This window comes from Streptomyces sp. NPDC058335 (genome assembly GCF_042723915.1).
Classification (GTDB): Bacteria; Actinomycetota; Actinomycetes; order Streptomycetales; family Streptomycetaceae; genus Streptomyces.
Genome location: NZ_JBHXHX010000013.1, coordinates 1 through 57671, shown reverse-complemented (window position 1 = coordinate 57671; position 57671 = coordinate 1). Strand labels below are relative to the sequence as shown.

At 71.7% G+C, this 57671-nt stretch carries 47 protein-coding genes, 1 tRNA gene and 2 pseudogenes (1 of these 50 running past the window's edge); 19 read left to right on the top strand and 31 right to left on the bottom strand.

Translation table 11 applies throughout. The features are described 5' to 3' along the window. Window positions 1–290: the 5' end (the start) of a tRNA (adenosine(37)-N6)-dimethylallyltransferase MiaA gene (gene miaA / locus ACFWJX_RS25120; RefSeq protein ID WP_383247239.1), read on the bottom strand. The gene continues 649 nt to the left of window position 1, outside the view; 290 of the gene's 939 nt are visible here — the first part of the coding sequence; the start codon lies at window positions 288–290; its stop codon lies off the left edge, out of view. Between the two features lie 182 nt (window positions 291–472). Here miaA and ACFWJX_RS25115 point away from each other — a divergent pair, with 182 nt between their 5' ends. Together ACFWJX_RS25115 and ACFWJX_RS25110 are read left to right on the top strand one after the other, a co-directional pair. Next, the gene (locus tag ACFWJX_RS25115) at window positions 473–727 is read left to right on the top strand and encodes a hypothetical protein (protein WP_383247237.1); all 255 of its coding nucleotides are present in this window, start codon (window positions 473–475) and stop codon (window positions 725–727) included. 24 nt (window positions 728–751) lie between these two features. After that, entirely contained in the window at window positions 752–1021 is a 270-nt protein-coding gene (locus ACFWJX_RS25110) for an antitoxin (protein WP_383247234.1), read from the top strand. Between the two features lie 97 nt (window positions 1022–1118). On the opposite strand, the gene ACFWJX_RS25105 is transcribed toward ACFWJX_RS25110, so the two are convergent. The 4 genes from ACFWJX_RS25105 to ACFWJX_RS25090 form a co-directional block, all read right to left on the bottom strand. Beyond that, window positions 1119–1835, bottom strand: coding sequence for a class III extradiol dioxygenase subunit B-like domain-containing protein (locus ACFWJX_RS25105; RefSeq protein WP_383247232.1), 717 nt, complete (start codon window positions 1833–1835; stop codon window positions 1119–1121). A 75-nt stretch (window positions 1836–1910) separates the two neighbouring features. Continuing rightward, entirely contained in the window at window positions 1911–3440 is a 1530-nt protein-coding gene (gene miaB / locus ACFWJX_RS25100; protein WP_383247229.1) for a tRNA (N6-isopentenyl adenosine(37)-C2)-methylthiotransferase MiaB, read from the bottom strand. 90 nt (window positions 3441–3530) lie between these two features. Continuing rightward, window positions 3531–4343 carry a hypothetical protein gene (locus ACFWJX_RS25095; protein WP_383247227.1) on the bottom strand — a complete coding sequence of 271 codons (813 nt, stop codon included), beginning with the start codon at window positions 4341–4343 and terminating at the stop codon, window positions 3531–3533. A gap of 97 nt (window positions 4344–4440) precedes the next feature. Continuing rightward, complete coding sequence (locus ACFWJX_RS25090; protein WP_383247224.1) at window positions 4441–4773, bottom strand: hypothetical protein; 333 nt, start codon at window positions 4771–4773, stop codon at window positions 4441–4443. Between the two features lie 114 nt (window positions 4774–4887). Here ACFWJX_RS25090 and ACFWJX_RS25085 point away from each other — a divergent pair, with 114 nt between their 5' ends. Next, entirely contained in the window at window positions 4888–9396 is a 4509-nt protein-coding gene (locus ACFWJX_RS25085) for a CHAT domain-containing protein (RefSeq protein WP_383247221.1), read from the top strand. A gap of 38 nt (window positions 9397–9434) precedes the next feature. Here the strand turns inward: ACFWJX_RS25085 and ACFWJX_RS25080 are convergent, their stop codons facing one another. Together ACFWJX_RS25080 and ACFWJX_RS25075 are read right to left on the bottom strand one after the other, a co-directional pair. Continuing rightward, complete coding sequence (locus ACFWJX_RS25080; RefSeq protein WP_383247218.1) at window positions 9435–10103, bottom strand: response regulator; 669 nt, start codon at window positions 10101–10103, stop codon at window positions 9435–9437. A 76-nt stretch (window positions 10104–10179) separates the two neighbouring features. Then, entirely contained in the window at window positions 10180–11151 is a 972-nt protein-coding gene (locus ACFWJX_RS25075; protein ID WP_383247215.1) for a histidine kinase, read from the bottom strand. Window positions 11152–11475: 324 nt separating this feature from the next. Between ACFWJX_RS25075 and ACFWJX_RS25070 the strand changes: the two genes are divergently transcribed. Next, complete coding sequence (locus tag ACFWJX_RS25070) at window positions 11476–11961, top strand: cation:proton antiporter regulatory subunit (protein WP_383247213.1); 486 nt, start codon at window positions 11476–11478, stop codon at window positions 11959–11961. Between the two features lie 4 nt (window positions 11962–11965). Then, on the top strand, window positions 11966–13192 hold the full coding sequence (locus tag ACFWJX_RS25065; RefSeq protein ID WP_383247210.1) for a cation:proton antiporter: 1227 nt from the start codon (window positions 11966–11968) through the stop codon (window positions 13190–13192). Between the two features lie 73 nt (window positions 13193–13265). Here the strand turns inward: ACFWJX_RS25065 and ACFWJX_RS25060 are convergent, their stop codons facing one another. After that, window positions 13266–13673, bottom strand: coding sequence for a MazG nucleotide pyrophosphohydrolase domain-containing protein (locus tag ACFWJX_RS25060; protein WP_383247207.1), 408 nt, complete (start codon window positions 13671–13673; stop codon window positions 13266–13268). A gap of 99 nt (window positions 13674–13772) precedes the next feature. Between ACFWJX_RS25060 and ACFWJX_RS25055 the strand changes: the two genes are divergently transcribed. Continuing rightward, complete coding sequence (locus ACFWJX_RS25055) at window positions 13773–14771, top strand: TAXI family TRAP transporter solute-binding subunit (protein WP_383247204.1); 999 nt, start codon at window positions 13773–13775, stop codon at window positions 14769–14771. 48 nt (window positions 14772–14819) lie between these two features. Here the strand turns inward: ACFWJX_RS25055 and ACFWJX_RS25050 are convergent, their stop codons facing one another. Both ACFWJX_RS25050 and ACFWJX_RS25045 read right to left on the bottom strand, forming a co-directional pair. Beyond that, on the bottom strand, window positions 14820–16232 hold the full coding sequence (locus ACFWJX_RS25050) for an ATP-binding protein (RefSeq protein WP_383247201.1): 1413 nt from the start codon (window positions 16230–16232) through the stop codon (window positions 14820–14822). A 9-nt stretch (window positions 16233–16241) separates the two neighbouring features. Further along, the gene (locus ACFWJX_RS25045; protein WP_383247198.1) at window positions 16242–16925 is read right to left on the bottom strand and encodes a response regulator transcription factor; all 684 of its coding nucleotides are present in this window, start codon (window positions 16923–16925) and stop codon (window positions 16242–16244) included. Window positions 16926–17249: 324 nt separating this feature from the next. Between ACFWJX_RS25045 and ACFWJX_RS25040 the strand changes: the two genes are divergently transcribed. From ACFWJX_RS25040 to ACFWJX_RS25005, 8 genes are all read left to right on the top strand, one after another. Then, window positions 17250–18026, top strand: a complete 777-nt coding sequence (locus tag ACFWJX_RS25040) for an amino acid ABC transporter ATP-binding protein (RefSeq protein WP_383247195.1) — start codon at window positions 17250–17252, stop codon at window positions 18024–18026. 94 nt (window positions 18027–18120) lie between these two features. Next, window positions 18121–18966, top strand: coding sequence for a glutamate ABC transporter substrate-binding protein (locus tag ACFWJX_RS25035; protein WP_383247192.1), 846 nt, complete (start codon window positions 18121–18123; stop codon window positions 18964–18966). 132 nt (window positions 18967–19098) lie between these two features. Next, on the top strand, window positions 19099–19767 hold the full coding sequence (locus ACFWJX_RS25030; protein WP_383247189.1) for an amino acid ABC transporter permease: 669 nt from the start codon (window positions 19099–19101) through the stop codon (window positions 19765–19767). Then, window positions 19764–20663 carry an amino acid ABC transporter permease gene (locus ACFWJX_RS25025; protein WP_383247186.1) on the top strand — a complete coding sequence of 300 codons (900 nt, stop codon included), beginning with the start codon at window positions 19764–19766 and terminating at the stop codon, window positions 20661–20663. The genes ACFWJX_RS25030 and ACFWJX_RS25025 overlap by 4 nt, the downstream gene beginning before the upstream one ends. A gap of 175 nt (window positions 20664–20838) precedes the next feature. Continuing rightward, window positions 20839–22446: an FAD-dependent monooxygenase gene (locus ACFWJX_RS25020; RefSeq protein ID WP_383247183.1), complete on the top strand. Its 1608-nt coding sequence runs from the start codon at window positions 20839–20841 to the stop codon at window positions 22444–22446. 193 nt (window positions 22447–22639) lie between these two features. After that, a complete protein-coding gene (locus ACFWJX_RS25015; protein WP_313960178.1) occupies window positions 22640–22726 on the top strand; it encodes a putative leader peptide in 87 nt (28 codons plus the stop codon). An 87-nt stretch (window positions 22727–22813) separates the two neighbouring features. Beyond that, window positions 22814–23365 carry a cysteine dioxygenase gene (locus ACFWJX_RS25010; RefSeq protein WP_383247181.1) on the top strand — a complete coding sequence of 184 codons (552 nt, stop codon included), beginning with the start codon at window positions 22814–22816 and terminating at the stop codon, window positions 23363–23365. Window positions 23366–23409: 44 nt separating this feature from the next. After that, window positions 23410–23820: a rhodanese-like domain-containing protein gene (locus tag ACFWJX_RS25005; protein WP_383247178.1), complete on the top strand. Its 411-nt coding sequence runs from the start codon at window positions 23410–23412 to the stop codon at window positions 23818–23820. Window positions 23821–23875: 55 nt separating this feature from the next. Here the strand turns inward: ACFWJX_RS25005 and ACFWJX_RS25000 are convergent. From ACFWJX_RS25000 to ACFWJX_RS24975, 6 genes and pseudogenes are all read right to left on the bottom strand, one after another. Then, window positions 23876–24343, bottom strand: a pseudogene (locus ACFWJX_RS25000) (substrate-binding domain-containing protein); the annotation flags it as partial. A gap of 23 nt (window positions 24344–24366) precedes the next feature. Continuing rightward, window positions 24367–24789 (bottom strand): annotated as a pseudogene (locus ACFWJX_RS24995) (FtsX-like permease family protein); the annotation flags it as partial. Window positions 24790–25031: 242 nt separating this feature from the next. Then, window positions 25032–25820 carry a recombination regulator RecX gene (gene recX, locus ACFWJX_RS24990; RefSeq protein WP_383247175.1) on the bottom strand — a complete coding sequence of 263 codons (789 nt, stop codon included), beginning with the start codon at window positions 25818–25820 and terminating at the stop codon, window positions 25032–25034. 8 nt (window positions 25821–25828) lie between these two features. Continuing rightward, window positions 25829–26962, bottom strand: coding sequence for a recombinase RecA (recA, locus tag ACFWJX_RS24985; protein ID WP_383247172.1), 1134 nt, complete (start codon window positions 26960–26962; stop codon window positions 25829–25831). A 346-nt stretch (window positions 26963–27308) separates the two neighbouring features. Beyond that, the gene (locus ACFWJX_RS24980) at window positions 27309–28571 is read right to left on the bottom strand and encodes an AI-2E family transporter (RefSeq protein ID WP_383247169.1); all 1263 of its coding nucleotides are present in this window, start codon (window positions 28569–28571) and stop codon (window positions 27309–27311) included. A 60-nt stretch (window positions 28572–28631) separates the two neighbouring features. Continuing rightward, the gene (locus ACFWJX_RS24975) at window positions 28632–28826 is read right to left on the bottom strand and encodes a DUF3046 domain-containing protein (RefSeq protein WP_073491660.1); all 195 of its coding nucleotides are present in this window, start codon (window positions 28824–28826) and stop codon (window positions 28632–28634) included. Window positions 28827–28904: 78 nt separating this feature from the next. Between ACFWJX_RS24975 and ACFWJX_RS24970 the strand changes: the two genes are divergently transcribed. Further along, a complete protein-coding gene (locus ACFWJX_RS24970; RefSeq protein ID WP_383247165.1) occupies window positions 28905–29849 on the top strand; it encodes a hypothetical protein in 945 nt (314 codons plus the stop codon). A 31-nt stretch (window positions 29850–29880) separates the two neighbouring features. Here the strand turns inward: ACFWJX_RS24970 and ACFWJX_RS24965 are convergent, their stop codons facing one another. The 3 genes from ACFWJX_RS24965 to ACFWJX_RS24955 are packed head-to-tail and all read right to left on the bottom strand — an operon-like array spanning window position 29881 to window position 31795. Next, window positions 29881–30189: an AzlD domain-containing protein gene (locus ACFWJX_RS24965; RefSeq protein WP_383247162.1), complete on the bottom strand. Its 309-nt coding sequence runs from the start codon at window positions 30187–30189 to the stop codon at window positions 29881–29883. Then, window positions 30186–30905: an AzlC family ABC transporter permease gene (locus tag ACFWJX_RS24960; RefSeq protein ID WP_383247718.1), complete on the bottom strand. Its 720-nt coding sequence runs from the start codon at window positions 30903–30905 to the stop codon at window positions 30186–30188. The genes ACFWJX_RS24965 and ACFWJX_RS24960 overlap by 4 nt, the downstream gene beginning before the upstream one ends. Then, window positions 30806–31795: an AraC family transcriptional regulator gene (locus tag ACFWJX_RS24955; RefSeq protein ID WP_383247160.1), complete on the bottom strand. Its 990-nt coding sequence runs from the start codon at window positions 31793–31795 to the stop codon at window positions 30806–30808. The genes ACFWJX_RS24960 and ACFWJX_RS24955 overlap by 100 nt, the downstream gene beginning before the upstream one ends. 195 nt (window positions 31796–31990) lie before the next feature. Here ACFWJX_RS24955 and ACFWJX_RS24950 point away from each other — a divergent pair, with 195 nt between their 5' ends. The 3 genes from ACFWJX_RS24950 to ACFWJX_RS24940 all read left to right on the top strand — a co-directional run bounded on the left by ACFWJX_RS24950 (window position 31991) and on the right by ACFWJX_RS24940 (window position 38640). After that, window positions 31991–36883 carry an ATP-dependent helicase gene (locus ACFWJX_RS24950; protein WP_383247157.1) on the top strand — a complete coding sequence of 1631 codons (4893 nt, stop codon included), beginning with the start codon at window positions 31991–31993 and terminating at the stop codon, window positions 36881–36883. Window positions 36884–37000: 117 nt separating this feature from the next. Further along, window positions 37001–37843 carry an Fpg/Nei family DNA glycosylase gene (locus ACFWJX_RS24945; RefSeq protein ID WP_383247154.1) on the top strand — a complete coding sequence of 281 codons (843 nt, stop codon included), beginning with the start codon at window positions 37001–37003 and terminating at the stop codon, window positions 37841–37843. 32 nt (window positions 37844–37875) lie between these two features. Further along, complete coding sequence (locus tag ACFWJX_RS24940; protein ID WP_383247151.1) at window positions 37876–38640, top strand: SDR family NAD(P)-dependent oxidoreductase; 765 nt, start codon at window positions 37876–37878, stop codon at window positions 38638–38640. Window positions 38641–38707: 67 nt separating this feature from the next. Here ACFWJX_RS24940 and ACFWJX_RS24935 read toward each other — a convergent pair whose 3' ends face one another. From ACFWJX_RS24935 to ACFWJX_RS24890, 10 genes are all read right to left on the bottom strand, one after another. Further along, the gene (locus ACFWJX_RS24935) at window positions 38708–38965 is read right to left on the bottom strand and encodes a hypothetical protein (RefSeq protein ID WP_383247148.1); all 258 of its coding nucleotides are present in this window, start codon (window positions 38963–38965) and stop codon (window positions 38708–38710) included. A gap of 99 nt (window positions 38966–39064) precedes the next feature. Then, the gene (locus ACFWJX_RS24930) at window positions 39065–39535 is read right to left on the bottom strand and encodes a Dps family protein (RefSeq protein ID WP_383247145.1); all 471 of its coding nucleotides are present in this window, start codon (window positions 39533–39535) and stop codon (window positions 39065–39067) included. Window positions 39536–39772: 237 nt separating this feature from the next. Next, window positions 39773–40153, bottom strand: a complete 381-nt coding sequence (locus tag ACFWJX_RS24925; protein ID WP_383247143.1) for a helix-turn-helix domain-containing protein — start codon at window positions 40151–40153, stop codon at window positions 39773–39775. Window positions 40154–40262: 109 nt separating this feature from the next. Beyond that, the gene (locus tag ACFWJX_RS24920) at window positions 40263–40808 is read right to left on the bottom strand and encodes a CinA family protein (protein ID WP_383247141.1); all 546 of its coding nucleotides are present in this window, start codon (window positions 40806–40808) and stop codon (window positions 40263–40265) included. Beyond that, window positions 40805–41578: a CDP-diacylglycerol--glycerol-3-phosphate 3-phosphatidyltransferase gene (gene pgsA / locus ACFWJX_RS24915; protein ID WP_383247138.1), complete on the bottom strand. Its 774-nt coding sequence runs from the start codon at window positions 41576–41578 to the stop codon at window positions 40805–40807. Before pgsA ends, ACFWJX_RS24920 begins: the two co-directional genes overlap by 4 nt. Next, window positions 41575–43047: a 30S ribosomal protein S12 methylthiotransferase RimO gene (rimO, locus tag ACFWJX_RS24910; RefSeq protein WP_383247135.1), complete on the bottom strand. Its 1473-nt coding sequence runs from the start codon at window positions 43045–43047 to the stop codon at window positions 41575–41577. Before rimO ends, pgsA begins: the two co-directional genes overlap by 4 nt. Window positions 43048–43170: 123 nt before the next feature. Beyond that, a complete protein-coding gene (locus tag ACFWJX_RS24905; RefSeq protein WP_383247132.1) occupies window positions 43171–44004 on the bottom strand; it encodes a helix-turn-helix domain-containing protein in 834 nt (277 codons plus the stop codon). Between the two features lie 257 nt (window positions 44005–44261). Next, complete coding sequence (locus ACFWJX_RS24900) at window positions 44262–46982, bottom strand: DNA translocase FtsK (RefSeq protein ID WP_383247129.1); 2721 nt, start codon at window positions 46980–46982, stop codon at window positions 44262–44264. Window positions 46983–47137: 155 nt separating this feature from the next. Continuing rightward, entirely contained in the window at window positions 47138–47824 is a 687-nt protein-coding gene (locus tag ACFWJX_RS24895; protein ID WP_252547314.1) for a two-component system response regulator, read from the bottom strand. Window positions 47825–48068: 244 nt separating this feature from the next. Further along, window positions 48069–53534, bottom strand: coding sequence for a HAMP domain-containing protein (locus ACFWJX_RS24890; protein WP_383247126.1), 5466 nt, complete (start codon window positions 53532–53534; stop codon window positions 48069–48071). A 325-nt stretch (window positions 53535–53859) separates the two neighbouring features. On the opposite strand from ACFWJX_RS24890, the gene ACFWJX_RS24885 reads away from it, so the two are divergent. Further along, a complete protein-coding gene (locus ACFWJX_RS24885; RefSeq protein ID WP_383247123.1) occupies window positions 53860–56598 on the top strand; it encodes a SpoIIE family protein phosphatase in 2739 nt (912 codons plus the stop codon). Window positions 56599–56666: 68 nt separating this feature from the next. Here the strand turns inward: ACFWJX_RS24885 and ACFWJX_RS24880 are convergent. After that, window positions 56667–56742 (bottom strand) — tRNA-Thr (locus ACFWJX_RS24880). 75 nt (window positions 56743–56817) lie between these two features. After that, window positions 56818–57480 (bottom strand): DegT/DnrJ/EryC1/StrS family aminotransferase, encoded by a 663-nt coding sequence (locus tag ACFWJX_RS24875; protein ID WP_383247715.1) that lies wholly within the window; start codon window positions 57478–57480, stop codon window positions 56818–56820. Window positions 57481–57671: the final 191 nt, after the last annotated feature.

The window sequence follows — 57671 nt, the reverse complement described above, 5'->3', positions numbered from 1 at the left end:
CCCTCGGCGAGCAGGGCGTCGATGCGGGCGCGGGCCAGCCGCTGGTACTCGGCGACCGAGGCGGTGACGGTCACGTCCCAGATGTCGAGGAGGTGGTGCGGGACTCCCCCGCGTTCCTCGGGCGTCAGCTTGGCGGTGCCGATGTCCATCCCTCGGTAGAGCTGCATGGAGTCGGCGTTGACGACCTCGCCGCCGAGCCGTTGGGCCAGGAAAACGCCCAGATCGGACTTTCCGGCCGCGGTCGGTCCGACGACGGCGATGACGCGGGGGGCGGGGGGTGCGCTGCTCACCGGACCAGTCTCCCAAACGTCACACCGTGCCCTCGAACGAGTTAGGTGACAGGACTCGCGCCAGGTCGTTGCCCGTTGCGAGATTTCCGTCGCCGGTTCACGGGGCGGCTGCTCCCGGTGACGCAAACGGACGCACCGGGCTACGCGGGATTTCGCCCGCACGAGTACCGTATGGAGTGAATATGGGCGTTATGGCACGGCTTTTCCGCAGGTCGAAGGTCGCAGAGGAAGCGGCCACGGACGAGACGGTCACGGAGGAGACGGTCACGGAGGACGCGGCCGCACAGGAGACGACGACCGCCACCGGGACATCGACCGGTTCGCCCGAGGGCGGCACCGGGGCGGAGGAATCCGCCGAGGACGGTGTCGGTATCCCGCGGCAGCAGTCGTCCGGGAAGGCCGTCGAGAGTGAGACCGGCGAGAGCGCCCGCACCTGACGGACCCGCTAGGGAAGGTGACCCATGGGTCTTTTGAACAACCTGAAGGCCAAGCTCAACCCTGCCAAGGACAAGGTCTCCGGCCTGGCGCAACAGCACGGGGACAAGATCCAGCACGGGATCGACAAGGCCGCCCACGTCGTCGACGAGAGGACGAAGGGCAAGTACTCGGACAAGATCGAGTCGGGCACCGGCAAGGCCAAGGGCGCGGTGGACCGACTCGCGCACAAGGACGAGCCGGGGGCGGCCGGTGACACGTTCACGCCCCCGAGCACGCCCCCGCCGACGTCCTGAGCGACGGAAGGCACCGGCGAGATCGGCGGACGGCCGCGGGGCGCGAAACGCCCGCGGCCGTCCGCCGTTCCGTTCCGGACGCCCTTGCGGACGGGGGTCACGACCAGGCCGCGACCACGTATCCGACGCCGTACGGCGCGTCCTCGTACAGCAGGGTGCCGGACAGGCCGGCGCTCTCGGCGGCGCCCGCGAGCACCTGCCAGGGGGCCCGGCCGGACGCCATCAGCTCGCGGGCCAGTTCGGCGTCGAGCGCCTCGAGGGCCGCGATGTCGGCGGTGCCGAGCGCCCGCGCGGCCGCCGCGTCGAAGGGCACCGCGCGTTCGTCGAGGTAGCCCGGCGCCTTCAGCGTGCGGCACGCGCTCGCGTCGCCCATCACCAGCAGCGCCACCCGACCGGGCTGGGCGCCGATCTCCCGTCCGGCCTCGGCACACCGCCCCGGCGCCAGGGGCTCCCCCACGCCGAGTCCCTCGACCGGCGCGCCCGACCAGTCGGCCCGCCCCAGCAGCCAGGCGCCGACGGCGAGGGAGGGCGGCAGCTCTCGCTCGGACACCGCTTCCCTGCCCGGCCGGCCGAGCCGTACGGCGAGGTCCACGCCGAAGCCGCGGAACGAACCCGGCGTGCCCTCGGGGTGCGTGCCCCGCCCGGCCTCCTCGGCGGGGCCGATCACCACGAGCCGGTCCGGCCGGGAGGCGGCGAGCACCGCCAGCGCGTCCGAACAGGCGGTACGCGCGGCGTCCAGCTCGGGCGCGGCGCCCGCGGCCACCTCGGGCACGAGCAGGGGCGGACAGGGGCAGACTGCGGCGGCGACAAGCATGATCGGCAGGGTAACCCCGAGGTGCCGCACGCGCGCGCGGGGGCACCGGCGTGCGCCCCGGGCGGGGCACCTCGGTCAGTCGGAGCCGCAGCCGCTGCCGGCCGCCACCGGCAACGGGGCCGGGACGCCGATCTTGGGCAGGCCCAGCATGACGCCGGCCGGCTTGGCCGCCTTCTCCGCGGTGCGCTTCTCCCAGGCGTCACCCGCGCGCGTGCGGCGCACGTCGAGAACCTGGCCCTCTGCGAGGAGGTGGTGCGGGGCGGCGTAGGTGATCTCGACCGTGACGACGTCGCCGGGGCGCACTTCCTGGTCCGGCTTGGTGAAGTGGACCAGGCGGTTGTCCGCGGCGCGGCCGGAGAGGCGGTGCGTGGCGCCGTCCTTGCGGCCCTCGCCCTCGGCGACCATCAGCTCCAGGGTGCGGCCGACCTGCTTCTTGTTCTCCTCCCAGGAGATCTCCTCCTGGAGGGCGACGAGACGCTCGTAGCGCGCCTGGACGACCGCCTTCGGGATCTGGTTCTCCATGGTGGCGGCCGGGGTGCCGGGCCGCTTGGAGTACTGGAAGGTGAACGCCTGGGCGAACCGGGCCTCGCGCACCACGTGCAGGGTCTGCTCGAAGTCCTCCTCGGTCTCGCCGGGGAAGCCCACGATGATGTCGGTGGTGATCGCGGCGTGCGGGATGGCCGCGCGGACGTTCTCGATGATCCCCAGGTAGCGCTCCTGGCGGTACGAACGGCGCATCGCCTTGAGGACGGTGTCCGAGCCGGACTGGAGCGGCATGTGCAGCTGCGGCATCACGTTCGGCGTCTCGGCCATGGCGGCGATGACGTCGTCGGTGAAGTCGCGCGGGTGCGGCGAGGTGAACCGCACGCGCTCGAGGCCCTCGATCGTCCCGCACGCGCGCAGGAGCTTGCTGAACGCCTCACGGTCGCCGATGTCGGAGCCGTACGCGTTGACGTTCTGGCCGAGCAGCGTGATCTCGCTGACGCCCTCGCCCACCAGGGCCTCGATCTCGGCGAGGATGTCGCCGGTGCGGCGGTCCTTCTCCTTGCCGCGCAGGGCCGGGACGATGCAGAAGGTGCAGGTGTTGTTGCAGCCGACGGAGATCGACACCCAGGCGGCGTACGCGCTCTCGCGGCGCGTGGGCAGCGTCGAGGGGAAAGCCTCCAGGGACTCGGCGATCTCGACCTGCGCCTCTTCCTGCACGCGCGCGCGTTCCAGCAGGATCGGGAGCTTGCCGATGTTGTGCGTGCCGAAGACGACGTCGACCCAGGGGGCCTTCTTCACGATGGTGTCGCGGTCCTTCTGCGCCAGGCAGCCGCCGACCGCGATCTGCATGCCGGGCCGCGAGGCCTTCTTCGGCGCCAGGCGGCCGAGGTTGCCGTACAGCCGGTTGTCGGCGTTCTCCCGCACCGCGCACGTGTTGAAGACGACGACGTCCGCGTCGCCGTCCGACCCCTCGGGGGCGCGCACGTACCCGGCGTCTTCGAGCAGACCGGACAATCGCTCGGAGTCGTGGACGTTCATCTGGCACCCGTAGGTGCGAATCTCGTAGCTCTTGGGTGCGGGAACGTCCACTGCGAGGCTCCGGTCGCTGCTGCTGGTCATGCCTCAAGGGTAGGCGGTCCCCGGGAGACCCCTGCCCTGTGCTTCCGGGCCTCCCATGTGCTTCCGGACCTCCGGCCGTGAGGACGGCGTTCACACGGGTGGCGGCGGAGCCGTCCGTTGCAGCGCGACGACCGCCTCGGCCGTGTGGCACAGGCCGTCCGCCGCCCGGCGCAGGGACCGCCAGGAGACCAGCCAGAGGACGATCCCGCCGACGCCCGCGGGCCACCACCAGATGCCGACGGCGGTGAACGCGAGGCTCCAGACGAGGGCCTCGCAGGCCGCCTGGTAGGCGTCGCGGGCCTCGCCCAGCGCGGCGCGGGAGGCGTCCGGCACTTCGAGGAGCAGCCTGGTCCACTCGCCGGGGAGGTCGGTTCCCGTCTCCGCCCTGGCGCTCCGCTCGGCGGCGCGGAGCCGGTCTCCCGACCAGGTCGGGGAGGTGGGCCTGACCGGTGCGGCGCGGGCCCGGCGCGCGTCGAGCCGGGCGGCGCGCAGTTCGTGGCCGGTCGCGCGGGCCCGTACGGCCTCCCTGCCGATCTCCTGGGGCGAGGTCCAGCGGCGGGCCCGCCACCGGGTGAGCCGCCGGGCCAGGGACGCCAGCCACCAGGGCCAGGCGCCCGCGGCCAGCGTGCCGACCCCGTCCGCGGCGAAGGGCACCACCAGGGCGACGGCCACCGCCGCCAGCACGACGAGCACCAGCGTGGCGGCGCCGTCGGCGGTGAGCCCGCGGCTCAGCGGCAGGGCTCCGGCGATGCGGTCGCGGGCGAGCCCCACGTCGTTCCAGTCGCGGTGACCCAGCTGCCCGCCGCCCACGACGGCCACCACGACGAACAGCAGGGCGGGCAGCAGCCGCCGCAGGAACCATCCGTCGGGGATGCGCCTCTGGAGTTCGAGAAGCAGTGCCACCGTCTCAGCCCGTCCCCAGTGTCTTGGCGTGCATCAGTGTCTTGAGTGTCCTGCCGTGCATCAACGGTGCCGTGCCGCGCGCCCTCTGTCCCCGCCGTCAGACCACGCGTCGCATCGGGCCGTCCACCAGGGTGCAGAGACCCGTGTCGGGGCCGCTCTCCTCGTGCAGGTCGACGCGGGCGCAGCGGCCCGTGGGGCAGACCCAGCCGGTCGACCGCGGCGCGGGGGCGGACGGCCAGTCGCCCACGCCCATCGTGGCGCGCAGGCCGAGTCCGCCGGGGATCCCGGCCGACTCGGCCGCGTCGTGCAGCGCGCGTACGGCGTCCCGCCAGGACTGCGCGGACGGGTCGCCGTCGCGGACGACGGCGAACGGGGCGTCCCAGTGGGCGGGGCCGATCAGCTCGCGCAGTGTGCCGGCATTGCGGCACATGTACGCGACGGCATCCTCGTACAGCCTCTGTGCCTTCGCCCCGTGCCCCACTGCGCCCCCTCAATGACCCGGAAACTCTCTCTTCTGACGTGGAATCAAAGCACCATAGGGGGAATGACGGAACTTCATGAGCACGTCGTGGCCCGTCTGCTGGCGGCCCAGAACAGCCGTGACCCCGCGCCCCTGCGCGCGCCGGAGGCGGTCGCCGACGCCCTCTCGCTGCTGCGGGCGGCCGCGCCCTCACCGGAGGGGGCCGTCGACCTCGACGCGGTCGCCGCGGTCTTCTGGACGTTCTGGTTCCGGCACCTGGGACCCGACGATCCGGACATCCAGCAGAACATGACGATCGCCGTCAGTTCCTTCGGATTCCTCCGGCCGCGCGCCCCGGAAGGCGTGCAGTTCCCGCCGGTCCTGGAGGAGGCGTACGACGCGGCCGATCCGGCCCTGGACGCGCGGTTCGCCTATCTCGTCAGCTCGGCCCACGGCGAGCTGCTCCAGAACCCCGACGTGTCCGACTCCGACCGGCGGGCCGCCCTGGAGCGCGCGTTGGCCTGGTCGGAGACGGCCCGGAGCCTGTTGCCCGAGGAGCACGAGGGCTTCGTGGAGCTGACGCTGCACGCACTCGACGTCGAGCTGTTCCGGTTCCGGACGGACGCGGAGCCGGACGCGCTCGCCGCCGCGGCCCGGCACGGGCGGACGGTGTGCGAGCGGCTGCCCGGCCTCGGCCCCGACGTCCTCGGCCCGGCCACGGCCGACGCGGCCGCCCTCGCCCTGAGGACGGTCGTGGACGCGTCCCGGCTGCTCGGTGAGCCCTCGCTCGCCGAGGTCGAACGTCTGGTGGCGGCGGTCCCCGACGACACGCTCGACCCGGAGGGCGCGGAGGGCCTGCGCTTCCTGCGCGCGCTGCACGCCCAGCCCCCCGCCTGGCCGGGCCAGCTGGACCTCCAGATCGGGGCGGCGGTCGCCGAGGCCGGGGCGCAGGAGCACGACGCGGGCCGCATCGCCTGCGCAGTACGACGGCTGCGCGCGGCCCTCGGCCACACCCCGGCCGGTCATCCGGCCCACCTGGCCGCCACGGTGGCCCTGAGCGAGGCGCTCGCCTCCTTCGCCGAGGAGCGGGACGACGACGCGGCCGCGCGCGAGGCGGTGGACGTTCTCGACGCCGTCGACGCGGCCACCCTGAGCGACGCCGACCAGGAGCGCCTCGAACTGCTCCGGGCCCTGCGACGGCTGACGGCCGATCAAGACGGCTCGCGGGCGGGTGGCGAGGACGACATCGGGGCGTCACTGGGTCCGCTGCTCGACCGGCTCAGGGACGGTTCCGCGCGGCGGGGCGAGGCCCCGGACATCACCCTGGAGACCCTCGGCATCATGTCGTCGCTCGCCGACGGCAACTCGAACGGCACCTCGGCAGGCCTCTCGGACGGCATCTCCGACGGCGTCTCGGACGAGCAGATCGCCCGGTACCGAGCCGCGCTGGCCGGAGTTCCCGCCGACACGCCGCAGCGGTACGCGTGCGTGGCCGTACTGGCCGCCCTCACCGCGCTGCGGGCCGAGGAGCTGCGGAGGTCCGGCTCCGCCCAGGCGGCCGACCGGCTCGACGCGGACGCCCGCGCGCTGGCCGAGGAGGTGACGGCCACCGCTCCCCCGGACGGGCAGGTGCTGCCCGTCCTGCTCCGCAAGGGCGCCCACGAGGCCGCGCTCGCCGTCGCCGCGTCGACCGTCCTCACCGGCGAACCCGACGACCGGGCCGACCCCGAGCTGGCCCGCATGGTGTCCCAGCTGGCCCGCATGGCCGACGTCAGCCTCGACGACCCCGAGAACCTGGACTCCGACATCGCCGTCATTCGGGAACTCCTCGACGGGCTCGACGAGGACGACATCGAGCAGCGGGCCAACCTGTCCGCGGCGCTCGGCAGCGCGCTGTCCTCACAGGCCGCCCACCTGGGCGATCCCGTCCCTCTGGAAGAGGCCGTGCCGCTTCTGCGGTACGCCCGCGAGCACGCCTCGGACCTGCCCCCGAGCATCGACGCGGTGCTCGCCCAGGCGCTCACGGCCGTGTCGGCCACCCGGATGGACACGGAGGCCGCGCGCGAGGCGGCCGTGCTCCTCGCGACGATGCCGGGGTCGGCGACGGCGGCGACGGCGGGCGCATCGGGAGCGACGGGGGCGCACGCCACCTCCCCGGACGCAGTACCGCACGTGCCCGCGACCGACCCGACCCAGGCCCTAACGGCGGCCCACACCGAACTCCACAACGCCCTCCAGCTCTACCTCTTCGGTCAGGATCCGGGCCAGCTCGACCGGGCCCGCGAGATCGCCCGGCGAATGCGGACCCTCGACGGCGGCAAGGGCCGGACCGGGACGCCGGGGAACGGCACGCCGCAGACCGGCATCCCGGGGCTCGACATGATGAGCGACGTCTATCTCGACCTGCTGGAGACGGTCGGGCCGGGCGGCGGCCCGAAGAAGGACATCACCGACGACCTGGTCGACCAGTGCCGCCGGAGGCACGAAGCGGCCGCCGACCCCCGGACCCGGGTCTTCACCGCGATGACGCTGATGCGCGTGCTGAGCATGCGCGCCCTCGCCCTGCGGGACACGGAACCGGAGCGCGCGCGGAGCCTCCTCGCCGAGGCGGCCCATCTGGTGGACGCCGTCGAGCCGGAGGCGCCCGCGGGCTGGGCCGACTCGATGCGCCCCTTCGTCGCCATGACGGCCATCGGCGTCACCGGCGGCGGCCGGCTGCCCCCGGTCACCTCCGAACAGACGCCCACCGAGACGCCGGCCGCGACACCCCTGTCGGGCGCCTTCGAGGCGCTGATGGCGCCGCTGCGCAACCGCCTCGCCGGTGTCGACGACCCCGCCTCGATACGTGACCCGAGGATTCCGGTCCTGTTCCGGGCGCACGGCGAGATCGGGGCCGCGGCGGGCGCGCTGGGCAGGCCCGAGCCCCGGATCGACCTTGCCCTCTCCCATCTCGAAGCGGCCGTGGGAGTGCTGCCCGGCATCACCGACCGGGGCAGCGACCAGGAGTCCGCCGAGCACGGTCTGACCCAGTTCGAGGGGGACATCCGGAGCATCGTCGAGCTGATCCTGGCGGCGGTCCTGGTCCGTGACGGCTCCGCCCGGCTCCGGGAGCACATGGAGAGGCTGAAGGAGATCGTCGCCGCGGTGGAACGCGACGGCCGCCTGCCGGAGGCGCTGCCGGAGCCCTCCGCGGAACGGCGCGCCGTGGCCGGCCCCGACGTCGACCGTGCCACCGAGCTGCTGGAGCGCGGCAGGGGCCTGCTGCTGTCCCGGCGGATGGAGGCGCGGGCCGACCTCGGCGAACTGCGGGCGGCCCATCCGGAGCTGGCGGACGAGTTCGAGCGGCTGACCGATCTGCTCGCCGCCGAGCACGAGCCGGTGGCCCCCGGGGACGCCGAGCGGGACCGCCTCGACAAGCTGCGTACCTCACGGGCCCTCGACGAGCTGGTCGACCGCGTCCGCGACCGGCCCGGCTTCGACGACTTCCTGCGCCCGCTGGCCGCGGAGCAGTTGCGCGCCCTCGCGGCGGACGGCCCGGTGGTGGTGCTCAACCACGCGCGGCAGCTGTGCCACGCCGTGGTGGTGACGGAACGGTCGATCACCGCCCTGACCCTGGAACCGGAGGCGGAGGAGGTGGCCGGGGCGGCCCGGCGGCTGCGGGAGGCCGTCGATGTCATCAACGCGCGGGGCGCGTCGAGGAGTTCCCCGGCCGAGCTGGTCGGCGCCGGGGCGGAGGTCCGCCGGACGCTGTCCTGGGCCTGGCACCGGATCGTGCGGCCCGTCCTGGAGCATGTCGGTGCCGCCGAGCCCGTGCCCGAGGGCGGGCCGTGGCCGCGGATCTGGTGGGTCCCCACGGGCGCCTTCCACGCCCTGCCGCTGCACGCGGCCCAGTGCACCCGGCCCGACTGCGACCTGGAAGGCTGCGGCGCCGCCCTCGACGCCGTGGTGTCGTCGTACGTGCCCGGTTTCGAGACGCTCGCCTACGCGCGTGCCCGGGGGGAACGGCGCAACCTGGCCGGCGACGGCGGTGCGCTGCTGGTCGCCGCACCCGAGGAGGAACTGCCCGGTGTCGCGGCGGCGACCCGCTACGCGGCCGGGCTGCTGGGGGCGGGTGAGCCGCTGATCGGTGCCGCCGCGACCCGGGAGGCCGTCCTGGCGGGCCTGGGCGGCGCGGCCTGGGCGCACTTCGGCTGCCACGCGGCGACCGACCCCGCGGCGCCGTCCGGTGCCCTGCTGCACCTGCCGAGCGGCGAGTCGCTGCCGGTGCTGGACATCTGCCGCGCGCGGCCGGGTACGGCGCGCCTCGCCTTCCTCGCGGCGTGCGGTACGGCCCGTACCTCCGAGCGGCTGAGCGACGAGGCGATCCACATCACCAGTGCCTTCCTGCTCGCCGGTTTCCCGACCGCCGTCGGCACGCTGTGGGAGATCGACAGCACGCACGCGGACCACGTCACCCGCGACTTCTACCGCCGTGCCGCGGGCGGGTCGGGGCACGGCCCCGCCCTCGCCCTGCACCACAGCGTCCGGGCCCTGCGCGAGCGGATCCCGGAACGCCCGCACGTCTGGGCGGCGTACGTCCACGCGGGCGCGTGAGCGCGCGTGGACGCACCGGACGGGACCGGGAGGCGGGGTCAGGGGTCGATCAGGCCGGCCCGGATGGCGTAGCGCGTGAGTTCGAGGCGGTCGCGCATGCCGAGCTTCTGGAGCAGGTTGGCGCGGTGCCGTTCGACGGTCTTGGCGCTGATGAAGAGGAGCGTGCCGATCTCCTTGGAGGTGTGTCCCTCGGCGACGAGCTTGAGGATCTCCTCCTCGCGCTCGGTGATGGGCCGGTCGGGCAGCCCGTCCACGTCGGCACCGCGGTGCAGCCGTTCGAGGTAAGACCGCACGAGCGCCCGCTCCGCTCCCGGATAGATGAACGGCTCGTCGCGCACGGCCGCCCGGCACGCCTCGACGAGGTCGCGGTCGGCGACGGACTTCAGGACGTACCCGCCCGCACCGGCCTTGAGGGCCTCGAAGAAGTACTGCTCGTTGTCGTACATGGTGAGGATGAGGATCCGCAGGGCGGGCAGTCGGCGGGAGAGTTCGCGGGCCGCCTGGAGGCCGGTCATCCGGGGCATGGCCACGTCGAGGACCGCCAGGTCGATGTCCCCCGCGCGGGCCCGCTCGACCGCCTCGGCCCCGTCGCCCGCCTCCGCCACGACCGTCAGGTCGGGTTCACCGTCCAGGATGAGCCGTACTCCGCGGCGCACGAGGGTGTGGTCGTCGGCGAGGAGCACACGGGTCGGTGCGGACTCGGTCATCGGCGGCCTCCGGGGACGCTGGGGCGGGCGTGGTGCGTGATCGGCGGAGCCCCGCGCCGAGACGGGCGTACGACCGTCACCGCAGGTCGCCGCCGGGAGGCGGAAGGGCGGCGGGCGCCGCGGTCCGCAGGCGGACGGCCGTCCCGCCGCCGAGGCCGGGGCCGAACGTGAACGTCGCGCCGATCAGCAGGGCTCGTTCCCGCATGCCCAGGACGCCGGCGCCCTCCCCCGCCGTCGGGCCGGGGCCCCGGCCGTTGTCGCGTACGAGGAGTTCGACGCCGTCGGCGACCGGGCGGAGGCGGAGTTCGGCGCGGTCGGCGCCGGAGTGCCGGGCGGTGTTGGTGAGGGCTTCCTGAGCCACCCGGTAGAGCACCAGTTCGGTCTCCTCGGTCAGTGCGGGCAGCCCGGGTCGTACGTCGGGGCGGACCGTCAGCCCGTGGGTGGTGAACTCGGCGGCGAGCGAACGCAGCGCGCTGACCAGGCCGAGTTCGTCCAGGACGCCGGGGCGCAGACGGCGCGCGATACGGCGGATCTCGTCCAGGCCGGCGCGGGTGGCCTCCTGCGCCTGGCCCACCTCGCCGCGGAGGCCGTCGGGGGCCCGGTCGGCGACGCGCTTGAGCTGGAGGAGTACGGCGGTGAGGGTCTGGCCGACCTCGTCGTGCAGTTCGCGGGCGATGCGGTGGCGTTCGCGTTCCTGGGCGGACAGGGCGCGGGCGGCGCTGGTCGCACGCTCGGCCTCCAGCCGGTCGAGCATGGAGTTGTACGTCCGGATCAGCTCGGCCGTCTCCACCGGACCGGAGACGACGGCACGGGCTCCGGGGTGCAGCAGGTCGGCGTCGGTCATGGCTCGGGCGAGCCGCCCGAGCGGGGCCAGGCCGACGCGCAGCACGACGGCGTTGACACTCAGCAGCGACACCAGCCCCACCACGATGACGAACGCCTCGGCCGGCCGAACGGGGGTGGAGACGGTGACCGGACCCAGGAGCAGCGCGGCGGCCACGACCAGGCCGACGGCGTTGAGGGCGAAGATCCGCCAGAACAACGACACGCGCGCGACTCCTCCTCCCTCGCTTCCCACCGACCGGTTGCCTTGCGACGGCGAGGCCGTACCCGCCCCGTCCGTCCCGGACCACGGCACCGCCCGGACCAGCTTCTCCGCCCCGCGCGGGCCCTGTCCATCCGTGACGACACCCATGTCGCCACCGTACGGGGGGATGGCAGCATGGCGGGTCGGCACACTGGTGATCGACGGTCCCGAGGACCGGTTCGGCACCGAGGACCGCCGCCCGCATCCGGCACCGACGCCGGCCCAGGGGCCCGTACCGGTACCGGTACCGATGATCAACGCCCACGACCGCAAGGGGAAGAAACCGTGTCCGCTCCACGCCTTCGGACGACACCGCTGCCAGGCATCGGCGTCCAGTACGACCTCGTGACACGGGAGCAGCGCCACCTGTCCGTGGTGGCCCACCGCGACGGAACCCGGACGGTGAGCGTGTACCGGGCCGACGACCCGGACTCCTGCGCCCAGTCGCTGCGGCTGTCGGGCGCCGAGGCGGGCTCGCTGATCGACGCCCTGAAGCCGTCACACCACAGCGCGAGCCTGCTGTACACGACCGACCTCGGGCTGGTCGCCGAGCGCATCGAGGTGGCCGCGACCTCCCACTGGAACGGGCGGCTGCTGGGCGAGACCCGGATGCGCACGGAGACCGGCGCGTCGATCGTGGCGGTGCTGCGGCGGGCCGAGGCGATCCCCTCGCCGGCGCCGGACTTCCGGCTGGCGGGCGGGGACACCCTCATCGTGATCGGCACCCGCGAGGGCGTGGACGCGGCCGCGGCGATACTCGGTCGGGAGTGAGCCGGTGCACTCCTCCGCGGTCCTGCTGATCGAGTTCGGTTCCATCATCCTCGGGCTCGGCCTGCTCGGCCGGTTCGCCGCCCGCTTCCAGTTCTCGCCGATCCCCCTCTACCTGCTCGCCGGTCTGGCCTTCGGCGAGGGAGGGCTGCTCCCACTCGGCGCGAGCGAGGAGTTCGTGGCCATCGGCGCCGAGATCGGCGTCATCCTGCTGCTGCTGATGCTCGGCCTGGAGTACACGGCGAGCGATCTGGTCTCCAACCTCAAGGCCCACTATCCGTCCGGCCTCGTGGACTTCACGCTCAACGCGCTGCCGGGCGCGGCCGCCGCGCTGCTGCTGGGCTGGGGCCCGGTGGCGGCCGTGGTGCTGGCGGGCGTCACCTGGATCTCCTCGTCCGGAGTGATCGCCAAGGTGCTGGGCGACCTGGGCCGGGTCGGCAACCGGGAGACGCCGGTGATCCTGAGCGTCCTGGTGCTGGAGGACCTGGCGATGGCGGTCTACCTGCCGATCGTCACCGCCTTGGTGGCCGGCGTCGGGCTGGCGGCCGGCAGTGTGACCCTGGCGGTGGCGCTGGGCGCCGCGGGACTCGTCCTCTTCGTGGCGCTGCGCTACGGCCGGGTCCTTTCCCGGTTCGTGTCGAGCGACGACCCGGAGAAGCTGCTCCTCGTGGTCCTGGGGCTGACGATCCTGGTCGCCGGTGTGGCGCAGCAACTCCAGGTGTCGGCGGCGGTCGGCGCGTTCCTGGTCGGTATCGCGCTGTCCGGTGAGGTGGCCGAGGGCGCGCACACGCTGCTGAGTCCGCTGCGGGATCTGTTCGCGGCCGTCTTCTTCGTGTTCTTCGGGCTGCACACCGATCCGGCCAGCATTCCTCCGGTGCTGGTGCCCGCCCTCGCACTCGCCGTGGTGACCGCCGGCACCAAGATCGCGACCGGCTACTGGGCGGCGCGCCGCGCCGGGATCTCGGTCAAGGGCCGCTGGCGCGCGGGCGGTGCGCTGGTGGCCCGCGGGGAGTTCTCGATCGTCATCGCGGGGCTGGCGGTCACCGCCGGCATCGAGCCGTCCCTGGGCCCACTGGCGACGGCGTACGTCCTGATCCTGGTGGTCCTGGGACCGCTCACCGCCCGTTACACGGAACCCCTGGCCGGCCGCTGGACCCGCCTCCGCGAGGCACGCCGGCACCCGGTGGAGGAGCGGGCACCCGAGGCACGCACGGAGACGCCGGTGGGCGACTGAGGGACGGGACGCGAGTGACCGCTCGCGGGCAGCGACACCCGGTAACGCCGACTGCCACGGTCAGGCGCGACGGTCAGGCCGCGCCGCCGGGGACCCATCCCTGGCGGCGCAGCACCGCCGCCACGTCCGGTGCCTCGTAGTGCGCGCCCTTGAGGACCTTGCCGTCCGCACGGCGGGCGACCTGCCCATCGGGACCCAGCTTGGTCATGTTGGAACGGTGGATCTCGGCTATCACCGCGTCGAGGTCGATCCCGTGCACCAGAGCCGTGCCGTACGCGACATAGACCACGTCGGCCAGTTCGTGCGCGAGGCGGTCCAGGGGGCCGCTCACCGCCACCTCGGCCACTTCGGCCGCCTCCTCGGCGAGCAGTTCACCCCGGTGTGCGGCGAGTCCGGGCGACACCTCCGTCGGCGTACTGCGGGCGTCGAGACCGAAGGTGAGGTGGAACTGACGGACCAGGTCGGCGGGCGAAGAACTCATGCACCGACTGTAACGACGGCCACTGACAGCCCCGTCCGCCACCGCCCCCGTCCGGCCCGCCCTGGCCAGCTCGCCGCCCCACCTGGCAGGATCGCGCGCATGTCCAAGGTGTTCCCTCCCATCGGCAGGCGCCGGGCCCTCCAGGGCGCGGGGGCCGCTGTCGTCGTCCTCGGGCTGCTGCTGTGGTGGCTGCCGCCCCTGGGCGAGGATCCGCCGAGCGGCAGGATCACCTTCAGCACGGGCACCACGAGCGGCGTCTACTACGAGTACGGCAGCCGGCTGCGGACCGCGCTGGCGGAGGACATGCCCGACCTGGACGTGAACCTGACCGCCAGCAACGGCTCCCAGGAGAACGTCGCGCGCGTGGCGACCGGCCAGGCCGACTTCACCATCGCCGCGGCCGACGCGGTGGAGACGTACGAGAGGGAGCACCCCGGCACCGCCGCCCGGCTGCGCGGGGTCGCCCGGCTGTACGACGACTACGTGCAGCTGGTCGTGCCGCGCGACTCGGAGGTGCGCTCCGTGGCGGATCTCAAGGGGCGGACCGTCGCGACCGGGCTGCCCCGCTCGGGGGTGCGGCTGATCGCCGAGCGGGTCCTGAAGGCGGCGGGCGTGGATCCGGCGAAGGACGTCACGGCGGTCTCGGAGGGCATCGACACCGGCCCCGAGCGGCTGAAGCAAGGGAAGATCGACGCGTTCTTCTGGTCCGGCGGGGTGCCGACGGCCGGTCTGGAGAAGCTGGCCGACGGCTTCACCTTCCGGTTCGTGCCGATCGACGCCGCCCTGGTGGCCAAGATGCACCAGCAGGACGACGCCACGGGCTACTACCGGGCCACCAACATGCCCGAGTCCGCCTACCCGACCATCCAGAACGGCTCCACCGTGCCGACGATCGCGGTGTCCAACCTGCTGATGACGCGCACGGACGTGGACCCCCGGCTCACCGAGTGGCTGACCCGGACCGTGATCAAGAGCCGCGACAACATCGGGCGGCACGTCCACTCCGCCCAGCTGGTCGACCTGCGCACGGCCATCTACACCGACCCGCTCCCGCTGCACGAGGGCGCCCGGCGCTACTACCGCTCCGTCAAGCCGTAACGGGGACCGGCACCACCGCCGGTCGACCGGGCCGCGCGGGAACCGGTCTCAGGCCACGGGCCTCGACCTCGGCACGGACACCGTGACCTTCAGGCCGGTGGGCTCGTGATGGCCGTACGAGATCGCGCCGCCGCCGGCCGCGAGCAGGGCGCGGGAGATGGACAGGCCCAGGCCGGAGCCCTTGATGTTCTGGTGTCGGCCGCTGCGCCAGAAACGGTCGCCCACGCGCACGAGTTCCTCGTCGGTCAGGCCGGGGCCGTGGTCGGTGACGACGACGGTCGAGGTCTCGCCGTCGACGGCGACCGTCACCTCGACGCTCTCGCCCTCCGGCGTGAACTTGACCGCGTTGTCGATCACCGCGTCCAGGGCGCTGGAGAGCGTGACCGGGTCCGCCCAGGCCGTGGTGGGCGGGCAGTCTCCGATCAGGCGGACGCCTTTGGCCTCGGCGGTGGGCGCCCAGGCGGCGACGCGCTCCGCGGTCAGCGCACCGATGTCGGTGACCCGCAGGTCGGCCTCGGTGTGCTCGGCCAGGGCCAGGTCGAGCAGGTCGTCCAGGACCTGGGCGAGGCGCTTGCCCTCGTTCTGCACGGACGCGATCTCCTCATTGCCCTCCGGGAGTTCGTAGGCGAGCAGTTCGATGCGCAGCAGCAGCGCCGCGAGCGGGTTGCGCAGTTGGTGCGAGGCGTCGGCGACGAAGGCGCGCTGCTGTTCCAGCACGTCCTCGACGTTGTCCGCCATCTCGTTGAACGACCGGGCCAGCCGCCGGAGTTCCGGCGGACCGCTCGCGACCGCGACCCGGGACTTCAGGCGGCCGGTGGCGATGTCGTGGGTGGTCGCGTCCAGGACGCGTACGGGCCTGAGCACCCAGCCGGTCAGACGCAGGGCCGCTCCGATGGCGAGCAGCATCGCCGCGCTCTCGCCCGCGCCGATGACCAGCCAGCCGTACAGAATGCGTGAGCGCATGGCCCCGGTGGGCGAGTCGGTGACGACGACCGCGACGACGTCGCCGTCCCGGATCACCGGCGACGCCACCACGAGCCGGTTGCGCTGCCAGGGCCACACCTGCTGGGGGTCGTGGCTGCGACGGCTCAGCAGCGCCTCCTCGAATGCTTCCCGCACCTCGCCCTTTTCGGGGAGGTACCAGTCCCTCGGCGCATGAGCCATGGGGGTGTCGCTGCCGTAGAAGACACCGGCACGAATGCCGTAGACGTCGTAGTAGTTGACCAGTTCACGGATGAGTGTTTCGCGCCGCTCGTCGTTGGTCGTGGCCACCGGGCCGGAGTCGCCGGCCGGGACGGTGACGAACTGGGCGAGGGCGGCGAAGCGTGCCGTGTCGTCGATGCGGTCGACGACCACGTCCTGTTGCTCGGCGCCGGCCACGCTGACCGCCAGCGGCACACCCAGGGCCAGCAGCACGGCCGCCATCAGGACGATGAGCAGCGGCAGAAGACGTGTGCGCAACGATCCCCGCTAGGCCGGGGCGACGAGCCGGTAGCCGACCCCGCGCACGGTCTCGATCAGGGCCGGCATGCGCAGCTTGGCGCGCAGGGAGGCGACGTGCACCTCCAGGGTGCGCCCGGTCCCCTCCCAGCTGGTGCGCCACACCTCGCTGATGATCTGCTCCCGCCGGAAGACCACGCCCGGCCGCTGGGCGAGCAGCGCCAGGAGGTCGAACTCCTTGCGGGTCAGCTGGACGACGGTGCCGTCCACGGTGACGCGCCGGGTGGGCAGTTCGATGTGCACGGGCCCGAGCAGCAGCTCGTTCTCACCGGCCGCGGCGGCGTCCTCGGGCACGGTGCGCCGGCTGACGGCGTGGATACGGGCGAGCAGCTCACCGGTGTCGTACGGCTTCACGACGTAGTCGTCGGCGCCCAGGTTGAGGCCGTGGATGCGGGAGCGCACGTCGGCGCGGGCCGTCACCATGATGACGGGGGTGGCGGTGCGCTTGCGGATCTTGCCGCAGACCTCGTAGCCGTCCTGGTCGGGCAGGCCCAGGTCGAGCAGGACGACCCCGAAGCCGGGACCCTCCGGGACGAGCGCCTGGAGCGCCTCCTCGCCGCTGCGCGCGTGGGTGACGTCGAAACCGTGCCGCTTCAGGACCGCGGACAGCGCGGCGGCGACATGGTTGTCGTCCTCGACGAGCAGCAGTCTCAACCCGGCCTCCTCCGGTTCATCGGGCGTACCATCTGGTTCTGTACAAAGTCGTACGACCTAGGCGTACGGTTTCGGTGGACGAAAAGGGCGGTGCACGCGCGCGTGCACCATGGCAGTCACGCTGATGGACGAGGACGCCGTCAAGTGGGTTCCGGTTGCGCGGGGCTTCCGTTATCCGCCCGATACGGTCCCAGGTCGTAAGTGCTACGACAGGTGTCCGATTGCTATCGGATCGTGATCCTCAGATTCCCCTCAGATGTAATGACGCTGGTCGCAGTGGTTACTACTGTCCTCCGAAACCGAGGAGGACGGAGCCCGAGAGCGATGACCGAAGTATCGGTGGCCAAGGAAGACGCGGCCGCGCCCGGAGAACTGGTCGTCCTGAAGAGCGTCAACAAGCATTTCGGCGCGTTGCACGTTCTCCAGGACATCGATCTGACCATCGAGCGCGGTGAGGTCGTCGTGGTCATCGGACCCTCCGGGTCCGGTAAGTCCACGCTGTGCCGCACCATCAACCGCCTGGAGACGATCGACGCGGGCACGATCACGATCGACGGGAAGCCGCTGCCCCAGGAGGGCAAGGAGCTGGCGCGGCTGCGCGCCGACGTCGGCATGGTCTTCCAGTCCTTCAATCTGTTCGCGCACAAGACCGTGCTGCAGAACGTGATGCTGGGCCAGATCAAGGTCCGCAAGGCGGACAAGAAGAAGGCCGAGGACAACGCGCGCGAACTGCTGGACCGCGTCGGCGTGGCCAGCCAGGCCGACAAGTACCCCGCACAGCTCTCCGGCGGCCAGCAGCAGCGCGTAGCCATCGCGCGTGCCCTGGCCATGAACCCCAAGGTGATGCTCTTCGACGAGCCGACCTCCGCCCTGGACCCGGAGATGATCAACGAGGTGCTGGAGGTCATGCAGCAGCTCGCCCGGGACGGCATGACCATGATCGTCGTCACCCACGAGATGGGATTCGCACGATCGGCTGCAAACCGCGTGGTGTTCATGGCCGACGGCCGCATCGTCGAACAGGCTGCGCCAGATCAGTTCTTCAGCAATCCGCGCAGCGACCGGGCCAAGGACTTCCTGTCCAAGATCCTGCATCACTGACGGCGCCCCGCGCGCCCGCGACCAGCGTCACCCGCCTTACGACGGCTCGCACGTCTCCTTCGTCTTCGAAGGCATCACCCAAAGGAAGTTGATCATGAAGCTTCGCAAGGCCTCCGCCGCCTCGGCCGCCGTCCTCGCCCTCGCCCTCGCCGCCACCGCGTGCGGTTCCGACGACAAGGACGACACGAGCAGCGGCTCCAGCGGCGGCGGCGACAAGATCAAGATCGGCATCAAGTACGACCAGCCGGGTCTCGGCCTGAAGGAGCCCGACGGTTCCTTCTCCGGCTTCGACGTGGACGTGGCGACGTACGTGGCCAAGGAGCTCGGCTACGAGCCGAACCAGATCACGTTCGTCGAGACCAAGAGCGCCGACCGGGAGAACGCGCTCGCCCGCGGCGACGTCAAGTTCATCGCGGCCACTTACTCGATCAACGACGAGCGTGCCAAGAAGGTCGACTTCGCCGGCCCGTACCTGCTGGCCCACCAGGACCTGCTGGTGAAGAAGGACTCCGACATCTCCAAGGGTGCGGACCTCAACGGCGAGAACCTGTGTTCGGTGACCGGCTCGACCTCGGCGCAGAACGTCGTGGACAAGATCGCCCCGAAGGCCAACCTGAAGCAGCTGGGTGGTTACTCGGAGTGCATCGCCGCCCTTCAGAGCGGCGCCGTGGACGCGGTGACCACCGACGACTCGATCCTCGCGGGCTTCGCCGCGCAGGACAAGTACAAGGGCCAGTTCAAGCTCGTGGGCGAGAAGCTCTCGAACGAGAACTACGGCGTCGGTGTCAAGAAGGGTGACAAGGCCACCGTCGACAAGATCAACGCCGCGCTGGAGAAGATGGTCAGCGACGGCTCGTGGGACAAGGCGGTCCAGGAGAACTTCGGCCCGGCCGAGTACAAGAACGAGCAGGCCCCGAAGATCGGCGTCATCGTCAAGTAACCCGGCACCCGCTGCCTCAGGAATCCCGCGCCGGGCGTGGGGTTCCGCGGGCGCGCCGCCCGTCGTCGCGATCACGGCGGGCGGCGCGCCACGCCCTCCACGTACGCCACACACCCGGAAGCGCGGGAGATCGTGTTCGACTTTCTTGAAGGCTACGACGTCCTCGCGGCGTTCTGGATGACGATCAAACTGACCGTCTTCTCCGCCGTCGGCTCCCTGGTCTGGGGCACCATGCTGGCCGCGATGCGCGTCAGCCCGGTCCCGCTGATGCGCGGGTTCGGCACCGCCTACGTCAACATCGTCCGGAACATCCCTCTGACGGTCATCATCGTCTTCACCTCGCTCGGCCTCGCCGACATCTTCGGTATGACGATGGGCGCGTCCGACGACTTCAACCTCCAGGGCTTCCGCCTGGCGGTACTCGGTCTGATCGCCTACACGGCGGCCTTCGTCTGCGAGTCCATCCGGTCCGGCATCAACACCGTGCCCCTCGGCCAGGCCGAGGCGGCACGCGCGATCGGACTGAGCTTCAGCCAGACGCTGGGGCTCGTCATCCTGCCGCAGGCGTTCCGCTCGGTCATCGGCCCGCTGACCAACGTCCTGATCGCCCTGACCAAGAACACCACTGTGGCGGCCGCCATCGGCGTGGCCGAGGCCGCCTTCCTGATGAAGGAAATGATCGAGAACGAGGCCCAGACGCTGGCCATCGGCGCGGTCTTCGCCTTCGGGTTCGTGGTCCTGACCCTTCCCACCGGCCTGCTGCTCGGCTGGCTCGGCAAGCGACTGGCGGTGAAGCGATGAGCTCGGTCCTCTACGACGCCCCCGGGCCCCGCGCCAAACGGCGCAACGTCCTTCTGTCCATCCTCTTCTTCGTCCTGCTCGCCCTGCTCCTGTGGTGGCTGTGGGAGAAGATGGACGACAAGAACCAGCTCGAATGGGCACTGTGGGAACCCTTCACCACGTCCCAGGCCTGGACGACCTATCTGCTGCCGGGCCTCGCCGACACCATGAAGGCCGCGGCGCTCTCCATGATCATCGCCCTTCCCCTGGGCGCGTTCCTCGGCATCTCGCGGATGTCCGACCATCGCTGGGTGCGCGTCCCGGCCGGCGCGGTGGTCGAGTTCTTCCGGGCGATCCCGGTCCTGCTGCTGATGCTGTTCGCCAACGAGCTGTACGTCCGCTCCTCGGACATCTCCAGCGAGGACCGTCCCATGTACGCGGTCGTCACCGGCCTCGTGCTCTACAACGCCTCGGTCCTCGCGGAGGTCGTCCGGGCCGGCATCCTCGCCCTGCCCAAGGGGCAGACGGAGGCCGCGTTCGCCATCGGCCTGCGCAAGGGCCAGACGATGACCAGCATCCTGCTGCCGCAGGCCGTCACGGCGATGCTGCCGGCGATCGTCAGCCAGCTCGTGGTCATCGTGAAGGACACCGCGCTCGGCGGCGTGATGCTCGGGTTCACCGAGCTGCTCAACGCGCGCAGCACCCTGGCGGCGAACTACGCCAACGTCGTCCCCAGCTTCATCGTCGTGGCGCTCATCTTCATCGTCGTCAACTTCATCCTGACGTCCTTCGCGTCCTGGCTGGAGGCCCGGCTGCGCCGCAGCAAGCGCGGCACGGGCGCGGTGCTCGCCCCGGACGACGTCGAGGACAACCCCGCCGCGATCCCCGGCAGCTACGGAACGGGCCAGGCGGTCTGACGCTCACTCATATGACGTGACCTGTACGGAGGCAGTGGCGTGCGCGCCGCTGCCTCCGTCGCTTGACGCAAGCAGCGGCAGTGGGTTGCATACGTTCTGTGATCGTGCACCCTGCTCCAACCTCTTGTTCACATACGTCCCTCAGGACGCCGTCGCGGGCAGGGGGCGCCACGCCGTGGACCCGGTGATCATCGTCGGAGCGGGGCCCGTGGGGCTCACGCTCGCCCTGGCGCTGGCGCGTCAGGAGGTGCCCTCCGTCGTCCTGGACGAAGGGCCGGGCAAGGACGAACCACGACTCGCGCGCACCGTCGTGCTCCGCGAGGACACCGCCGCCCTCATGGAGCGGCTCACCGGCACCTCGCTCGCCGAGGCAGGCGTCCACTGGGCCGGTTGGCGGTCGATGCGGCGCAAGCAGGTGACGCACGAGATCGGGTTCGACGACGCCGACCCGGCTCCCCTGCACCTCGCCCAGCATCTGCTGACCCACGCCCTGCGCACGGCCCTGGCCGGCGAGCGGCTCGTCCGGATCGCCGTGGACAGCCGCCTGGACGGCGTCGAGCAGGAACCTTCCGGTGTCACGGCCCACACCCGCGGCCCGAAGGGCACCTGGTGGCGCGGCAGCTACCTGGTGGGCTGCGACGGCCCCCGCTCCACGGTCCGCAAACTCCTCGACATCCGCTTCCCCGGCCGTACGGCGGTCGAGCGGCACGCCGTCGCCGCCCTGCGCACGGAACTTCCGTGGGCCGACGAGGCGTTGCTCCATCGGACGCCGCCGTGGCGGACGTCCGGTCCCTCCGCCGGGGAGATCACCGGACGTCCGCTGCCGGACGACGTCTGGCGCCTGGACTGGCTGCTGCCGCCCGGCAAGGACCTCGTCACGCCCGAGCTGCTGGTGGCCCGCATCCGCGAGACCCTCGCGGGCTGGACCGGCGGCACGGCCCCGGCGTACGAGTTGCTCGACACCGGTGTCCACACCGTCCACCACCGGCTGGCCCGCCGCTGGCGCGCCGGGCGGGTCTTCCTCGCCGGGGACGCCGCCCACCTCCTCGGCGCGTTCGGCACCCAGGGGCTCGACGAGGGCCTGCGGGACGCCGACAACCTCGCCTGGAAGCTCGCGCTGGCCTGGCACCACGGGCCGCACGAGGCGCTGCTCGACAGCTATCAGGTGGAGCGGCGCGCGGTCGTCGCCACCCGGCTGCGCGCCGCCGACCAGATCCTGCCGACACTGCGCGGCGGCCCCGGCATAAGGGCGTACGTCCCCGGCGCCGCCCGGGGCCACGACGCGCTGCTCACCGACGGTCACCTGGGGCGCGGCCTGCTGGGCGCGCCGGGCACGTACGCCACCTCGCCGCTCGCGCCCCGGCACCTGGAGGCGGAGGTGCCGGTGGACACGCCCCCCGGCGCGCAGGTCACGGACGTCCGCGTCACCGCCGAGGACGGCTCCTTCGTACGGCTGCGGGACCGGCTCGGCCGCGGTGCCCTGCTCGTCCTGCTGATCGCCCCGGGCACCGGCGTCTGGGAGCGCCGGCACTGGGTGGGCGCCGGAATCATGCCCCGGCTCGCCGCCGCGGTGACGGCGCTGCCCAGCCCCGCCGAATTGCTGGTCGCCGAGAGCTATCCGGGCGCCGCCGCCCACACGGTCCTGCTGATCCGCCCCGACGGCCACCTGGTCACCGCGCTCAGCGGGGTCCGCCCCGCCGATCTGTACGCGGCGGCGGAGGCGGCGGTGGGAGGAGCTGTGGAGGCGAAGGCGGAAGCGGAAGCGGCGGCCGGGGCCAAGTGAGGGGGCCGGGCCTCGGTGACCGGATCGGGAGGGGGGCGGGTGCGGTCGCCGAGAGTGTGCGGCAGGCGCTCGGCGCGCTCGACGGGCGTTCACATCCGGTGTGACGATCGGCTGATCCTCCTCACCGTCACTCTGCGGTCCACATGGTGACAGTCGGTTGACCGGCGTACCCCGGCATGGTCTACTCCGGATCGTGACCGACACCTGTGTGCGCCTGTGGCGGAGGGTCCATATGGACCTCGTCCGCTATGCAGGCTGCGTGTGTCGTCCGTCCTGCTGAATTCGCATCCCCTCTTCCACCGGCGCGCGCCGCCGACGCGCTCTCGCGCATCCGCGCGCTCCCGCGAACGCCCTCAGGACGGTACCCGTGTCTGTCTCCCCTTCCGTATCCCCCTCCGCGTCTCCTTCCGCGTCCGCTCCCGTGGCCACGCCCACCCAGGCGGATCTCCTCGATTTCGTACGGCGTACGGCCGCCGACACCGCGCTGATCGCTTCCCTCCCCCTCGACCCGGAAGGCCGCACCTGGGTACGCCTGGAGGGCCCCGGCGGCAGCGAGGCCTGGCTGATCGGCTGGCCGCCGGGCACCGGCACCGGCTGGCACGACCACGCCGACTCGGTCGGCGCCTTCCTCATCGCCCGGGGCGAGCTGAAGGAGAACTCCCTCGCCGCGCGGCTGCCCACGGACGGCTGGAAGACCCTGGAGCTGTCGGAGGACGTCGACCGGCAACGCCGCCTGTCGGCCGGCAAGGGCCGCGCCTTCGGACGGCACCACGTCCACGAGGTGCTCAACGAGTCGCGCGAGGAGCACGCGATCTCCGTGCACGCCTACTACCCGCCCCTGCCCCGCATCCGCCGGTACAGCCGCACCGGCCAGGTGCTGCGCCTGGAGCAGGTCGAGCGCCCGGAGGACTGGCAGTGAGCGAAGGACCGGCAGTGAGTGGTGACGCGTCGAGGGGCGACGGGGTGAGTGGTGACGTGCCGAAGGGCGAGGGCCTCGTGGGCATAGACGAGTTGCTGGAGCGGGTGCGGGCCGGATACGCGCGCGTGGAGGCACGGGAGGCCTACGAGGCCGCGCGCGCGGGCGAGGCGCTCCTCGTGGACATCCGGTACGCGGCCCTGCGCGAGCGGGACGGGCTGGTCCCCGGAGCCCTGGTCGTCGAGCGCAACGAACTGGAGTGGCGTCTCGACCCCCAGGGCAGCCACCGGGCCCCCCAGGCCACCGGCCACGATCTGAGGATCGTCGTGATCTGCAACGAGGGCTACGCGTCGAGCCTGGCGGCAGCGTCCCTTCACCGGCTGGGACTGAACCGGGCCACCGACCTGGTCGGCGGGTTCCAGGCGTGGCGGTCGGCGGGGCTACCGGTGACGTACTAGAGGGAGCAGCCGGGCAGGAAGCCGCCGGGGGGAGAGCCGACACGCGCGCGTGGCATCAGCCCTCGGGCGGGCAGTACAGCGGGGCGGTGTCCGCGTTGTCCTCGGTCACCAGCCGGACCCGGGTCTTGTCGATCTTGTCGGCCTTCTCCCCTCGGAGCAGGGAGACGACGTTCTCCACGGCCAGTTCACCGGTGTCCGCCGCCGAGTTGGAGACGGTGGCGGCGAAACGGCCGTCCTTGAGGGCGGCCAGTGCCTCGTCGGTGCCGTTGACCGTCACGATTTTGACGTCCTTGGCGCCGTCCGCGTCGAAGGCCTTGCGGGCCGCGAACGCCATCTGTTCGTTGGCCACGAACGCGTAGTCGAGCCCGGGTTGGGCCCGGATCATCGCCGCGGCGACGGTGCGGGCCTTGACGGGGTCGTACATGCCCGGCCGACTGGCGACCACGGAGGCGTTGCCGGGGAGATTCGCGGTGAACGCATCGACGAGCACGTCGGATGCGGCTCCGGGGGCTCCCGCGATCACGGTGGGAGGCTTCACTCGAGGCTTCACTCCTGGGCCGTCGCCACCGTCACCGCGCGGACCCGCAGCGCCTCCCGGCCCGGCAGCGCGGTCCGACGAGCGCGAGGAGTGCGGCTCCCGCGACCACCGTGACGTAGGTCAGCGGAGTGACCGCCGGTGCCGCGTGTCCCGTCATGCCGATGCCGAAGGCGGTGAGGAGGCCAGGGCGACGGCGCTGCCGAGGAGGAGGACCGACAGGGTCTCGGTGCGCAGCATCTCCAGTACCTGACGGCGGGTCGCCCCGCCAGGCGCAGCAGCGCGAACTCCCTCACCCGTTCGGAGACGGACATGGCGAGGGTGTTGACGACGGCGATGGCGGTGAAGGCCACGAGTGCCATGGCAAGGATGTTGACCTCCGCGTTGGCCTGCTGCCGCTCGGCCCGGAGGGAGTCGGCGGCGGCCGGCGACAGGGCCTCGGCCGGGCGGATCCGGGCGACCCGGCGGGAGGCGATGCGTGCGGCGGCCCAGGCACCGAACAGGGTCGCGGCGACGGCGGCCAGCGGCGGGACGAAGCCGACGGTGTGCTCGTACGACGCCCGGCTCCGCACGCGATCGGCGCCCCCGCGCGTCCACCGTGTCCCGAGCCGGACCGAACCGAGCTGCCGAGCCGGTGGGGTCACATGTCCCACGGCCCGTCACAGCCTCTCGGGGGTCAGAACTCCCCGTCCTCCAAGAACTCCGTGTCCTCGCCCTCCTCCTCGAGCGCCTGCCGGACCACTCGCAGGGCCATGCCCTGGGGATAGCCCTTGCGTGCAAGCATCCCGGCGAGACGGCGCAACCGCTTGTCCCGGTCGAGTCCGCGGGTCGAGCGCAGCTTGCGGGCGACCAGCTCACGGGCGGTCGCTTCCTCCCGCTCGGAGTCGAGCTGGGCGACGGCCTCGTCGATCAGCGTCGAGTCGACGCCCTTGGTGCGCAGTTCCTGCGCGAGGGCCCGCCGGGCCAGTCCGCGGCCGTGATGCCGGGACTCCACCCAGGCGTCCGCGAAGGCGCTGTCGTTGATCAGCCCGACCTCCTCGAACCGCGAGAGCACCTCCTCGGCCACGTCGTCCGGGATCTCCCGCTTGCTCAGGGCATCGGCGAGCTGCTTTCGGGTGCGTGGGGTCCCGGTGAGCAGGCGCAGGCAGATCGCCCGTGCCCGCTCAGCCGGGTCCCCTGAAGACTCCCCCTTCTCGGCCCTCGACGAGGCAGAGGTGTCTTCGTCATCAGCGGACGGTTCTCCGAAGCCGCGCCGACGGCGCCCGCCTCGTGAACCGCCCTCGCCGCCGCGTCCCGCCCGGCGGCCACGGGGTCGGCCTGCGCCCGCCGACCCCTCGTCGCCGTGCGAGCCGCTGTCCGGCCGGTCGCCACCGGTCCGGGCCAGGCCGTCGCCGTCGACGCTCCCCGGCTCGCCGTAGACGCCGGGGTGGGCGTCGTACTCGGCCCAGTCCGTTCGTCGTGTCACAGGTCGGCTCAGCTCTTGGCGGCCGCGGCCTTGGTCTTGGTGGCCTTGGCTGCGGGGACGGAAGCGGGAACCGTCTTTGCGACGTCGTCCGCAGGTGCGCCCGGGGCGACCGCGGCATCCGCGTCCGCCGCCGCGGCGGGCTCGGGACGCACGCCCACGCCCAGCTTCTCCTTGATCTTCCTCTCGATCTCGTTGGCGAGGTCGGGGTTGTCCTTGAGGAAGTTGCGGGCGTTCTCCTTGCCCTGGCCGAGCTGGTCGCCCTCGTACGTGTACCAGGCGCCGGCCTTGCGGACGAAGCCGTTCTCCACACCCATGTCGATCAGGCCGCCTTCACGGCTGATGCCATGCCCGTAGAGGATGTCGAACTCGGCCTGCTTGAAGGGCGGCGCGACCTTGTTCTTGACCACCTTGACGCGGGTGCGGTTGCCGACCGCGTCGGTGCCGTCCTTCAGCGTCTCGATGCGCCGGATGTCGAGCCGCACCGAGGCGTAGAACTTCAGCGCCCGGCCACCGGTCGTGGTCTCCGGGGAGCCGAACATCACACCGATCTTCTCGCGGAGCTGGTTGATGAAGATGGCGGTGGTCTTGGACTGGTTGAGCGCGCTGGTGATCTTCCGCAGGGCCTGGCTCATCAGACGGGCCTGGAGACCGACGTGGCTGTCGCCCATCTCGCCCTCGATCTCCGCGCGCGGGACGAGCGCGGCGACGGAGTCGATGACGATCAGGTCGAGGGCTCCGGAGCGGACGAGCATGTCCACGATCTCCAGGGCCTGCTCACCGTTGTCCGGCTGGGACAGCAGCAGGTTGTCGATGTCGACGCCGAGCTTCTGCGCGTACTCGGGGTCGAGGGCGTGTTCGGCGTCCACGAAAGCGACCGTGCCGCCGGCCTTCTGGGCGTTCGCCACCGCGTGCAGGGTCAGGGTCGTCTTGCCGGAGGACTCCGGTCCGTAGACCTCGATGACACGGCCGCGCGGCAGGCCGCCGACGCCGAGGGCCACGTCGAGCGCGGTCGACCCGGTGGGGATGACCTCGATGGGTTCCCGGGACCGGTCGCCCATGCGCATGACCGCGCCCTTGCCGAATTGCCGTTCGATCTGTGCGAGTGCGGCATCCAGGGCCTTCTCGCGGTCGTTACCTGCCATGGGTTCCACCCGATTTGCTTGAGTCGATCGCTTCACGTCAAAGACGCTAACGCCTACCACTGACAACGCGCCTCGACGCTGCTCCAGCCTGTGGATAACTCGGACACTTACCCGTGCAAAACGGGACCAAGTACCCGTCGAGAGCCTCGCTGGAGCCTCTATCAGAATGGATGTTCGATTTTCGTGTCAAGCGCACCACACGACACTTCCGAGCCTACGTTCGCGTACCCGCGCCCCCCCCGGATCCGCCGCACGGACTCGGCCCGACCGGGCTGCGGCACCACCGGGCCGCACCATGACCAGCTGCGTCAAGACCCTGCCTCGGCGGCCCGGCTCAGGGCCTGCCTCAGCGGGACCCGTCCCCCGGCCCGGCCATCCGCCCCCGCTCCCGCGTCCTCGTCCACAGCCGCCGCGCACGCGTGAGCGGGTTCGGTCCCTCACCCCGTCTCCGGTGCCCGTGCACACGGGGATCGTCCGTGACGTCGTAGCGCTTCACGTACGCGCCGAGGAACGCCTGGAGCGTGGCCACCGCGGGGATGGAGATCAGCGCGCCGACCGCGCCGAGGAGGGCGGTGCCGGCGATGACCGAGCCGAAGGCCACGGCGGGGTGGATGTCGACGGTCTTCGAGGTGAGCTTCGGCTGCAGCACGTAGTTCTCGAACTGCTGGTAGATCACGACGAAGATCAGCACCCACAGCGCGTACCAGGGATCGACCGTGAAGGCGATCAGCATGGGCAGGGCGCCCGCGAGATAGGTGCCGATGGTCGGGATGAACTGCGAGACCACGCCGACCCAGACGGCGAGCACGGGCGCGTACGGGATACCGAGGAACAGCAGCAGTACGTAGTGCGCCGCACCGGAGATCAGGGCCATCAGACCGCGTGAGTACAGGTAGCCGCCGGTCTTGTCGACGGCGATCTCCCACGCGCGCAGCACCTCGGCCTGCCGGGCGGGCGGCAGGACCGAGCACAGCGCACGGCGCAGCCGGGGTCCGTCGGCGGCGAAGTAGAACGAGAACAGCGCGACCGTCAGCAGTTGGAAGAGACCGCCGAGCACCTGCGTGGAGACGTCCAGGACGCCGGCCGCGCTGTTCTGCGCGTACTTCCTCAGCCAGTCGGAGTGAAGCAGTCCCTCCTGGATGTCGACCCGCCTGAGGTCGGTGTTGAACGACGTGTTGATCCAGTTGATCACCGAGTCGAGGTACTGCGGAAAGTCCTCGATCATCTTGATGATCTGCCCCGCGAGGATCGAGCCGAGCAGCGTGAAGAAGCCCGCGAACGCGATCAGCAGGCCGAAGAAGACCACAAAGGTGGCGAGCCCCCTGCGCATGCCGCGCGCGGCCATCCGGCTCACCGCGGGTTCGACGGCGAGGGCCAGGAAGAACGCGATCAGGATGTTGATCAGCAGGCCGATGACCTGGTGGAAGGCCCAGGTACCCAGCTGGAACGCGCCGACCAGGGCGAGCGCGAGGACCATCGCGCGCGGAAGCCAGCCCGGCATGCGGCCGCTCGGCCCGGCATCGATGCCGGACGGCGGCCGGGTGGGCGGCGTCGGGCCCGACGGGGGTGCCTGCGGGCCGGCATGCCTGGTCTCGTCAGTGGGTGCCACGAGCCAAGTCTCGCCCACGCCACCGACACACGGTGACCCGCATGCGATCGTCTCTGCGGATCAGTGCCTCTCCCGCGGAACGTTCATCACCGCGCACACCACACGCCACACGTCCTTGGCGTCCCAGCCGGCCGCCAGCGCCTCGTCGACGGTGCGCCCGCCGAGTTCCGTCATCACGTGATCGCGCGCGAAGGTCTCGGCGTACCCCGTACCGAAGTGCTCCGCCATCCGCTGCCAGAAGACCGTCAACCGCATGACACCAGTATCCCGCGCCCGGGGGTGGCCCCGGCCGGTACCGCCTGCGGAGACCGCTTTCCGGCCTACGGTCTGACCATGGTCGAATCAGGAGCATCCCCACTCCCCCCGACGCCCCCGGCGCGCTCCCCGCTCTTCCGCGCCGAGCACTTCGTCTGGCTCACCGCGCGCGTGCTGGAACAGCGTCTCTTCGCTCACCACTTCCTGCACGGCGCCGCCGACCCCGTCGAGACGGCACTCGACGCCTACCGCAACGAGGACGGCGGATACGGCCACGCGCTGGAGCCCGATCTCCGCGGCCCCGTCAGCCAGCCCCTGCACACCGCGCGCGCCCTGCACGTCCTGGACTCGCTCGGCCGCTGCGGCGGGCAGCGCGTGGAACGGGTGTGCCGCTACCTCACCTCCGTCTCCACCCCGGACGGGGCGCTCCCGGCGGTCCATCCCAGCCAGCGCGGCTACCCCGCCGCCCCGTTCATCCCGATCGTGGACGACCCGCCCAGCGAACTCCTGGCGACCGGGCCGGTCGTGGGCCTGCTGCACCGCAACGAGGTCTGGCACGCCTGGCTGTTCAGGGCCACGGACTTCTGCTGGCACGCGGTCGACGCCCTGGAGACGTCCCACCCGTACGAGATCCAGGCCGCCGTGGCCTTCCTGGACTCCGCCTCGGACCGCCCGCGCGCGGAGGCGGCCGCCGACCGCCTGGGCCGCCTGGTGCGCGAGCAGCGGCTCGCCGTACTCGATCCGGACCGCCGGGACACGTACCCCGTCGCCCCCGGCTACGCGCCCGGCGAGCACCACTTCCCGTACGACTACGCGAAGACCCCGGGCTCGCTCGCGCGCGCGTGGTTCACCGACGCCGAGATGGCAGGTGCCCTGGACTTCCTCACCGCCGAGCAGCAGCAGGACGGCGGCTGGCCGATCCGATGGCGCCGCTGGGCACCCGGCACAGAACTGGAGTCCCGTCCCGCGGTGACGATCGAAGCCCTGAGCACCCTCAGGTCGTACGGCCGCGTCATCGGCTGACCCGGCACGTCACCCGCAAGAACGGCCGTCCTCACCCGCCCACGGCCCGCACCCCCGCCGTGACCGCCACGGCCACCGCGACGACGAGCAGGAACGGCGCTCGCAGGATGAGTGCCACGGCGGCCGCGGCGAGTCCGGCGGCCTTGGCGTCCAGTACGAGCGCCTGCCCGTCGGCGAAGGTCTGCTGGGCCGTGAGGGCGGCCAGAAGGGCGACGGGGAGCAGGGCTGCGAGCCGCCTGACGAGGGGCCGCTCGAGCACACCCGCCGGCACCAGCAGGCCGGTGAGTTTGACGACGTAGCAGCCGAGGGCGGTCGCGCCGATCGCGATCCAGACGTTCACCGCCGCTCCTCGTCCGCGTCGCCCCGCGCGCGGCCCTCGCGCCGGCCCTCGGCCCACAGGGCGAGCGGCGCGGCGAGGGCGGCCACGAGGACGGGGACCCCGCCGGGCAGGACGGGCAGCAGGCCGAGTCCCAGCAGGACTGCGAGCGCCGCGGCCACCCGCTCGGTGGTGGTCTTCAGCATGGGCGCGAGCAGCGCGAGGAAGACGGCCGGACCTGCCGCGTCGAGCCCCCACGCGTCGGTGTCCCCGATGGCCTCCGCGCCGAGGGCGCCCAGCAGCGTGGTGAGGTTCCACAGCAGGTACAGGCTGAGTCCGGTGACGGCGAAGCCGATCCGCGCGCCTCGCTGGTCGCGCTGCGCCAGCGAGACGGCCGTGGTCTCGTCGATCACCCACTGTGCGGCGAACGGGCGCACCGCGCGCGGGAGGGCCAGCAACTGCGACAGGCGCAGACCGTAGAAGGCGTTGCGTACGCCCAGGAAGAAGGCGCCGGCGGCCGCCGTGAGCGGGTTGCCGCCCGCCGCGAGCGCCCCGACGAGCGCGAACTGGGACGCGCCGGTGAACACCAGCAGACTCAGTGCGCAGGTCTGCCACACCGTGAGTCCGCTGCCGGCCGAGGTCACTCCGAAGGCGAACCCGGAGAGTCCGACGGCGACCCCGACGCCGAGGGCGTCCCGGACGACGGCGGAGTCCGGCCTCCCTCCCCGGTCGTCCCGTATGTCTGCGAGAGCTGTCTGTTCTGCCACCCGTCGGACGGTACGAGCAGCCGCCGCCGCGCGTCTTGTACGTTCTTGCGCTCCCGCTGGTACGCCCCCGGCGGCACGCCCACGATCCGGGCGAAGTGACGGTTCAGGTGCGGCTGATCGGTGAAGCCCACCGCGACCGCCGCCTCCGCCGGGGCGGTCCCGGCGTCCAGCAGTCGCCGCGCGAGACGAACCCGCGCGTCGGTGAGCCAGGTGTGCGGCGGCATCCCGTAGGCCTCCCGGAACGCCCGCAGCAGTGCGAAGGGGCTGGTCCCGAGGTCGCCCGCGAGCCGCTCCAGGGTCGGCGGATCGACGAGCCGCTCCTCCAGCACGGCACGCGCGCGTGCGGCCATCCGGTCGCCGGCCGTGCGCACCTGCCGAGTCGGCAGGGCCCCGCCGTTCAGCCGCAGCAGCCGTGTCACGGCGACCCGCAGCAGCGTGTCGGCGGCGAGCGCGTTGCCCTCGTCGGCGGCCCGGAGGACCTGATGCACGAGCGCGACGGCGTACGGATCGTCCAGCACGGGACTGACGAACCCCGGAGCACCCCGCAGAGTCGTCGTCTCGGCGGCGATCCCGGCCACCAGTTCGGGCGACGGGTACACCGCCCCGTACCGCCAGCCCTCGGGCACGCCGGCCCGCCCGGTGTGCGGGGTGTCGGGATTGACCAGAGCGAGCGTTCCCGCACCCGCGTACTGGTCACCGCCCCGGTGCTGGAAGACCTCCACCCCCTCCGCGATCCCGGCGATCACGAAGTGCTCGTGCGTGTGCCGCACGAAGTTCTTCCGTACGTACCGAGCCCGCAGCAGGTCCACACCGGGCAGCTCCGCGTACTGCCAGTGCCGCGCCACCTCACGAGTTCCCGCCACACCCCCCATTCTCCGCGACGCCGAACCCACCTCATCCGCCACCGCGTCCGCCCCACGTCCGCCCGCGATGGACTCGCACACCACCACCGCCGCACCACCGTCGCCGCTCCGGCGAGCCCCACACAGAAATCCGCGACCCGTCGCACGAAGCCGCAGGTCAGGCGCATTGTCAGTGCTCGGGTGCAGGATGGACGCATGGTCGGCAATGCACACCGAGCCCTGGACGGCTTCTCCCCCGCGACCCGCGCCTGGTTCACGGGGGCCTTCTCCGCGCCCACCGCGGCCCAGGCGGGCGCGTGGCAGGCCATCGGCGAGGGCTCGGACGTGCTGGTGGTGGCCCCGACCGGCTCCGGCAAGACCCTGGCCGCGTTCCTGGCCGCTCTGGACCAGCTGGCCTCGACGCCCCCGCCGGCCGACCCGAAGAAGCGCTGCCGCGTGCTGTACGTCTCACCGCTCAAGGCCCTGGCGGTCGACGTCGAGCGCAACCTCCGCAGCCCTCTGACCGGCATCCGCCAGGAATGCGTGCGCCTGGGCCTCCCCGAGCCCGAGGTCAAGGTCGGCATCCGCTCCGGCGACACGCCGCCCGCCGAGCGCCGCGCCCTGTCCACACGGCCTCCGGACATCCTGATCACCACCCCGGAGTCCCTGTTCCTGATGCTGACGTCGGCCACACGCGACGCGCTGACCAACGTCGAGACGGTGATCCTCGACGAGGTCCACGCCGTGGCAAGCACCAAGCGCGGCGCCCACCTCGCCCTCTCCCTGGAGCGCCTGGACGAACTCCTGCCGAGGCCGGCCCGCCGTATCGGCCTCTCGGCCACGGTCCGCCCGGTCGACGAGGTCGCCCGCTATCTCTCCCCGCACCGCAAGGTCGAGATCGTGCAGCCCGATTCGGGCAAGGAGTTCGACCTCTCGGTGGTCGTCCCGGTCGAGGACCTGGGCGAGCTGGGCGGCTCCCCGGTCGCCGACGGCTCCGAGGGCGCGGAACGCCCGTCGATCTGGCCGCACGTCGAGGAGCGCATCGCCGACCTGGTCCAGGCCCACCGCTCCACGATCGTGTTCGCGAACTCCCGCCGCCTGGCGGAGCGCCTGTGCAACCGTCTCAACGAGATCGCCTACGAGCGGGCCACCGGAGAGCCCCTCGACGAGCACCACGCGCCGGCCGAACTGATGGGCGGCTCGGGGGCGGCCCAGGGCGCCCCGCCGGTCATCGCGCGCGCCCACCACGGCTCGGTCTCCAAGGAGCAGCGCGCCCTGGTCGAGGAGGACCTCAAGGCGGGCCGTCTGCCCGCGGTGGTCGCCACCTCCAGCCTGGAGCTGGGCATCGACATGGGCGCGGTCGATCTGGTCATCCAGGTCGAGTCACCGCCCTCCGTGGCCTCCGGCCTCCAGCGCGTGGGCCGTGCCGGCCACCAGGTCGGAGCGGTCTCGACCGGTGTGGTCTTCCCGAAGTACCGGGGCGACCTGGTCCAGGCGGCAGTGGTCACCGAGCGCATGCGCACGGGCGCCATCGAGTCCCTCAGGGTCCCGGCGAACCCCCTGGACGTGCTGGCCCAGCAACTCGTCGCGATGACCGCGATGGACACCTGGCAGCTCGACGACCTGCTCGCCCTCGTCCGCCGCGCCGCACCCTTCGCGTCCCTCCCCGAGTCCGCGTTCACGGCCGTCCTGGACATGCTCGCCGGCCGCTACCCGTCCGACGCCTTCGCCGAGCTGCGCCCGCGCGTGGTGTGGGACCGCGTCGCCGGCACGATCACCGGCCGCCCCGGCGCCCAGCGGCTCGCCGTGACCTCAGGCGGCACGATCCCGGACCGCGGCCTGTTCGGCGTCTTCCTCGCCGGCGCAGACCCCAAGAAGGGCGGCGGCCGGGTCGGCGAGCTGGACGAGGAGATGGTCTACGAGTCCCGCGTCGGTGACGTCTTCACCCTGGGCACCAGTTCCTGGCGCATCGAGGACATCACCCGTGACCGTGTCCTGGTCTCGCCGGCTCCGGGCGTGCCGGGCCGCCTGCCGTTCTGGAAGGGCGACCAGCTGGGCCGCCCGCTGGAGCTGGGCCGTGCGGTGGGCGCGTTCCTGCGTGAGGTCGGCTCGCTGCCCAAGGACGACGCCCGGCTGCGCCTGCTCACCGCGGGCCTGGACGCCTGGGCCGCCGACAACGTCATTTCCTACCTGGACGAACAGCGCCAGGCCTGCGGCCATGTCCCCGACGACCGCACGATCGTCGTGGAACGCTTCCGTGACGAGCTGGGCGACTGGCGGGTCGTCGTGCACTCCCCCTTCGGCGCCCAGGTGCACGCCCCCTGGGCCCTCGCACTCGGCGCCAAGCTCTCCGAGCGGTACGGCATGGACGCCCAGGTCATGCACGCCGACGACGGCATCGTCCTGCGGCTGCCCGACGCCGACCTCATGGGCCTGGACCTGCTCGACCCGCCCCTGAAGGCCGGCACGGAGTACGACGCCGAGCAGGCCCCCATCGGCGCGGCGGACGTCGTCTTCGACAAGGGGGAGGTCGATCAGGTCGTCACCGACCAGGTGGGCGGTTCGGCCCTGTTCGCGGCCCGCTTCCGCGAGTGTGCCGCCCGCGCGCTGCTGCTGCCGCGCCGCAGCCCGGGGAAGCGCACCCCGCTGTGGCAGCAGCGCCAGCGCGCTTCCCAACTTCTCCAGGTGGCCAGCGAGTTCGGTTCGTTCCCGATCGTCCTGGAAGCGGTCCGCGAATGTCTTCAGGACGTCTTCGACGTCCCCGGACTCGTGGAGCTGATGGGTGACCTCGAGTCCCGCAAGGTGCGCCTGGTCGAGGTCACCACCCAGGAGCCGTCCCCGTTCGCCCGCTCGCTCCTGTTCGGTTACGTCGCCCAGTTCCTCTACGAGGGCGACTCCCCCCTCGCCGAGCGCCGCGCCGCCGCCCTCTCGCTGGACTCGCGGCTGCTGGCGGAGCTGCTCGGCCAGGCGGAGCTGCGCGAGCTGCTCGACGCCGAGGTGCTCACCGAACTGGAGCGGGAACTCCAGTGGCTGACCGAGGACCGGCGAGTGAAGGACGTGGAGGGCGTCGCGGACCTCCTGCGCGTGCTCGGCCCGCTCACCGACGTCGAACTGGCCGAGCGGGGCGCCGAGCCGCACTGGGCACAGGAGCTGGCCGCGGCCCGGCGCGCCATCAAGGTCCGTATCGGCGGGGCCGACCACTGGGCGGCGATCGAGGACGCGGGCCGCCTGCGCGACGCCCTGGGCACCGCGCTCCCCGTCGGTGTCCCGGAGGCCTTCACCGAACCGGTGAAGGACCCGCTCGGCGACCTCCTCGCGCGCCACGCCCGCACCCACGGCCCGTTCACCTCGGCCACCGCCGCCGCCCGCTTCGGCCTGGGCGTCGCGGTCACCGAGGGCGCCCTCCAGCGGCTGTCGGCGGGCGGCCGCGTCGTCCAGGGCGAGTTCCACCCGGCCGGCATCGGCCAGGAGTGGTGTGACGCGACCGTCCTGCGCAGGCTGCGCCGCCGTTCCCTGGCCGCCCTGCGGCACGAACTCGAACCGGTCCCGCCCCCCGCGCTCGCCCAGTTCCTCCCCCAGTGGCAGCACATCGGCAAGGGCCACTCCCTGCGCGGCATCGACGGTCTGGTGCGCGCGATCGAACAGCTCCAGGGCGCGTCCGTGCCCGCCTCCGCCCTGGAGAAGCTCGTCATCCCGTCCCGCGTCACGGGCTACGCACCGGCGATGCTCGACGAGCTGACCGCCGCCGGAGAGGTCCTCTGGGCAGGCGCAGGCGCCCTCCCCGGCAAGGACGGCTGGGTCTCCCTGTACCTGGCGGACGCGGCCCCCCTTCTCCTGGCCGCGCCGCACCCCTTGGAGCTGACGGCACTGCACCAGTCGGTCCTGGACATCCTCTCGGGCGGCTACGGCCTGTTCTTCCGCCAGATCGCCGACCAGGTCCGCGCCACCACCCACCCCGAGGCCACGGACCCTCAACTGGCCGACGCCGTCTGGGACCTGGCCTGGTCCGGCCGCCTCACCAACGACACGCTGGCGCCGATGCGCGCCCTGCTGGGCTCGGGCCGTACCGCCGGCTCCACCGCCCACCGCGCCAAGCGCGCCGTCCCGCGCGGGCGGTACGGCTCCCTGACGGCCGCCGCCCGGCCGGCGTCCCGCAGCGGCCCCCCGACCGTCGCCGGCCGCTGGTCCCTCCTCCCGGCCCACGAGCCCGACCCGACCGTCCGCGCGCACGCACTCGCCCGCACCCTCCTCGACCGGCACGGCGTGGTGACCCGGGGAGCGGTCGCGGCCGAGGGCGTGGAGGGCGGCTTCTCGGCGACGTACCGCATCCTGTCCGTCTTCGAGGACAGCGGCCAGGCCCGGCGCGGCTATGTCGTGGAGGGGCTCGGCGCCGCGCAGTTCGCCATGGACGGCGCCGTGGACCGCCTCCGCGCGGTGGCCAACACCCGTGACCGGGGTGAACCCCTGCCGGTCCCGAACGGCACACAGGGCGCCGACGACCCCTTCGCCGCCGCCCCCGACGGCTTCCCCCCGGCCGACATCGACTGGGACATCCCCGGCCTCGACCACGTCCTCGACTCCCCGCCCGCCCCGGGCGACTGGATCTCCCCGCGCGACATCGCGAGCCCCGGTGCCGGTGGCCCACGGGGCGGCAGCGGCTCGCCGTACGGGTCCGGCTTCACCGACCGGCGCCCCCGCACCCCGGCGCCCGCCTCCCGCGCCGTCGTCCTCGCCGCGGCGGACCCGGCGAACGCGTACGGCGCCGCCCTGCCCTGGCCCGAGCCGCCGACCGGCGCCGGTCACAAACCGGGCCGCAAGGCGGGCTCCCTCGTGGTGCTCGTCGACGGCGAGCTGACGCTCTACATGGAGCGCGGCGGCAAGACGCTGCTGGCCTGGCCCGCCGCACCGGACCACGCCGACACCCCCGCCGACGACCCGCGTCTGCCCGCGGCGGCGGAGGCCCTCGCCGCGGCCGCGCGCGCCGGCTCCCTCGGCACGGTGACGGTGGAGCGCGTCAACGCCGCCTCGGCCCTGACCTCCCCCTTCGGCGCCCTCCTGGAAGGGGCGGGCTTCATCGCGACCCCCCGCGGCCTGAGGCTGCGAGCATGACAAACCACCGAACGGCCCGAACCACCCGGAAGCCCCGGACAACGTCCCGGACAACCCGAACGACCAGGACGCCCAGGCCGTCCGCACGCCCCAGTCCCGCCGTGCCACCCTTGACCCATGCCCGAAGGTGACACGGTCTGGCAGGCCGCGAGCCGGCTGCACGACGCCCTCGCGGGCAAGGTGCTGACCCGCTCGGACCTCCGCGTGCCCAGGTACGCCACCGCCGACCTCACCGGCCGCACCGTCCTGGACGTCACCCCGCGCGGCAAGCACCTCCTCACCCGTATCGAGGGCGGTCTCACCCTCCACTCGCACCTGCGGATGGACGGCGCATGGAGAGTCTTCGCGAACGACCAGCGCTGGAGCGGCGGCCCCGCCCACCAGATCCGCGCCATCCTCGGCACCCACGACCGCACGGCCGTCGGCTACCGCCTCCCCGTGCTCGACCTGCTGCGCACCCCCGACGAACAGCGCGTGGTCGGCCACCTCGGCCCCGACCTGCTCGGCCCCGACTGGGACCCCGGCCAGGCTCTCGCCAACCTCCTCGCCGACCCGGCCCGCCCCCTCGGCGAAGCCCTCCTCGACCAGCGCAATCTCGCCGGCATCGGCAACATCTACAAGAGCGAACTCTGCTTCCTCCTCGGCGTCACGCCCTGGCTCCCGGTCGGCGTGCTCCCCGCCGACCGCGCCGCCAAGCTGCCGGCCCTCGCCAAGAAGCTCCTCGAAGCCAACCGCGACCGCCCGGTCCGCACCACCACGGGCCGCCGCGGCCAGGACCTCTTCACCTACGGCCGCGCTCCCCGCCCCTGCCTGCGCTGCGGAACCTCGATCCGCGTGGCCGACCAGGGTGACGGCTCCCGCGAGCGCCCCACGTACTGGTGCCCCACCTGCCAGTCGGGCCCGGCCCCGGCACCGGGCTCGCCGCCCACGCGCCGTATCCGCCCCCGCACCACTGATTGACGGACCGTCAGAAACCCTCGTACCGTCCCCTCATGGGCGTGAAGGCGTACGACCTCACCGGGCGGACCGCGTTCGTCACCGGCGCCGCCGGCGGCATCGGCCGCGCCTGTGCCGTGCTGCTCGCCGAGGCCGGCGCCACCGTGCACGGCGCCGACCGCGACGCCCGGGGCCTGCACGAGACGGCGACCCTCATCAAGGGCCGGGGCGGCACGGCCCGCACGCACCACCTGGACGTCACCGACCGCGCCGAGCTGCGCCGGGCCGTGGGCTCCTGCGAACGCCTGCACATCATGGCCGCCGTCGCCGGCATCATGCACAGCAGCCCGGTCCTGGAGACCCGCGACGAGGACCTGGACCGCGTCCTGGCCGTCAACTTCAAGGGCGTCCTGTACGCCTGCCAGGAGGCGGCCCGCCTGATGCTCGCGCACCACACCCGCGGCAGCATCATCACCATGGCCTCGGGCGCGGTCGACACCGGCGGCCCCGGCCTCCTCTGCTACGGCGTCGCCAAGGCCGCCGTGGTCCAGCTGACGAAGACCCTGGCGACCGAGGTCGGCCCCCACGGCATCCGTGTCAACGCCGTCGCCCCGGGCTGGATCCGCACCCCCATGACCGACCGCCACGACACCGACGCACAGGCACACACCGAGGCCCGCATGTCCCGCATGTCCCCGCTGGGCCGCGTCGGCGAACCGGAGGACGTCGCCCACACCGTGCTCCACCTGGCCTCGGACGCGTCAGCCTTCACCACGGGCCAGATCCTCCGCCCGAACGGCGGCGTGGCCATGCCCTGGTAGTGCCGGCGCCCGACGCGACATCCACAAGCCGGCCGGACACACCACGGGACGACGACGCCGACCCGCCTCACAGAGAGCCGCCCCCGCCCTCACCCCGCCCCCGCTCCCCCCGCCAAGCAGCCCCCCAGCGCCCCGCCGCGACCGCCCCCACGGCTCGCGACTTGGCCACACAGTGCACCGGAAGCAGACTCAGCCCCCACCCACCGGCCGCGACGGCCCCCTCCAGCACCCCGGCATCAGGCGCCACGGCAAGCCGCACCGCGGCCCACCACCACACGACCCCGAGCACCAGCGCGGCCCCCCGGCGCGCTGTCGGTCCCGCCATGGCCGTCACCTCCAGCGCACCGCCGACACCCCCGTCAGCCCGCCCACGCCGACGCCGGACGGCCGCCACCGTCCCGGCCGCCCCCGAACGCCCCCTCCCTCACGCACTCTCCGCCTGAAACATCCAGTGCTGCTTCTCCAGATCTCCCGTGATCCCGATGAAGATGTCCTGGCTCACAGGATCGGCCTCCCCCGTTGCCGCCACGCGTTCCCGCATCCGGGTGATCACCGCCCCCAGTGCCGTCACCAGCACCCCTACCGCGTCGGTGTCCTTGACCCACCCCTCAGGCGCCACGGAGATCCCGCTCGCGCCGGCGACCGTCACCGCCCGCCCGTCCGGTGAGACGCCCAGCGACGAGGCCCGCTCCGCCACGGTGTCGGAGTGCGTGCGCGCGATGTCCACGACCTCGTCGAGCTGGAGGTGGACCGACCGGAACCGTGGCCCGACGACGTTCCAGTGCACCTGCTTGGCGACCAGCGACAGGTCGATCAGATCGACCAGCGCGCCTTGCAGGGCCTCGGACACGGTGGCCAGGTCCGCGTCGGACAGAGGGCTCTTCACGACGTACATCCGTACCTCCGGGGCGATCGACTCCCGACATGCCCCTCCACGATGACGGCAGCCCCGAACCCCAGCAAACGGACCCGGAGGCCCTGGACGGGTCGGCCCTGCGCAAAAACCCCGACCGCACCTCTCCGGATCTCCCGGAGAAGCCCCGGCCGGGGCCTCACAGTTGCCGTACGCCTACACGTACTCGCACCCGTCCTTACACGTACTCGTCGGTCGACACACCCAGCCAGGGGCACATCACGCGGCGACCACGTCCACCGCCTCGGCGGGCGCCTTGATGGTCACCCGCTCCGGTGGCACGCCGGTCACCGACACGGAACCCAGCATCGGACGAACCGACGCCGGTACAGGCCCACTGTGGGTGGCCGCAGCCGACTGAGCCAGCTCGGCGAGGGCGAGCTCGTCGCTCACTTCCCGCATGAGCTCGGACATCCGTACGTCCAGCGCGTCGCAGATGGCGGCGAGCAGCTCGGAGGAAGCCTCCTTCTGCCCCCGCTCCACCTCGGAGAGATAGCCGAGCGAGACTCGGGCGGACGAGGAGACTTCGCGCAGAGTACGGCCCTGGCGCTGGCGCTGCCGACGCAGCACGTCACCCAACAGGCGACGGAGCAGAATCATCGGTGGCTCCCTCCTCGGACCGCGTAGCCGCATCCTTCACGCCCCACCGTACCGCCTTGCGCTGCGGCCGTGCGGGGAGCGATGTCGTGTTCACTCAGGGCTGCAAACATCAAAACCCCCCGTTCTGTTCCGTATCCTGTGCCCGCTCATTCCCGGTCTGTTCGCCCGCGAGCTCTCTCAGGAGCACTGCGAGTACGCTCCGTACACTCTCTCTACGAATTTCCGCCCGGCTGCCGTTCAACCGCAGGGCCTCCACTTTTCCGCCAGAGGCGGAACCGGCATCCGCACCCGACGGACCCTCCACGGCGACGAAGACCGTCCCGACGGGCTGCCCGTCCTGGGCGTCGGGGCCGGCGACTCCGGTGGTCGCGATGCCCCAGTCGGCGCCCAGCGCCCTGCGCACACCGGCCGCCATCTGGGCCGCCACCTGCGCGTCCACGGCTCCGCGCGCGGCCAGCAGGCCCGCGTCCACGCCGAGCAGTTCGTGCTTGAGCGCGGTGGCGTACGCCGTGACCGATCCCCGGAACGCCTGGGACGCCCCGGGCACCGAAGTGATCTCCGCCGCCACCAGACCACCCGTCAGCGACTCGGCCACGGCGAGCGTCTCGCCCCTCACCGTCAGTAGTCGCACCACGTCGGTGGCCGGGGAACTCATGCTTCCGTCGCTCCCGAAGCCGCCCGGCGCTCGGCGATCCCCTGCCTGCGCAGCACAATGGCCTGTCTCACATAGTCGAGCCCGGTCACCACGGTCAGCACGACCGCCGCGGCCATCACCCACCAGCGCAGGGTGGCCAGCCAGCCGGTGAGCGCCAGGATGTACATCCCGACGGCCACGCCCTGGATGAGCGTCTTCAGCTTGCCGCCCCGGCTCGCCGGGATGACGCCGTACCGGATGACCACGAAGCGCAGCAGGGTGATCCCGAGTTCCCGGCCGAGGATGACGCCCGTCACCCACCACGGCAGGTCGCCGAGCGCGGAGAGGCAGATCAGGGCCGCCCCCATGATCGCCTTGTCGGCGATCGGGTCGGCGATCTTCCCGAAGTCGGTGACGAGGTTGTAGGTCCGCGCCAGATGCCCGTCGAACAGGTCGGTGATCATGGCGACGGCGAAGGCCGCCCAGGCGAACGCGCGCCACGCCGGGTCGTACCCGCCGTCGGCCAGCATCAGGGCGACGAAGCCGGGCACCAGGATCAGCCGGAGCATGGTCAGCAGATTGGCGACGTTCCAGACGCTGGCCTGGTTGACGGCCGCGGCGGCGATCTTCGCGCCCCGTGCGGGGCGCAGGGTCCCCTGCTCGTCCATGGCGGCGCCGGTGACGTCGGAGCCCGTCTCCGGAGCGGCCCCCGAGGCGCCGGGGGCCGGGCTCGTGGCCGCCCCCTTCGCCCTTGAGGAGCCTCCCGCGGCCGATGCCGGGACACCCGTCATCTGTCCGCCTCCTCACTACACCCGATCGAGCCCTGGAGGGGCTCGGCCACCAGGTCGACACCTTCCGTACCGACCACCTTCGCCTCGACCATACGACCGACGCTCAGGCCTGCGCCGCTCGTGAGCAGCACCTGGCCGTCGGTCTCGGGCGCCTGATGGGCCGCACGGCCGTACACGCCCTCGACGGGGTCCACCGACTCCACGAGCACGTGCAGGCTCTCGCCCAGCCGCTCCTCGGCACGCTGCGAGACGAGTTCCTCGGCGAGCCGGGAGATCCGCGCGAGCCGCTCGGCGACGACGTCCTCGTGAAGCTTGTTCTCGTACGTCGCTGCCTCGGTGCCGTCCTCGTCGGAGTACCCGAAGACACCGATGGCGTCCAGTCGCGCGTGGTTCAGGAACCGCTCCAGCTCGGCCAGGTCGGCCTCGGACTCGCCGGGGAAGCCGACGATGAAGTTGGAGCGCACACCTGCCTCGGGCGCCTTGCTCCGGATGGTGTGGAGCAGTTCGAGGAAGCGGTCGGTGTCGCCGAAGCGGCGCATCGCGCGCAGCACGTCGGGCGCGGAGTGCTGGAAGGACAGGTCGAAGTAGGGGGCGATCTTCGGCGTGGAGGTCAGCACGTCGATCAGGCCGGGCCGCATCTCGGCGGGCTGGAGGTAGCTGACGCGCACCCGCTCCAGGCCGTCGACCTCCGCCAGTTCGGGCAGCAGCGACTCCAGCAGCCGGATGTCGCCGAGGTCCTTGCCGTAGGAGGTGTTGTTCTCGGAGACCAGCATGATCTCCTTGACGCCCTGCTCGGCCAGCCACCGCGTCTCGTTCAGCACGTCGCTCGGGCGGCGGGAGATGAAGGAACCGCGGAAGGACGGGATGGCACAGAAGGAGCAGCGCCGGTCGCAGCCGGAGGCGAGCTTGACGGAGGCGACCGGGGTGCCGTCGAGCCGGCGACGCAGGGGCGCGCGGGGTCCGGAGGCCGGAGCGAGCCCGTCCGGAAGGTCTGCCGGAGCGTGCCCCGGAAGGGCCACCGAGCCGGCCGACTCCTGCCGCTCCGCGGGGCTGATCGGCAGCAGCTTGCGCCGGTCGCGCGGGGTGTGGGAGGCGTGGATGCCGCCGTTGAGGATGGTCTGGAGGCGGTCGGAGATGTCGGCGTAGTCGTCGAATCCGAGTACGCCGTCGGCCTCCGGGAGTGCCTCGGCCAGGTCCTTGCCGTAGCGCTCGGCCATGCAGCCCACCGCCACGACGGCCTGGGTTCGGCCATGCCCCTTGAGGTCGTTGGCCTCCAGGAGGGCGTCGACGGAGTCCTTCTTGGCGGCGTCGACGAAGCCACAGGTGTTGACGACGGCGACGTCCGCGTCCTCGGCGTCCTCCACGAGCTGCCAGCCGTCCGCCTCCAAACGGCCTGCGAGCTCCTCCGAGTCCACCTCGTTACGGGCGCAGCCAAGGGTGACGAGTGCGACGGTACGGCGTTCAGGCATGGGCTCAAGACTACTTTGTCTGACTGACACCCCATGTCGACGGGGTTGGCGATCTTCAGGGGGCGCGCCGAAGGGGCCGGCGATGACCGCCGACCCCTTGCGAAACCCGGACTCCGCCCGGCCTCAGCCGGCCTTCGGGTCGCCCTTGGTGTACGTCAGCCGCTCCACGGCGCCCGGCTGGAAGTCGTCGTCGATCTTCTTGCCGTTGACGTGCAGCTCCACCGCCCCCGCGTCGCCGAGGACGAGGTTGACCTTCTCGCTGTCCTGGAAGGTCTGCGACTCGCCCTGCTTGAGCAGTCCGTCGAAGAGCATCCGGCCGTTGTGGTCCTTGGCGAAGATCCAGCTCTTGCCGTCGGTGGCCGTGACCTGGACGGTCACCTTGTCCTGCGGAGCCGCCGCGATGGCGCTGTCGGAAGGCTCCGGCGTCTCGTCGACGGGCTTCTCGGTCTTCGGCGTCGGCGTGGCGGGCGCGCTGGTCGACGGGGTGGTTCCGTCGGCGACGTCGGTCGTGCCGTCGTCGCCCTTGAACGCCGTGAATCCGACGAAGCCGACCACGGCGACGATCGCCGCGACCATGGCCGCGGTCCAGTTCGGCCCGCGCCGCTCGGGGCGGATACGTTCCGCCTCGAACATGGGTGCGGCCGGGGTCGGCGCCGGGCGTCCGCCGTGGGCGGCGTCGTACTGCTCCATCAGCGGGGCGGGGTCGAGGTGGACGGCCCTGGCCAGGGTCCGGATGTGACCGCGCGCGTAGACGTCGCCGCCGCAGGGCGCGAAGTCGTCCGCTTCGATGGAGTGCACGATGGCGATGCGGACCCGGGTGGCGGTACTGACGTCGTCGACGGTGAGCCCGGCCGCGATGCGGGCCTGCTGGAGGGCTCGGCCGATGGAGGGGTGGGCTGCCTCGGAAACGTCTTCGAACGGACGCTCGTCTTCAGGGGAGTTGCTGCCGATGGACACGGGGGCGCCTTTCGAGCGTATAGCCACCTGTGCTGGAGGTTCAGTCTAGGGGGGGTGCGAAAGGGAGGGGCAACCGGGCGGTGGGACTTTGTACGCCATCGGTATGGCCGGACACGCCGATGACGGGCCAGGTACGACTCCCGGGCGGGACCCGCACCTGTGCGCTCGCTCAACTGGACGTACGACGAGGGGAAACGGTTGCCCGCCGCTCTCTAACGGGTGAGTCACGGACGCCCGCCGTCCCCACGGAGAAACGTCTACTCTTCAGGCTCCCCGCGGATCACGGCGAGCACTCCGTCCAACTCGTCGGGTTTCACCAGAACGTCACGTGCCTTCGATCCCTCGCTCGGGCCGACGATGTTCCGCGACTCCATGAGGTCCATCAGCCGGCCCGCCTTGGCGAAACCGACGCGCAGTTTGCGCTGGAGCATCGAGGTCGACCCGAACTGGGTGGAGACGACCAGTTCGGCCGCCTGGCACAGCAGGTCGAGGTCGTCGCCGATGTCCTCGTCGATCTCTTTCTTCTGCTTGGTGCCCACGGTGACGTCGTCCCGGAAGACGGGCGCCATCTGATCCTTGCAGTGCTGCACGATCACCGCGACCTCGGCCTCGGTGACGAACGCGCCCTGCATACGCGTCGGCTTGTTCGCGCCCATCGGCAGGAACAGTCCGTCACCCTTGCCGATCAGTTTCTCGGCGCCGGGCTGGTCGAGGATGACCCGCGAGTCGGCGAGCGAGGAGGTGGCGAAGGCGAGCCGCGAAGGCACGTTCGCCTTGATCAGACCGGTCACCACGTCCACCGACGGCCGCTGCGTGGCCAGCACCAGATGGATGCCGGCCGCGCGCGCGAGCTGCGTGATCCGCACGATCGAGTCCTCGACGTCGCGCGGCGCGACCATCATCAGGTCGGCCAGCTCGTCGACGATCACCAGCAGATACGGATACGGCTGGAGCTCGCGCTCACTGCCCTCGGGCTTCTTGACGGTCCCCTCCCGCACCGCGCGGTTGAAGTCGTCGATGTGCCGGTAGCCGTACGCCGCCAGGTCGTCGTACCGGAGGTCCATCTCGCGTACGACCCACTGGAGCGCCTCGGCAGCCCGCTTGGGGTTGGTGATGATGGGCGTGATCAGGTGCGGGATGCCCTCGTAGGCGGTCAGCTCGACGCGCTTGGGGTCGACCAGGATCATCCGGACGTCCTCCGGGGTCGCCCGCATCATGACCGAGGTGATCAGACAGTTGATGCAGGACGACTTGCCGGACCCGGTGGCGCCGGCGACCAGTATGTGCGGCATCTTCGCCAGCGAGTGCATGACATAGCCGCCCTCGACGTCCTTGCCGAAGGCGACCAGCATCGGATCGTCGTCCTCGGCGGACTCGGCCAGCCGGAGCACATCGCCGAGGTTGACCATCTCGCGGTCGGTGTTCGGGATCTCGATGCCGACCGCCGACTTCCCGGGGATCGGCGAGATGATCCGCACGTCCGGGCTGGCGACGGCGTACGCGATGTTCTTCGTCAGGGCGGTGATCCGCTCGACCTTCACCGCCGGGCCGAGTTCCACCTCGTAGCGGGTGACTGTCGGACCGCGGGTGAAGCCGGTGACGGCGGCGTCGACCTTGAACTCCGAGAAGACGGTGGTGAGCGAGGCGACCACCGCGTCGTTGGCGGCGCTGCGCACCTTGCCGGGGCCGCCACGCGTGAGCAGGTCGAGCGAGGGCAGCGCGTAGGTGATGTCCCCGGACAGCTGGAGCTGCTCGGCGCGCGACGGCAGTTCGCGCGGCGCCTCGGGAGCCGCCTTGGTCAGGTCGGGGACGGCGCCGGCCTTGAGCTTCTCCTGCTTGGGCCGGCCTGCCGGGGCCGGGACGGGCGTCGGCGTGGTGGACTCGCGGTCGCCGACGCTCACGCCCTGGGTGAGGTCGGCGACGATCCGAGAGGGCGGCATGCCGTGCAGCACGGCCCCGTCGAGGTCGGCCGCGGCGGCCGCCGCGATGTCGACGGCGTCCATCCGCCGGTCCATCGCGGGCTGCGGCACGGCCGAGCGCCGGGGGCGGCCGCGGCGCCGGTTGAGGGCCTCCTGCTCCACGCTGTCGGGGTCGAAGGCCTCGGGGGCGCTCGAGCGGCGCCGGGGGCGCGCGGGCAGCGCCTCGCGCCACTGCTCGTCGTAGCGCGCCTCGTCGTCGCCGAACTCGTCGTACTCCTCGGCCGCCGGATCGCGCACCACGCCGAGGCGCACCCCGAGCTGCCGCAGCCGCTGCGGGACGGCGTTGACGGGCGTCGCGGTGACCACCAGCAGCCCGAAGATCGTGAGCAGCACGAGCAGCGGTACGGCGAGGACCTCGCCCATGGTGTACGTCAGCGGGGTCGCCGCGGACCAGCCGATGAGACCGCCGGCGTCCCTTATCGCCTGCATGCCGTCGCTGCGGGCGGGCGAACCGCAGGCGATGTGGACCTGCCCGAGCACGCCGATGAGCAGCGCGGACAGACCGATCACGATGCGGCCGTTGGCCTCGGGCTTCTCCGGGTGCCGGACGAACCGTACGGCGATGACGGCGAGCAGGATCGGCACGAGCAGGTCGAGGCGGCCGAAGGAGCCGGTCACCAGGATCTCGACGAGGTCGCCGACCGGGCCGCGCAGATCGGCCCAGGTCCCCGCGGCGACGATCAGCGCGAGGCCGAACAGCAGCAGCGCGACGCCGTCCTTGCGGTGGGCGGGGTCGAGGTTCTTGGCGCCGTTCCCTATGCCGCGGAACACCGCGCCGACGGCGTGCGCCAGGCCCAGCCAGACGGCGCGTACGAGCCGGTAGATGCCCCCGGTGGGACTGGGGGCCGGTTTGGGCGCGGGCTTGTTGGCCGCGGCTTTCCGGGCGGGCGCCTTCTTCGCCGGGGCCTTTTTGGCGGCGGCCTTCTTCGCCGGAGCCTTCGCGGGAGCGGCCGCCTTCTTGGCGGGCTGCTTCTTGGCTGCGGAGGGACGTGAGGCCATGGTGTGAGGTTACCGGGGGAGACGACAGCGGACACGTGTGACCGCTGCTTCACCCGTTCGTGTCGCTCCCAGGGAGGCGCGGAACTGACGCGCGCCCCCGTACGGCTGACACATGCTCACGCACAACTCCGGCCGCGGCACGTGCTTGTTCCGGTTCAGCTCTGCGACGTCACGGAGGGCGGGCCGCTTCCGGTGCCGGGCTCCAGCGCGTCCAGCGCCCGGCGCAGACCGGTGAGTTTGCGCTCCAGGTGCGCCGCGGTGGCCACCGCCGCCGCGTCCGCCGACTCGTCGTCGAGCTGCTTGGAGAGGGCCTCGGCCTGCTCCTCGACGGCCGCGAGCCGCGCGGACAGCTCGGCCAGCAGCCCTGGCGACTCCTTGGCGCCGTCGGCCGCCGCCTTGCCTCCGCCGCCCTCCAACTGGAGCCGCAGCAAGGCCGCCTGCTCCCGCAACTGGCAGTTCTTCATGTACAGCTCGACGAAGACCGAGACCTTCGCGCGCAGCACCCACGGATCGAACGGCTTGGAGATGTAGTCGACCGCACCCGCCGCGTACCCGCGGAAGGTGTGGTGCGGGCCGTGGTTGATCGCCGTGAGGAAGATGATCGGGATGTCCCGAGTCCGTTCTCGCCGCTTGATGTGCGCGGCCGTTTCGAAACCGTCCATTCCCGGCATCTGGACGTCCAGCAGAATGACCGCGAAGTCGTCCGTCAGCAGTGCTTTGAGCGCCTCTTCCCCGGACGATGCCCGCACCAGCGTCTGATCGAGCGCAGAGAGGATCGCCTCCAGCGCCAGCAGATTCTCCGGCCGGTCATCGACCAGGAGGATCTTGGCCTTCTGCACCATGGCCCGCCCTCCTCGCCCCGGCAGTGCACCGGGCGCCGCCCCTGGGGACGACTCCTTTGCGCCGCCCTTCCCTGTGCCGGTCATGGTAGCCGCACCCCGACCGTCGCCACACCCTGTCACCGTGATGTCACTGTGCACGTAGCAGGAACGCGGCGGAAGACCAGAAGGTTCCCCGAATCCCGCCCCACTACACGCCTTCGGACACCGTGAGTCAGCAACTCCCGGTGCACCCGGACGGTTCCCGTCACTCGGCGCGCATCCACTGGGCCATCACCGCCAGCAGGTGATCGGGGTCGACCGGCTTGGTGACGTAGTCGGAGGCACCCGACTCGATCGCCTTCTCCCGGTCGCCCTTCATCGCCTTCGCGGTGAGCGCGATGATCGGCAGACCCGAGAACTGCGGCATCCGGCGGATCGCCGTGGTCGTCGCATACCCGTCCATCTCCGGCATCATGATGTCCATCAGGACGACCGCCACGTCCTCGTGCTGCTCCAGGACCTCGATGCCCTCACGGCCGTTCTCCGCGTACAGCACGGACAGCCCGTGCTGCTCCAGGACGCTGGTCAGCGCGAACACATTGCGGATGTCGTCGTCGACGATCAGCACCTTCTCCCCGCCGAACCGGATGCCCCGCGCCCCCTGCGGCGCCGCCTCCTGCCGCACCGGCGCCCACTGCTCGGGCCGGCCGACCTGCGGCTCGCTCCCGGCCGTGGACCGGCGCCGGCGCCGGAACAGGGCCGCCGGACCGTTCTGCGCGTCCTGGTACGACCTCACCTCGGCCGGCGTCTGGATCTGCGCCCCCGACAGCTCCGACCGCTCCCGCTTCCCGCTCTCGGACGCCACCAGGTCGCCCGCCTCCAACTGGGGCACGACCTGCTGGTAGCCCTGCGGCGGCAGCTCGCTCGGGTGCAGCGGCAGATACAGCGTGAACGTCGAGCCACGCCCCGGCTCGCTCTGGGCGTAGATCTCACCGCCGAGCAGCTGCGCGATCTCCCGCGAGATCGACAGCCCGAGGCCGGTACCGCCGTACTTGCGACTGGTGGTGCCGTCGGCCTGCTTGAACGCCTCGAAGATCACCCGCATCTTGCTGGCCGCGATTCCGATCCCCGTGTCGGTCACCGAGAACGCGATCAGCGGCGCGTCCGCGTCGGCCAGCGAACCGGCCTCCAGCAGCTGCTCCCGGATCGCCGCCGGTACGTCCGCCCCGGCCGGCCGGATGACCAGCTCCACCGAACCGGAGTCGGTGAACTTCACCGCGTTGGACAACAGGTTGCGCAGCACCTGGAGGAGCCGCTGCTCGTCGGTGTGCAGCGTGGCCGGCAGCTCCGGCGACACCCGCACGGACAGGTCCAGGCCCTTCTCCGCGGTGAGCGGGCGGAAGGTGGCCTCCACGTAGTCCACGAGCTGCACCAGCGCGATGCGCGTCGGGGAGACGTCCATCTTGCCCGCCTCGACCTTCGACAGATCGAGGATGTCGTTGATCAGCTGGAGCAGGTCGGAACCGGCCCCGTGGATCGTCTCGGCGAACTCGACCTGCTTCGGCGAAAGGTTCCCCTCGGCGTTGTCCGCGAGCAGCTTGGCCAGGATCAGCAGCGAGTTGAGCGGCGTACGCAGCTCGTGCGACATGTTGGCGAGGAACTCGCTCTTGTAGCGCATCGACACCGCGAGCTGCTCGGCCCGCTCCTCCAGGACCTGCCGCGCCTCCTCGATCTCGGTGTTCTTCACCTCGATGTCCCGGTTCTGCCGGGCCAACAGCTCCGCCTTCTCCTCCAGTTCGGCGTTGGACGCCTGGAGGGCCTTCTGCCGCTGCTCCAACTCCGCCGACCGCTCCCGCAGTTGCTCGGTCAGCTCCTGCGACTGCTTCAGCAGCTGCTCCGTCTTGGTGTTGACGGAGATGGTGTTGACGCTGGTTGCGATCATCTCGGCGAGCTGGTTGAGGAAGTCCCGCTGGATCTGCGTGAACGGCGTGAAGGACGCCAGCTCGATCACCCCGAGCACCTGGCCCTCGAACAGCACCGGCAGCACGATCACCTGCGCCGGCGGCGCCTCCCCGAGCCCCGAGGAGATCTTCAGATAGCCGCTCGGCGCGTTGGAGACGAGGATCGTCCGCTTCTCCTCCGCCGCCGTGCCCACCAGCGCCTCACCCGGCCGGAACGAGGTCGGCATCGACCCCATCGAATAGCCGTACGAGCCCAGCATCCGCAGCTCGTAGTGCTCGTCGGCGCCGTCGGCCGGCGGCATCGCCAGGAAGAACGCGCCGTGCTGCGCGGCCACCAGCGGCGGCAGCTCGCTCATGATCAGCGAGGCCACGTCCTCCAGGTCGCGCCGGCCCTGCATCAGCGCGGACACGCGCGCGAGGTTGCCCTTGAGCCAGTCCTGCTCCTTGTTGGCGATCGTCGTGTCGCGCAGGTTGGCGATCATCTTGTTGATGTAGTCCTGGAGTTCCTGGATCTCCCCGGACGCGTCCACGTCGATCTTCAGGTTCAGGTCGCCCCGCGTCACCGCGGTCGCCACGCGCGCGATGGCACGCACCTGCCGGGTCAGGTTCCCGGCCATCTCGTTCACCGATTCGGTGAGGTCCCGCCAGGTGCCGTCGACGTCACGCACGCGTGCCTGGCCGCCGAGCTGCCCCTCGGTGCCCACCTCACGGGCGACCCGGGTGACCTCCTCGGCGAACGACGACAGCTGGTCGACCATCGTGTTGATGGTCGTCTTCAGCTCGAGGATCTCCCCACGCGCGTCGATGTCGATCTTCTTCGTCAGGTCACCCTTGGCGATGGCCGTCGTGACCATGGCGATGTTGCGCACCTGGCCGGTCAGGTTGGACGCCATCTGGTTCACCGACTCGGTGAGGTCCTTCCACGTGCCCGCCACACCGGGTACGTGCGCCTGCCCGCCGAGGATGCCGTCCGTACCCACCTCACGGGCCACCTTGGTGACCTGGTCGGCGAACGAGCTCAGCGTCTTCACCATGGTGTTGAAGGTGTCGGCGAGCTGCGCGACCTCCCCGCGCGCCTCGATCGTCACCGTCCGCGTCAGGTCACCGTTGGCGACGGCTGCCGCGACCTGGGAGATGTTGCGCACCTGCATGGTCAGGTTCTTGGCCATCAGGTTGACGTTGCCGCTGAGGTCCTTCCAGATGCCCGTGATACCCGGCACGTGTGCCTGGCCGCCCAGGATGCCCTCGGTGCCCACCTCGCGGGCCACCCGGGTCACCTGCTCGGCGAACGACGACAGCTGGTCCACCATCGTGTTGACGGTGGTCACGAGCTCGAGGATCTCGCCCTTGGCGTCGACGGTGATCTTCTTCGACAGGTCGCCCTTGGCGACCGCGGTCGTGACCTCGGCGATCTGACGCACCTGGATGGTCAGGTTGTTCGCCATGAAGTTCACGGACTGCGTGAGGTCCTTCCAGGTGCCGGAGACACCCTGCACCTCGGCCTGACCACCGAGCTGCCCCTCCGTACCCACCTCACGGGCCACACGCGTGACCTCCTGGGCGAACGACGACAGCTGGTCGACCATCGTGTTCAGGGTGTTCTTCAGCTCCAGGATCTCCCCGCGCGCGTCCACGGTGATCTTCTGGGAGAGGTCACCGCGGGCCACGGCGGTGGCGACCTGAGCGATGTTGCGCACCTGCGCGGTGAGGTTGCCGGCCATGCCGTTCACCGAGTCCGTCAGGTCACGCCACACACCGGCCACACCCGGCACCTGCGCCTGCCCGCCGAGCTGCCCGGCGGTGCCCACCTCGCGCGCCACCCGGGTCACCTGGTCGGCGAAGGCGGAGAGCTGGTCGACCATCGTGTTGATGGTGTTCTTCAGCTCGAGGATCTCGCCGCGCGCGTCGACGTCGATCTTCTGGGAGAGATCGCCCCGGGCCACGGCCGTCGTCACCTGCGCGATGTTGCGCACCTGCGAGGTCAGGTTCCCGGCCATCGAGTTGACGGAGTCGGTGAGTTCCTTCCACGTACCGGACACGCCGTCCACCCGGGCCTGGCCGCCGAGCCGGCCCTCGGTGCCCACGTCCCGGGCCATCCGCGTCACCTGGTCGGCGAACGACGACAGCTGGTCCACCATCGTGTTCACGGTGTTCTTCAGCTGGGCCATCTCACCGGACACGTCCACGGTGACCTTCTGCGACAGATCGCCGTTGGCCACCGCCGTCGTCACCTGGGCGATGTTCCTCACCTGTCCGGTGAGATTCCTGAACGCCGTGTTGACGGAGTCCGTCAGGTCCTTCCACGTCCCGGCCGCGCCCGACACCTGCGCCTGACCGCCCAGCTCACCCTCGACACCGATCTCCCGCGCCACCCGCGTGACCTCGGCACCGAAGGCCGACAGCTGGTCGACCATCCCGTTGACGGTGTTCTTCAGCTCCAGCATCTCGCCGGCCACGTCCACCGTGACCTTCTGCGACAGGTCTCCGTTGGCCACCGCCGTCGTCACCGCCGCGATGTCCCGCACCTGCGTGGTGAGGTTACGGAACACGGTGTTGACCGAGTCGGTGAGGTCCTTCCACGTGCCCGCCGCGCCCGGCACGTTCGCCTGACCGCCCAGCTGACCCGCCGCACCGACCTCGTTGGCCACCCGGGTGACCTCGTCCGCGAAGGTCCGCAGCGTCTCGGTCATCTGGTTGATCGTGTCGGCGAGCTGAGCGACCTCGCCGCGCGCCGACACCGTCACCTTCTGCGACAGGTCGCCGTTGGCGACCGCCGTGGTGACCTCCGCGATCCCGCGCACCTGGGCCGTGAGGTTTCCGGCCATGGTGTTCACAGAATCGGTGAGTTCTTTCCACACACCGTCGACGCCGGACACCCGCGCCTGGCCGCCGAGGATGCCCTCGGTGCCCACCTCACGGGCCACCCGGGTCACCTCGGACGAGAACGCCGAGAGCTGGTCCACCATCGTGTTGACGGTGTTCTTCAGCTCCAGCATCTCGCCTTCGACATGCACGGTGACCTTGCGTGACAGATCGCCCTTGGCCACTGCCGTCGTCACCAGCGCGATGTCGCGCACCTGCGCCGTCAGCCGCTCCGCCATCGTGTTGACGGACTCCGTCAGGTCCTTCCAGGAACCCGACATACCGCGCACCTGGGCCTGTCCGCCCAGCTTGCCCTCGGTGCCCACCTCACTGGCCACGCGCGTGACCTCGTCGGTGAACGTCGACAACTGGTCGACCAGGTTGTTGACCGTCCGCCCGACCTTCAGGAACTCCCCGCGCAGCGGATGCCCGGTCCCCTCCGGAGTGTGCGTCCGCAGCTCCATCCGCGGCGACAGATCACCCTCGGCCACCGCCGACAGCACCCGCCCGACCTCGGAAACCGGCCGTACGAGGTCGTCGACCAGCGCGTTCGAGTTGTCGATGGCGGTCGCCCAGGAGCCCTCGCAGGCACCCGTCTCCAGCCGCTCGGTGAGCTTTCCCTCACGCCCGACCATGCGCCGTACCCGCGACAGCTCACCCGTGAGATGCAGATTGCGGTCGGCCACCTCGTTGAAGACGGCGGCGATCTCCGACATCACGCCGTCGCCGGACACCGTGAGCCGCTTGCGGAAGTTCCCCTCCCGCATCGAGACCAGGGCAGCCAGCAGCCGGTTCAGGGCCGCGGTGTCCACCGTGGTGGTCCCGCTTCGGGGTGAGCGCTGCCTGCTCAGGGTCTGTCCGCCTTTCGCGCGCGCCTTCGTGCCCCGCGTCGCTGCGCCAGACTCCACGTTGTCCCTCCCGGAGGGGTCGACCGTCGTACTGCCGATGTAATCAGGCAGGCCCAAGAGGCTGCTGCCCGGCGAACACACAAGACACCCAGTCTGCCGGACCTTGGCAAGAAACCTGCCCAGTGTTTCATCCCCGCCGAACCCGGCCATAACAGTTCGGCAGCTTCCGCACACCGTCCGCACACGCTGAGGCGGAAACACAGCTGACCGGCATCCGCAAGGGTGGGGAAGGTAAGTAACCTTGCATGCGGCTGTCCAGCCACGCCGGTCCGTCCGGCCTGGGCGGTGGCACGAGCACGAGCGGGCATCGGAGGGCGGCCGCAACATGACCACCGGACTGATCCCGGGGGGACAGCCCCCGGACCCCCGGCCGACGAGCGCGTTTCCGCCGCACCAGCGACGCGAGCAGGACAGCCGGGAAGAAGCCCAGCATGTCGACGACCGGCCGAGGAGTTCTGTGATCACCGCGCGCGCGGCTGCCAGCTTCGAGCCCGTCGGGCGATCCGTGGCGACCGCCCGCGCGTTCGTCCGCGACACCCTCCAGGGCTGGGGTTACGCCGACATCATCGACGACGCCGTCGTCCTGACGAGCGAACTGGTGACGAACGCGGTCGTCCACGCGGGAACCCACGCCGACCTCCTGTGCCTGCGCCACGAGGACGGCGTACGGATCGAGGTCGCCGACCGCTACCCGGAGCGCGAGATCCCCCTCCAGGGGTCCCTCGCCACCATGGGCAGCCCCGACCGCGAGGGCGGCCGCGGCCTCCAGCTGTGCGCGGCCATCGCCGCCCGCTGGGGCGTCGACTACACGCCCACCCACAAGACCGTCTGGTTCCAGCTCGACCTGCCCGACCGCCCGGTGGGCACCCGCACCGCCGGCCCCGCGCTCCCCGCCGAACTGCTGCCGCTCGCCGACAGCCGCGTCCGCGTCGCCGTCGTCCAGATCGACCGCACCGGCGCCATCTCGGCGTGGAACGAGGACGCCGAGGAACTCTTCGGCTACCCGGCCGACCAGGTCGTCAGCAAGCCGCTCACCGACCTCGCGGCCTGGCCGCACACCCCCGGCACCAGCACCGGCATCGTCGAGGCACTCCAGCTCTCCCGCTGGGAGGGCAGCTACGGCATCCGCGGCGCCAACGGCCGTGTGACCCCGGTGTACGCCTCCCACCTGCGCGTCCGCGACACCGAGGGCGACCCCTCCACGGTCTGCCTCCTGGTCCGCGACCACGAACGCGCGGTGCTCCAGTCACCGACACGCGTCCCCGCCACCGACGGCCCCGCCGACGGCCAGAGCACGGACCCCTTCGAGGTCTTCATCGGCTCTCCCGCCCCCGACGACCTCGACGGCCTCCTCCAGCGCACAGTCGAACGCGCCCGCGACATGCTCGACGGCGACTCCGCCTTCCTGCTGCTGGCGACGGACGACGAGACGGAGCTGGAGGTCCGCGCCTCCACGGGCCTGCCCTCGGCCCGCCAGCGCTTCGCCCGCGTCCCCGTCGAGGCAGGGCCCGGCCGCTACAGCTCCGCCCGCATGCCGGCCGTCCACGAGGACCTCCTCGCCGTGCCCGGCGCGGTCCCTCTGCTCAACGGCACCGGCATGCGCTCGGTCGTCACGGTCCCGCTGAAGGTCGAGGGCCGCCTCACCGGCTCGCTGGGCGTCGCGGCCGAGGGACCGGGCCGCTACTCCAACGAGGAGGCCCTGCGCCTCCAGTTCGCCGCGGACCGCATCGCGCTGGCCGTCGAGTCGGCCCGCCTCGGCGAGCTGGAGCGACTGCGCCGCGGCTCCCTCAGCTTCCTCGTCGAGGCCTCCGACCTGCTGGCCGGCACCCTCGACCGCGACCAGACCCTGGCCCTGATGGCCCAGATGACGGTCCCGACCCTCGCCACCTGGTGCGCGGTCTACACGATCGCCGACCAGGCCTCCGACCCGTATCTCTCCTACGTCCTGCACGAGGACGAGGAACTCATCGACGGCATCAAGTCGTTGCTGTCGAAGATCGCTCCGCCGGACCCGGTACCCACCCCGGGCGCCCGCGTCTGGTCGGCCCCCGGCGAGGCGGCGCACGACGCGGCCCTGCGCAGCTCCATGCGCACCCTCGGCCTGACCGGCGGCCCGACCCACCAGATGTCCTCGGGCATCGGCCCCACCCTCGCCACGGCGTCCGCGGTGGGCGGCGAGACCGTCGTCCTGCCCCTGGTCGCCCGCAACCGCGTCATCGGCATGCTGACCCTCGGCAAGCCCACCGACGAGCACTTCCGCCAGGAGATCCTGGAGCTGGCCGAGGACCTGAGCCGCAGAGCGGCCCTCGCCCTCGACAACGCCCGCCTCTACTCAGAGCGCACGGCCATCAGCCAGTCCCTCCAGCGCAGCCTCCTGCCCCCCGACCTCCCCGACATCGACGGCGTCGAGGTCGAGGTCATCTACCGCGCGGCCGGCGAGGGCAACGAGGTCGGCGGCGACTTCTACGACCTCTTCCCGATCAGCGACGGCGCCTACGGCTTCGCGATCGGCGACGTCTGCGGCACCGGCCCGCACGCGGCGGCGGTGACGGGCCTCGCCCGGCACGCGCTGCGCCTGCTGGCGAGGGAGGGCCTCAGCGGCCCGGCGGTCCTGGAGCGCCTCAACTCGGCGATCCTCGACGAGGGCGCCCGCAGCCGCTTCCTGACCCTCCTCTACGGCGAGATGCGGCCGCAGCCGGACGGCAGCGCGGAGTTGAAGGTGGTCTGCGCCGGTCACCCCCTCCCCCTGCGTCTGCGCCAGGACGGCACGGTCGAGCCGGCCGCCGATCCCCAGCCGCTCCTCGGTGTCATGGAAGACCTGGAGCTGTACGAGCAGACGGTCGTCCTCGACCCCGGCGATGTCCTGCTCTGTGTCACGGACGGCGTCACCGAGCGCCGTGAGGGCACCCGCATGCTGGGCGACGACGGCCTCGCCGACGTGCTCACCGCCTGCACGGGCCTGACTGCGGGCGCGGTCGCGGCCCGCATCATGCGCGCGGTGGAACGCTTCGCGTCGGACGCCCCGTCCGACGACATGGCAATCCTCGCGATGCGCGTGGCATGAGTCAGGCGGAAGGAACCCGTCAGAACGAAGAATCCCCCCGCCCGGAAGGGCGAGGGGATTCTTTGTTCTGGAGCCCCCAAACGGAATCGAACCGTTGACCTTCTCCTTACCATGGAGACGCTCTGCCGACTGAGCTATGGGGGCCAGTTACTTATCGGGGTTTCCCCCGCGGCAACGGAATAGAGCATACCCCGAACGGAGCCGTGTTCCCAAACTCTGTCAGAAGGCGGGCTGAAGCAGTCCGCCGAGGGCATTGCAGGCGGAGACTATCCGCTGCATGTCCCGCTTTGTCAGCGAGGCGTGGACCGGCAGCGCCAGCGTCTCGTCGGCGGCCAGCTCGGTCTGCGGCAGCGACACGTACCGCCGGAACTCGGGCAGCCGGTGCAGCGGTGTCTTCACCGGCACCCGGCAGTCGACTCCCCTGCCCCGCAAGGCTCGTGCGAACGCGTCCCGGTCGGGTCGGCCGTTCCCCGGCACCCGGACCACGTACTGCTGATAGGTGTGCCCGTCCCCACCGTCGGGCGTCCGCACGCCGCGCAGCCGCACGTCGAGGTAGGCGGCCCGCTCCCGCCGCTGCGCCACCTCGTCGTACGGCGCCTCGGACTCCCCCTCCTCCAGCACCAACAGCCCATGCCGCTGCCCGAGTTCATACAGCCGCCCGATATCGGCCGGCCGCCCGAACCGGTGTACGGCAACTACGGCCGCCGTCCGCGGAGTTATCGCTGTGTGGACAGCCTCCGCATCGAGGCAGTAGGTCACCGGATCCACGTCGGCGAAGGAGGGAAACGCACCGGCCCGGGTGACCGCTTCGGCGACTTCGACGTTGCTGAACGCCGGCACGATCACCTCGTCACCGAGTCCGACGCCCGCGGCCCTGAGCATTGCAGCAGTACCCATGCGATGGATGCTGGGCGCGGGACATGAACGTCAAGTGACCGGAAACAAAAAAGGGTTGGGCCCTGAACCGAAGTTCAGGGCCCCCACCATTTAAAAAATTTTATGGGGGGGTCGAAGATCCCACACCGTGCCCCCCGCAGATACAAAGGCGCAGTTTTGGATTTATTTCGGGGTGG

What these genes read in the sequence shown, in the direction of transcription:
- ACFWJX_RS24945 (WP_383247154.1), top strand. Translation starts at nt 37,001, where the DNA reads ATGCCCGAAGGTGACACGGTCTGGCAGGCCGCGAGCCGGCTGCACGAC.
- ACFWJX_RS24940 (WP_383247151.1), top strand. Translation starts at nt 37,876, where the DNA reads ATGGGCGTGAAGGCGTACGACCTCACCGGGCGGACCGCGTTCGTCACC.
- ACFWJX_RS24970 (WP_383247165.1), top strand. Translation starts at nt 28,905, where the DNA reads ATGGTCGAATCAGGAGCATCCCCACTCCCCCCGACGCCCCCGGCGCGC.
- ACFWJX_RS25060 (WP_383247207.1), bottom strand. Translation starts at nt 13,673, where the DNA reads ATGAGTTCTTCGCCCGCCGACCTGGTCCGTCAGTTCCACCTCACCTTC.
- ACFWJX_RS25110 (WP_383247234.1), top strand. Translation starts at nt 752, where the DNA reads ATGGGTCTTTTGAACAACCTGAAGGCCAAGCTCAACCCTGCCAAGGAC.
- ACFWJX_RS25080 (WP_383247218.1), bottom strand. Translation starts at nt 10,103, where the DNA reads ATGACCGAGTCCGCACCGACCCGTGTGCTCCTCGCCGACGACCACACC.
- ACFWJX_RS25085 (WP_383247221.1), top strand. Translation starts at nt 4,888, where the DNA reads ATGACGGAACTTCATGAGCACGTCGTGGCCCGTCTGCTGGCGGCCCAG.
- ACFWJX_RS25055 (WP_383247204.1), top strand. Translation starts at nt 13,773, where the DNA reads ATGTCCAAGGTGTTCCCTCCCATCGGCAGGCGCCGGGCCCTCCAGGGC.
- ACFWJX_RS25035 (WP_383247192.1), top strand. Translation starts at nt 18,121, where the DNA reads ATGAAGCTTCGCAAGGCCTCCGCCGCCTCGGCCGCCGTCCTCGCCCTC.
- miaB (WP_383247229.1), bottom strand. Translation starts at nt 3,440, where the DNA reads ATGACCAGCAGCAGCGACCGGAGCCTCGCAGTGGACGTTCCCGCACCC.
- ACFWJX_RS25040 (WP_383247195.1), top strand. Translation starts at nt 17,250, where the DNA reads ATGACCGAAGTATCGGTGGCCAAGGAAGACGCGGCCGCGCCCGGAGAA.
- ACFWJX_RS24975 (WP_073491660.1), bottom strand. Translation starts at nt 28,826, where the DNA reads ATGCGGTTGACGGTCTTCTGGCAGCGGATGGCGGAGCACTTCGGTACG.
- ACFWJX_RS24925 (WP_383247143.1), bottom strand. Translation starts at nt 40,153, where the DNA reads ATGATTCTGCTCCGTCGCCTGTTGGGTGACGTGCTGCGTCGGCAGCGC.
- ACFWJX_RS25105 (WP_383247232.1), bottom strand. Translation starts at nt 1,835, where the DNA reads ATGCTTGTCGCCGCCGCAGTCTGCCCCTGTCCGCCCCTGCTCGTGCCC.
- ACFWJX_RS24920 (WP_383247141.1), bottom strand. Translation starts at nt 40,808, where the DNA reads ATGAGTTCCCCGGCCACCGACGTGGTGCGACTACTGACGGTGAGGGGC.
- ACFWJX_RS24895 (WP_252547314.1), bottom strand. Translation starts at nt 47,824, where the DNA reads ATGGTGCAGAAGGCCAAGATCCTCCTGGTCGATGACCGGCCGGAGAAT.
- ACFWJX_RS25025 (WP_383247186.1), top strand. Translation starts at nt 19,764, where the DNA reads ATGAGCTCGGTCCTCTACGACGCCCCCGGGCCCCGCGCCAAACGGCGC.
- ACFWJX_RS24900 (WP_383247129.1), bottom strand. Translation starts at nt 46,982, where the DNA reads ATGGCCTCACGTCCCTCCGCAGCCAAGAAGCAGCCCGCCAAGAAGGCG.
- ACFWJX_RS25115 (WP_383247237.1), top strand. Translation starts at nt 473, where the DNA reads ATGGGCGTTATGGCACGGCTTTTCCGCAGGTCGAAGGTCGCAGAGGAA.
- rimO (WP_383247135.1), bottom strand. Translation starts at nt 43,047, where the DNA reads ATGCCTGAACGCCGTACCGTCGCACTCGTCACCCTTGGCTGCGCCCGT.
- ACFWJX_RS25090 (WP_383247224.1), bottom strand. Translation starts at nt 4,773, where the DNA reads ATGTGCCGCAATGCCGGCACACTGCGCGAGCTGATCGGCCCCGCCCAC.
- pgsA (WP_383247138.1), bottom strand. Translation starts at nt 41,578, where the DNA reads ATGACGGGTGTCCCGGCATCGGCCGCGGGAGGCTCCTCAAGGGCGAAG.
- ACFWJX_RS24875 (WP_383247715.1), bottom strand. Translation starts at nt 57,480, where the DNA reads ATGCTCAGGGCCGCGGGCGTCGGACTCGGTGACGAGGTGATCGTGCCG.
- ACFWJX_RS24950 (WP_383247157.1), top strand. Translation starts at nt 31,991, where the DNA reads ATGGTCGGCAATGCACACCGAGCCCTGGACGGCTTCTCCCCCGCGACC.
- ACFWJX_RS24930 (WP_383247145.1), bottom strand. Translation starts at nt 39,535, where the DNA reads ATGTACGTCGTGAAGAGCCCTCTGTCCGACGCGGACCTGGCCACCGTG.
- ACFWJX_RS24885 (WP_383247123.1), top strand. Translation starts at nt 53,860, where the DNA reads ATGACCACCGGACTGATCCCGGGGGGACAGCCCCCGGACCCCCGGCCG.
- recA (WP_383247172.1), bottom strand. Translation starts at nt 26,962, where the DNA reads ATGGCAGGTAACGACCGCGAGAAGGCCCTGGATGCCGCACTCGCACAG.
- ACFWJX_RS24935 (WP_383247148.1), bottom strand. Translation starts at nt 38,965, where the DNA reads ATGGCGGGACCGACAGCGCGCCGGGGGGCCGCGCTGGTGCTCGGGGTC.